The organism is Ahrensia marina, from assembly GCF_001293565.1.
Lineage (GTDB): Bacteria > Pseudomonadota > Alphaproteobacteria > Rhizobiales > Rhizobiaceae > Ahrensia > Ahrensia marina.
In genome coordinates, this window is record NZ_JXMU01000014.1 from 1 (window position 1) to 57,671 (window position 57,671).

Genomic DNA, 57,671 nt, shown 5'->3' on the forward strand with positions numbered 1-57,671 from the left:
TGCGATTCAGTGAAAAGCAGACACGCTCTAACTTGTCACGAACGCGCGTGCCGCATCAGTAAGATCAATCTGAGCCGCATCGAGATTGCGCTGCAATGACCGAACCTTACCGGTACCGAGCAACACCGAACAAGCTGCCGGATGATTCAAGCCGAACTGCAATGCGGCCTCAGCCAGTGTCAGCCCAACCTCTTGCGCCTTTTCCTGAAGAATATTGACACGGCCGACAATCTCTTCCGATGCAGGACTATAATCAAACCACGCCCCCGGCACCGGACCGGTGGCCAGAATACCGGAATTAAAAATACCGCCCAGCACAAGACTTGTTTGCTGCTCTTCACACAATGCCAGCAGCCCTTCTTCGGCTTGCCTATCCAGCAATGTGAGACGCCCTGCCAGCAAGATCACATCAAGCGGCGTTTCCTTCATCACATCAATACAAACCTGCGATTCATTGACCCCCAAGCCGATGGCACCGATACGGCCCGATTGTTTAAGATCATGCAGCGCGCCGATGCCAGAGCCGAGCAAGTCATTCATATGCCGCGCACCGTCTTTAGCGCCGTGCGTTAAATCGCCGATATCATGGACGTAAATAATATCGACGCGAGACGTCCCCAATCGTTCGCAGCTATTCTCGAAACTCTCGCGAATACCGTCCGCACAATAGTCGTAGCGCACATTATTTGGCAGAGGCTGCACAAATCCGTCCGCTTCTTCCATTGGCTCACCGGCCGATAAAACGCGGCCCACCTTGGTGGAAATAACGTAATCATCACGCTGTTTGTCTTTAAAGAATTGCCCCATGCGCTGTTCTGACAAGCCGCGCCCGTAATGAGGGGCCGTATCAAAATACCGGATACCGGACTGCCATGCATAATCCAGCACGGCAGACGCATCGTCATCACTGACTATTCCGCCCAGATTACCGATACTCGCGCCGCCAAAAGACAACGAAGTTACTGAAATGCCCGTCTTGCCAACAGGTTTGGTTTCAATCTTCATTATGCTGCCTCCCGATTACGGATAACGATATTTTGTAGAATTGGTTTGTCAGAATGGTCGCCCTTTTCTGCTGCCCAATCGAGCATGGCCCTTATCCGGCGCTGCACCTTCTGCTGGTGGTTCTGAGCGATATCAGCAATTTTGTGATCCAGAAACGGATTGGCAAAACGGTCCATTGTGACCGGAACATAGGCGTCGAATTTTTCTTCAAGTCCCGCAGCGCAAAAAGCCGGTCTTACTTCCTCGGCCAGCACTTTTTTCAAAGCGGTAAGTTCTTGCTCATCATCCATCAAGTGGCGCACAAGCACATCAGCAGCACCGTTCGAAGCAAGCCAACGGTCTGCAAAGAAGCTGTGCCCCAGATTAAGCACAAACAATTTAAGCGCTTCGATTTCATCAAGCGACTCGACAATTTTAATGCCTTCATGCTCGCACGGCACTTTCAAACCTGGCTGGTTTTCAATCGCCCATAAAGCATAGGGTTCGGCTACGGCACCTGCCGGTTCAAGCGGCTCGGAGACAATTCTGTCCACCAGTGAGTTGACCCAGATCACCTCTTTTTCAAGATATTGCTTGAATGCTGCACTATCATTTTGCGCGATTTCGGCCACGCGCTGTTTCAGCACAGCGCCGTTTTCAGCAATCAACTCCATCGGCATAATCTGGATTGGTTTTCTATTGGCTTCAAAGCGCAAGCGCAGCAGATGGGTTAGTTTTGCAGGATAAGACATTGCCTGATCAAACGCCCTGTCCATATCGCATAGCTGCGGGGCAAAGCCTTTATCGCCGGTATTGGATAAAACAAATTCGACCTCTTCGACAAAAACCCGCGCTACTTCCTGCCAGTCGACCGCTGTCGTCAATGCGCGCGCGACACTGCGCACCTTGATTGTTTCCTGTACTTTTTTCCCCTCATCAAGCCCCTCCACGCGCACTGGATAAGACCCGACCAGTCCTTCAAGCCGTTTTGAACGCGACGGATCGCCGGAGCTTTGCACAATTGTGATCGGGCCGGCATTTTGCCCGCGATCCATAGCCTGAGAGACAAAAAGGTCGACATGCGCTTGCAGAAATCGGCTCGTTCCAAACTGTAAAATCGGCGTGGGGTGCATCGTGCAAAGTTCCTTAATGCCTGCGGCGGGATATATATCTATAATGTTTTTAATAATACAAAACATTCCAAGTCAAGCAATCATCGCCTCTATCAATTCTTGAAAGAAGAATGCGCAAAGCACTAACCATTAAAATTTGTATTGATACATTTACCGGGCGTTAAGGCTAGCACCACTCACTTTCAATTTTACAGATTCCATTAACAAAGCCCCGCTAGTTTCGCCGCAGACAAAACAATGGGGCACATGGTTTATGTTTGAAACTGAATTGATAGTAGCATTTGTTCAGGCAGCCGGCACAATGGCGCTGACTGCACTGGCGTTCGGAATCATCATTCGCACGGCATTTTCGCCTGTACAAAAATCGATGATAATCGGGGTATTATTTTCTTTTGCCGCGATATTCGCCATGCTAACGCCTGTCGAATTTGCACCCGGCATCATTATCGATGGCCGCGGCATCATGGTCGGACTTGGGGCTGCCTTTGGCGGGATACCCGCAGCTATAATCGTTTCAATGTCAACCGGCGCAGCGCGTCTTTATATCGGCGGCAACGGGGCGATAGCGGGCACTGTCGGTATTTTGCTTGCGGCAGCGTTGGGCTTGATCTGGATGAAGATGAGCGCGTGTAACAAGCGCCCGAAATTCCAACATCTTCTTTTTGGCGGCGCCTTTATCTCGCTCCAGTTTTTCGCTGTATATCTTCTTCCCATTGAACTGGCGAATAAACTTGTGATGAGTGTTTACCCGATATTGCTACCGGCCTACATCACATCGGCAGTCGTACTTGGCACACTTATTGAGCGCGAACGCAAACTCATTGAATCTGCACGCAAACTGGAAGCAGCGGCCAATACGGATGCATTGACAGGGTTGATGAACCGCCGCGGACTTGAAATTTCCATTGCCAGCACACAACAGAATTCAGGCAAGGTTGATTCCGTCGTCGTTTTCGACCTAGACCATTTCAAATCCGTCAATGACAAATACGGCCATGAAGGCGGCGATCAGGCTCTGGTCTCATTTGCGACCATTTTGAAACTCAATGCGCGTGAAACAGATGTTGCTGTGCGTATTGGCGGAGAGGAATTTGCCTTGTTTCTACGCGATACAACCGCCAAGCAGGCTGCGACAATTACCAAACGTATTTTGCAAAGCGTGAGAACAACACCTATCCACTCTAATGGACGCAGCTTCCCCGTAACGGTCAGCGCCGGTGTTTCTCAATTCTGGGCAAAAGACACCGCATATTGGCAGGCAATCCGTGAAGCCGACCAAGCATTGTATCAAGCCAAGAATAATGGTCGCGATCAAATGGTTCAGGCGACAGATTTAGTCGCCGCATAAATTATCGGTCTGCTGTTTGCGCAAAAAGCTGTGTGTAGAAGTACAGCGCCTTTGCAAACAACAAAGCTGAATTTTACAAAAGAATGACCACGCAATTCAACATGACATTCTTTTGCCAAAACCAGTGCCATGACCAGTTTTCCCAAACTACGCGCCTATATTGACCAGCTGACTAACAGCGATCATGTCGACCAGATTATCATCGATCAATATATGCGCGCAGAAGCGCCCGAAGGCGCGGCAGGCGCTGCATTCAAGGCCGCTATGCAGGAAGTTGAAGCGTGGATATTTCCATTGCGCATTTCGGCTGAATTCGGTGATCAGTTCGCGCTTGACCGCGCAAAACTGACCATCAATTCAGCAATTGATGAACTGCAAATGGTCTGTGCGGTTACACCGGATGCAGGCCTTCAATAATCGTAGCGGCTTTAAGAAGCGCTGTTTAAGGCAGCGCTCATTTCCCTGATTGCATCACCGATTTTTGCACCATAGCGCAGCAGTGATCCGCCAACCAGATACACACAATCATCGCCGTAAGTATTATACATTTCCGGCAAGCGATCGATGCTCATTCCACCGCCCGGACTTGGCAGGATTGCCTTGCCGATACCGGTACCGGATTTGCAGGCATCAACAATTTCCAGGCACTGTTCCTTGTTGAAGCCGAACCGGCCGCCATAGTTCGGAAACACGCTGATGTCAGCACCTGCCAAGCGCATAAGATCACCCAGATAGCAGCCGTGAGAGTAGCCGGTATCTTCAGATAAAACAAAAGGTCCGGCGAATGACGGATGGGCCATAATTGGCAGGCCGAAACTGTCATTGCGCGCTAAGCGTTGCATGGCGTCAAAGCCAAACAATCCGGGAATAAGTAGCAAGCCTTGCGCGCCATGTTCTTTGGCATAAAACGCCAGTTCCTCAACCTCATCGCCATGCCCGCCAATATTGGGCAGGTACATCGCTTGACTAGTGTCACCTTTGGCCTTGCGTTCGGCATTGGCTTTTTCAACCGCTTCAGCACAGACAGGAATACGGTCTTTAAACAAGGCGTTTTTCTGGTTTGAAAGCCCGTGATCTTCTTTGATAATGTCCGCGCCGGCCAATGCGGTCTGATAGCAAAGTTCGGCAAGATCCTCGACCGTCGAGCCTTGCGGCTTGATAACGGGGCAAACAAACCCGCCCGATTTCTTGCCAATCACTTTGCGCACGCCATCTGCGCCAAATCGTGGGCCGGGGAAAAGTGAACGCACATCTTCATTGAAAGAAAACTCGATGAGTTTGACGCCTTTCAAAATAGACGCATTGCCAAACATCACATTGAGAAGCTGCGGCAATTCTTCCCCCGCAGCATCGATATGATAGCTTATGCGCGCGCGCCACGTCCTGTCGGTTTCAGCTTCAACAGATTCCACTTTTCCCAGCACGACATCTTCAATGTAACCGGATGGCACGACATCGCGCGGAATCTCTACGGTGTTTTCAAGCGCAATCGCTGCCGCAAAATCATGTGCTTCGCCTTGCGTGTCTGCAAACAGACGATAGGTTACACTGAAGCGGTCCATTACAGCGCCTCGGCTTTGACAAGAGAGTGAACGTCATCAACGCGCGCAGCTTCCATATCTTCTTCAGTGATACCGAATTTCTGCCCCATAATGTCTTCAATGCCGCCGACAAGTGCAAGCGCATCCAAGCCGTAATAACGCATCAGATAAGCGCGCGATCCGCCATGTGCATAAGTGTCTTTTAAGCCCAGACGGACAAGGCGTTTGCCGACACCGGCATCCGCCATTGTTTCGGCAACAAGCGAGCCAATGCCGCCTTCAGTGACATGGTTTTCAATGGTCACAACACCATGCTTGACCGACCCGATATGGTCGAGCAATTGCTTGTGATCAAAAGGTTTGATCGTATGCAGGTGAATGTGACGGATCGATAGTCCGGCCTCTTTGAGTGCAGAGCGCGCACGCATGGCCTCTTCTGTCGTAATGCCCGATGTGACAACCAGAATGTCATCACCTTCTGACAGCACACGCATTTCACCCACTTTAATCGGCGTATCAAACAGACGCGGAACAGAACCGCGCAACACACGGCACCAGACAGGACCGTCGATTGAATCTGCGGCTTCACAAATACTTTCCACCTCGGTTGCATCGCCTGTTTCCAATATCGTCATGTTCGGAATGGAGCGCATCACCGAAATATCTTCGATAGACTGGTGAGTCATACCACCCGGCGTTGTGATGCCCGGTAAAAAGCCCATCAAACGCACCTTGCGCCGCGGATAGGCAATCGAGGCCATAAGCTGGTCATAGGGGCGTCGATACATAAACACACCGAACGTATGAATGAACGGACGGAAACCGGCCAGACCAAGCCCGCCGGCAAAACTCATCATATTTTGCTCTGCCATACCCAGCGACAGGAATTGATCAGGGTGCCGGTCACGGAAACCATCGACTTCACATGATGATGTCAGATCGGCTGAAAGACATAAAATTTCCGGCTTGCCGACTGCGAACTTTTCAAAAGCAGACGCATAAGGGCGTGATACCATTTCTACCATAATAGGCTCCATCTTGCGTATGCTCCAAACAGGAGCGCACACGCATCAGTAAAATCAGTGACTGTAATCGATCGGCTCAACGCCCAGATCTTTAGCAATTGAAACATTCATGCGGGCGCGCTCGTCCTCGGATTTAAAGCGCACATAATGAAGCCGCGGAAAACGTTCTTCCAAAATCGGCATCGAATGAAACGGATTTGTATTGGCCAGAATGATGAGCGGCTTGCCCTCATGCGGTTCTTTGACCGCATCACGCATGGCGTTGATATCATGGCCGTCAATTTCGACACAGACAGCACCGAAGTTCTGGAATTTGGTTTTAATATCCCCCACTTCCATCACGCTGTCCATGGCGCCATCGCATTGCTGCTTATTCACATCCATGATCGCATAAAGGTTATCAATGCCGTGGAAGCTTGCGGCCTGAACCGCTTCCCATGTCTGGCCTTCCTGCACTTCACCATCGGACATATAGACCCATGTCCGGCCCGGCTCGCCTTTGAGTTTGCGGCCATAGGCAAGCCCCGCGCCTGTCGACAGACCTATGCCCAATGTGCCGTTGTGAACTTCCATACCCGGTGAATGTTCCGCACCAATCATCTCAACCGACGAGCCGTCCTTGTTGAACATCTCCAGCCCTTCAGGCGCCATGCGTCCCACCTCAATAAGGGTGGCATAGGCAACCAGAGCGTAATGCGCCGGCGCTATGAAAAGACGGTCATATTGCGGCTCGAACGGACCGTTATAACCCGCGCCAGTATGATAATCAGGATTATCAGCCGAAGGCACACCTTCAAACGGTTTCGGGATCATCGGCAGGGTTGGATCACCCAGCTTCAGCTCTTCATTGTACAGCCAGGCCAGTTGCTCGCCCGCCGAACAGGCTTGAGACAAATATCCGCCATTATTGCGCATGGAATGCTCAAAAACGCGGCGCCTGATGCCCAGTGCAACTTCTTCAGATGTTTTCTTATTGCGCATAGTTCAGCCCTCTTCTCGCAATTCGGCACCCCGAATTACATGGATATAAATTCATGATGGTTTTGACCGTATTCTTAAAAAATCACGCCCTTGCGAAGCAGAAAGCATCCGAAAGGACGCGCTTCACCTGTCTGGACAACAGCGAATGCCATCTTTGATCTTTTGTAAAATTCTTGTCGCTCAATCGAGCCAAATCTGTTTTCGTTGCCGGGAATATTATTCAGCACATTGGCGACTTCCTGATGCACTGGGCCAAATTCATCCGGCGCATTGTCAATTTCCATGCGAAGCGCAGAATGGTCGACAAAAGAGTCGAGCGGCATAATGCCGGTAATTACTTCAATACACTTCACGGCATCAATACCGAGCAAATCAATCGGCTTGTCCACTTGGCAATGTGCGGCGGTCGATGCCGCTGGAAAATTTGCATCCACAATGGCGATTTCATCACCATGCCCCATGCTTGCCAGTACAAAAAGCAACTCCGGCGATATACGCCCGTCTATGCCAATTAACATTGTCCAGTTTCCGTATGGTTGGCCAAGGCCATAAGCGGCCTTGGCTATTTTTATTTACCTCAGCAAAGGATTAGCGCTTTGGAAGTGGAATCCAGTCCGCAACAGAAACATCAGCATGTTGGAACTGGGGCATTTTAGAACCTAGATCGTCCATGTTTTTGATGTCGTTTTCGTTCAGGAAATCTTGTGTAATCAATGTAGGTGGAACGATCACAGACGCGCCCGGATTTTCACCGGCCAGCATCAGCGCCAATGTGCGCACAGATACTTCACCAACCACGGCAGGGTTTGTTGCAACCGTTGCAACCCACGCAGAACCCGGTTCGCGCATAGCAGAGATATCCGCAGTCGAAACGTCCGCTGAATAGATGTCGATGTCATCTGTCAGACCGGCTTCATCAACCGCAATTTTCACACCTTTTGCAAATTCGTCATAAGGCGCAAAGACAACGTTGATATTCGGGTTTGCCTGCAAGACGGAGCGTGCCTGGTTGGCAACCGAGTTTGCAATCGGGTTATCCATAGTGCCGAACATGGCAGCTTCTGTAATGCCCGGATTAGCTTCCTTGACTTCTTTCCAAGCGACATCGCGGCGATCAAGCGGCGCGATACCAGGCACATAAACATAGCCCGCTGTGAATTCGGTGCCGTTGTCTTCAATTGCCTGATCTAGCGCTAATTTGCCAAGCTGGTAGTCTGACTGTTCGACTTGCGGAATAGCCTCGTTTTCAACATTCACGTCAAAAGCGACAACTTTGATGCCTGCATCAACAGCGCGCTGCGCTGCTTCCTTCATCGACTCTGTAAGGCCGTGCTGGATGATAATGCCATTCACACCAAGTGAAATCGCCTGATCAACCATGTCCGCCTGAAGCGCCGCATCCTGACGGCTGTCAAAGACACGAAGGTCAACGCCAAGAGCCTCTGCCTGAGTTTCAACACCTGACAGATAGGATTGGAAAAAGTCACCGGTCGACAGATAGCGCACGAGCGCAATCTTAACATCGCCCGGCTTGTCGAATGGTGCCGGCATATCAGCGGCAAACGCTGATGCGCCAATGGCAAGTACCGATACTCCGGCACCAATTAGTTTCAACATTTGTCTTCTCAGCATATCAAATCCTCCCATGGGTTTATCTGAGTGTTCCTAAGCTTTACGAGCCGCCGAACTTTTCGACGAAAGATAGAAAGTGAATACGAGCGCGCAGACCAGAACGGCGCCCTTAACGAAATCTTGGGTGTAGTAAGGTGCGTTCAGCATTGTCATGCCCTGCAAAAGAATGCCGACAAAAAGAGCACCGATAGCCGTGCCAAAAGCATTGGGTCGTGCAGCACCAAGAACAGCAAAACCGATCAATGCGGCAGCGACGCTGTCGAGCAGCAAATTGTTGCCCGACGCGATGTCCCCACGGCCCAAACGCGCAGCAAGCAAGATGCCGCCGATAGAAGCCGTTACGCCGGAGATCACATAGGCCATGATCTTGTAGCGGTGCACATTGGCACCCACCAGTTCAGCCGCGCGCTGGTTTGAGCCAATCGCATACATCAAACGGCCATGACGGGTATATTCAAGGAAAATCCAGACCGCCAATGCAACCAGCAGGAAGATCACAACAGGAACCGGCACAAGACGTTCCAGAACCAAATCGAAACGGTGCCTGCCAAGCCAAAGGAAAGCGGCAGAAAATGTGCCTTCCGCTGTGCTTCCGTCTGCAAGGCTCATACCCGTTGCAATTGAATTGCCTTGTGTGGGAATACGCTGCAGACCGATGAGCAGGAACATCATGCCCAAAGTTGCCAGCAGATCCGGCACTTTCATTTTAACAATCAGCAGCCCGTTCACCAGACCGACAACAGCGCCCATAACCAGACATAAAAGAACGGCAACATAGGCAGGCTGTTCAAGCACAACCATCGAATAGGCTGAAAGCATCAATGCCGAGGTTGCCACAGAACCGATGGACAGATCAAAGCCATCGACAACCAGCGTACATGTAACGCCGAGCGCCAAAATACCCGTAATCGCAACCGATTGGAAAACGAAAACAGCCGAACGCGCACTAAAAAAGCCCGTTGCTGCAAGGCTGAAATAGACCGACAGTCCGATCAATAGAATAATAAAGCCATACCGTATGGCAAATGACCGCAAGTCTTCATTGCGCATTAGTGTCGTTCCTCATGCAGCTTTTTCGCCTGTGATTTGTGCAACCAGGGCGCCCAGATTTATATTTTGATTGGTGTGTTCCCCAACAATGTTTCCTTCATTGAGAACAACAATTCTGTCAGCAATTTCAATTGCTTCATCGATTTCAGCAACAAATACTATGGTTGTACGCTTGGCCGCGGTTTCGCGGATATGGCGTCCAATGTCGCGGCGTGCGCCAATATCAACCCCCTGAAACGGCTCATCCAGCAGCAACACACGGCTTGGTTTTAACAGCCAGCGGCCAATCATGACTTTCTGCTGATTGCCGCCGGAAAGCGTGCCGATTGAATCTTCCTCAGACTGGCAAACAACCCCGATCTGGCTGATCATTTCAGTTGCCGCACGGCGTTGTTGACGCCCGTTAATGAAAGAAAAATGACTGAAGGCACGCAAGAACGGCAGGCTCATATTGTCTGAAATATTGAACGCGCCGACGACAGCATTATTGCCCCGGTCTTTTGGCGACATGAAGACGCCTGCATCAATCGCAGCGCTTGCATTTGCCGGATTGTACGGCTTGCCGTCAATTTTCATGGTGCCGCTTGCAGGCTTTCGCAAACCGAAAATGATATCTGCCAACTGGCTTTTGCCGCTGCCAAGCAAACCGGTTACCGCAATAACCTCACCTTCATTCGCCGTCAGATCAAATGCCGGCCAATTGCTTTTAAGCGACAGGTTTTCAATTTGAAGCACCGGTGCGTTAGACACTTTCGGCACAATATTCACTTCGGTCATTTTGTGACCGAGCATCGCTGTAACAGCGCCTTCGTAATCAAGATTATCCTGCTCGAAGACGCCTGAAACCTGTCCGTCGCGCATGGAAATAATACGATTGGCAACCCGTCTGATATCCGACATGCGATGCGAAATATAAAGAACCGCAACGCCTTGATCGCGCAGCCGGTCAATCAAAGCAAAAAGACGGTCTGCCTCCGACGCTGAAAGCGAAGATGTCGGCTCATCCAAAATCAAAACTTTCGGCGAGTGGGCCATCGCGCGTGCAATAGCAATCATCTGCCGGTCCGCGACACCAAGGTCGCTCACCCGAACCCGCACGTCCATTTTCAGGCCCATAGACTTGGCAATTTCTTTGGCCTGCTCGCGCAGCACTCTGTCGCGCACAAAGGTTTTGGCATCCGCTTTTGTCAACTGGTCCAACATTAAGTTGGTTGCAACATCCAGATCTGGAATAACGCCATCATCGATATTCTGGTGAACAGCCACCACACCTTGTGACAAAGCTTCAGCAGCCGTTGCCGGCGCATAGGACGCCCCGCCAAGATTCATATCACCTGCATCCACCGAATGAATGCCGCAGATAGCCTTGACCAAAGTCGACTTACCGGCACCATTAGCACCCATAAGAACCGTCACAGAGCCGGCATTCAACGCAAGGTCGATCCCTTTCAAAACTTCGTTTCTGCCGAAGCTTTTGCGCACGCCTTCAATTGTTAGAACGGTTGTTGTCATTGCTCCTCCCAGAGCACCGATGGTGTATTTTGAAGCGCTATCGTGACTCTTATTTATTCTTATGTCAACAGCCTTGACAATTGACTATTTTTATTTTCTTTAAAGGGCAGGAGGTACCCATGGAAAAGGCTAGCAATTATCAGGAGCTATCGGTTGAAACGATTGCGTCACGGCTTAAAACCATAGATGCAGTCACGGACCGGATAGGCATTGACGGGTCAAAATGGCAGGTAAAAGAGGTTGGTGACGGCAACCTGAATCTGGTGTTTATTGTGGAGGCACCTGACGCAACCCTGATCGTAAAACAGGCCCTGCCCTATGTGCGCCTTGTCGGCGATTCATGGCCATTGCCTCTTTACCGCGCCTATTACGAGCATGAAGCATTGGTGCGCCAGCAGCAACGTGCGCCGGGCATGGTGCCTGAAATCTTCCATTTTGATAATGAGCAGGCGCTTATTATTATGGAGTTTCTCCAGCCCCATGTCATTTTGCGTGGCAAATTGATCGCCGGTGAAAAAGTCGCCAACCTGTCTGAAACAATGGGTAAATTCTGCGCGCGCACAGCATTTCGCGGCTCAGAATTGTCGATGAAAAGCGCTGATAAAAAAGCCGATGTCGGTCTTTTTTCCGGCAATGTCGAAATTCCGGCCATTACAGAAGCATTGGTCTTTACCGACCCTTATTATGATGCGGAAATGAACCATTTCACGCCTGAGCTTGACGGCATCGTCAAGAAGCTTCGCGGCGATGTGGCTCTTAAAGCCCGCGTTCAAAAAATGCTGATGAAATTCGCCTCCAACACTGAAACAATGGTTCATGGCGATTTGCATTCCGGCTCGATCATGTCCACCGACAGCGACAACCGCGTTATCGACCCGGAGTTCGCGCAATACGGCCCTATGGGTTTTGATATCGGCATGCTGACGGCCAATTTCCTTATGGCCTATTTCAGCCAGCCCGGCCATCGCAGCCAGGATGATCTGAAAGACTATCAAAGCTGGATACTGACAACGATCACCGAGATATTCGAACATTTCTATGCCGAGTTCCGTCATTTATGGCAGACTGAACGAACCGGTATGCTTTATCCCGCTTCACTGTTTGAAGATCAGGGACACGCATCAGACGCAGCCTGTGACGATGTGCTTGAGCATATCTTTGAAGACGCGATTGCGATCTGCGGCATCGAGATGCACCGGCGCGTTTTGTCTCTGGCCCACAATGCAGATTTCGAGACCATCGAAGACACGGCAGTAAGAGCGCCTTTGGAAGCGCGGAACATCATGATGGGCGCGAAACTCATTTTGAATGCCGAGAACATTAAGGACATCGAATCCCTAACGACGATGGCCGAACAGTTTAACACAGGAGACTACCTATGAAGGTAAACGGAAAACACTACCGCTCGCTGTGGTGGAACGCTGAAAATGACGTTTTAGAAATTATCGACCAACGATGGTTGCCGCATGATTTCAGAACACAAACGGTCGGCACGATGGAAGAGTTTGCCGACGCTATTGTGGAAATGCGTGTGCGCGGCGCGCCGCTCATTGGCGCAACAGCAGCCTATGCAATGGCACTGGCTATGAAAATAGACCCGTCCAATGACCATCTTGAAAAGTCATGGCAATATTTCAACGCAACACGCCCGACAGCGGTCAATTTACGGTGGGCACTGGACCGCTGCAAAAATGTGCTGCTGCCGCTTTCTGAAGATCAGCGCGCAGATGCAGCGCTGGAACTGGCGCATGAGATTGCCGATGAGGATGTCGAGATCAATGCGCAGATCGGCAAGCACGGTCTGGCAATCATTCAGGAAATCGCCAAATCTAAAAAACCGGGCGAGACAATCAACATCCTGACCCACTGTAATGCGGGCTGGCTTGCAACCGTTGACTGGGGCACAGCGACAAGCCCGATGTATCAGGCCCATGATGCAGGCATTCCTATCCATGTCTGGGTGGATGAAACACGGCCGCGCAATCAGGGCGCGCTCACCTCTTGGGAGCTGGGCAGTCACGGCGTGCCGCACACCTATATCGTTGATAATGCCGGTGGCCATCTCATGCAGCATGGCATGGTCGATCTTGTGATTGTCGGCACTGACAGAACAACCAGCCGCGGCGATGTGTGTAATAAAATCGGCACCTATCTCAAGGCATTGGCGGCCAAAGCAAACAATGTTCCTTTCTATGTCGCACTGCCGTCGCCAACGATTGACTGGACAATTGCAGACGGTGTGGCCGATATTCCGATCGAAGAACGCAACGCACAAGAAACAACCCATATTCAGGGGCTTATGCCGGATGGATGCATTCAGACGGTGCAGGTCACGCCGGAAGGAACACCGGGCGGCAATCCGGCCTTTGATGTGACGCCGAACAATCTTGTCACAGGCTTGATTACGGAACGGGGCGTGACACCGGCAACAACAGAAGGGCTGCAATCGATGTTCCCTGAGTTTGCACAGCCGGCAGCAACGGCCATGAAGGCAGGAGGCTAATTTGCCTGACAGTAAGCCCCGCGCAAATGATGACATTCGCCTTGATCGCCAGGAACGGGCGATCTTGGATGCAACATGGTGTTATTATCACGAGGGGCTTAACCAGAACGAGATTGCCACCAAGCTCGATATTTCCAGAGCGTCGGTCGTCAATTATCTTTCCGAGGCGCGCAAGCGCGGCTACATCCGCATCTCTCTTGATCCGGGTATTTTCACCGAGCATGAATTGGCACGCAAAGTTGCCAACACTTTCGGCTTGAAAGAAGTTAGCATCGCGCCCTCCTCCAATGGTTCAAGCGCCGCGCGTGTTGCAAAAATGGCGGCTGATTGGCTGCCGCATCTTTTGACAAAAGGCGACCGACTGGGCGTTGCCTGGGGCGAAACCATTTTTCAGGTATCCGAAGCCGCGCCCAACCAAACCATAGAAGATCTGGAGATTGTCCAGCTTGTTGGTTCAAGACCGGCATCAAAAGGATTTGCAGCCGAAATTTGTTCGGCCATGCTGGCCCGTCAGTTTGGCGCGCATTGCGTCAATCTGCATGTACCGCTTTTGCTTTCCGATAAAAATCTGGTGCAGCAACTTTTGGCCGAGCCTGTGATTGTTGAACAAATGGCCGCCGTGACCAGTTGCAACAAAACCATTTTTGCCTGCGGCACCTGCAACGAAGACAGCCACATTATGAAAACCGGCCTTATGAATTTCGAGCAGATGGAAAAATACAAAGAGCAAGGTGCAACAGGCGTCATCTGCGGACGATTAATCGATGCCGATGGCAACCACATGCCTACAGATGTCGAAGAACGTATGATCGGCATTACACTCGACAAAATGAAAAATAAAGAAATGAGCTTGCTCGTCGGCTCGGGCCAAAAGCGGGTGGCTCCGATGCTGGCTGCCATCCGTGGTGGCTACGCGACTCATCTGGCGACCTGCGATGAAACCGCGATGATGCTTCTCAAAAAAGCCAACGCATAAACCGGCACAGCCGTAAACGCGCGCGCAAATTTTCCTGCGCGCATGACATTTGAATTAAGTGAAAGAAGATAATGCAGAACAATTGGATCGACAGTGACGCGGCAGCCCTTGTTGAAGAACTTGCCAAAAAAGGCGTCAACGAGGATTTGGCCTTAAGAGTTTACACAACCCGCTTGCTGGGCCGTGTACCGCAACTTGTACTCCACGGCGGTGGCAATACATCGGTTAAAACCACAGCCAAAGACATTACCGGTCAGGAATGGGATGTTCTGTGCGTGAAAGGCAGCGGCTGGGACATGGGCGTCATCGAGCCTGAAGGCTTGCCTGCGGTTAAGATCGAACCGTTGCTACGCACGCGCAACTTTGATTCTCTGTCCGATGAAATGATGGTTGAATTACAGCGTTCCAACCTCATCAATTCCAGTTCGCCCAACCCATCGGTTGAAACGCTGCTTCATGCATTTATTCCGCATAAATTCGTCGATCACACCCACTCGACCGGCGTGCTTGCGATCATCGATCAGGAAAATTCCTTCGATCTGGCTCAAGAGATTTTTGGCAAGCGCTTCGGCTTTGTGCCTTACATTATGCCGGGCTTTGATCTAGCCAAAAAAGCCGCCGAAGTTTACAAGCAAAACCCCGATGTCGACGGTTTGATCCTCGATAAGCACGGTATTTTCACTTTCGCCAATGATGCAAAAACCGCTTACGACCTGATGATTGACGCGGTTACTGCTGCTGAAAACTATGTTGAGAAAAACAGGAAATTTACCTCATTTCCAAAAGCAGACTTACCCGCAAACATTGAAGCGCCAGAAAAAGTATTGCCAATCATTCGCGGCGCGGTCGCACATGTTTTGGGCGGCGGCGAATATGAACGTTTTATTTGTGACTATCGCACGAATGATAAAGTCAGGGATTTTGTCGATGCTGCCGATCTGGCCGAGTTTGCCACCAGAGGCATGCCAACACCGGACCTTTCCATTCGGATTAAAAACAAGCCTGTGATCTTACCTGCGCCGGAAGCAGGCAAAATGACAGAGTTTAGCCAAGCGGTTGAACAGGCCGTCGAACAGTTCGTCAAAGATTACACCGCATATTTTAGCGAGCATGACGCCAAGGACGATATCAAGCGCACAATGCTTGACCCGATGCCACGCCTTGCACTCATCCCGGGCTTCGGCCTCGTCGGCTTCGGGCGAACCTACAAGGACGCCAAAATTGCTGGCGATGTCGGTGAAATTTTCATCGAAACAGTATCGGGCGCAGAAGCACACGGCGCATTCAAGCCGGTGGAAATGGGCGAATTGTTCAAACTGGAATATTGGTCGCTGGAACAGGCAAAGCTTGCCACAGCAAAGAAGCGGCCGCTTGATGGACAAGTCGTGCTGGTTACCGGCGGCGCAGGCGCTATCGGCAAAGCAACTTGTGAGGTCTTTGCCGAGCAAGGCGCACAAATCGTTGTTGCCGACCTTGAACAATACAAAGCAGAAGAAGTTGCCGCAGCATTGGGCAACGGCCATCTGGGGCTGGCATGTGATGTCACCGACGCAAAATCGGTCGCGGCTGCCTTTAACAAAGCAAGCACTCAATATGGCGGCTTGGACATTATCGTTTCCAATGCAGGCGCTGCATGGGAAGGCGCAATCGGTGAACTTGATGATGCAACATTGCGCAAGAGTTTCGAGCTAAACTTCTTTAGCCATCAGACAATTTCACAAGCAGCCATTGAAATTTTCAAGGCTCAAGGCACAGGCGGCTGCCTGCTCTATAATACATCGAAACAGGCGATCAATCCGGGGGCGAATTTCGGCGCTTACGGCCTGCCAAAGGCAGCAACACTGTTTCTATCACGTCAATACGCATTGGAATATGGCGCAATCGGCGTGCGCTCGAACGCCGTCAATGCCGACCGCATTCGTTCCGGCCTTTTGGACAATGATATGATTGCAAGCCGCTCTTCTGCCAGAGGGGTCAGCGTCGACGACTATATGGCTGGCAATCTTTTGCAGCAGGAAGTCACCGCACGTGACGTTGCCGAAATTTTCCTGTCACAAGCCTTGGCAAGTAAAACAACCGGTAATGTGGCGACAGTTGATGGCGGTAACATTGCCGCGATTTTGCGCTAGGCGCACATGCAAAAGCTTTGCTCATTAATTTGGGCAAAGCAAAACATTGCTTAAACGAACCGCTTTGCCCCCACCACGCAGAAAACAACCAGCACAGCGATAACAATCATGGATGCTGCTATGGTTTCGCCAAGCAGGACGCCCGCTAAAAGCAGACCGAAAAACGGCTGCAATAATTGCAATTGCCCGACACCGGCAATACCGCCAAGAGCCAGACCGCGATACCAGAATACAAAACCGACCAGCATGCTGAACACCGACACATAGCCCAAACCAACCCAGGCTTGTGCGCTGATATTTTGCACGGTCGCAGGCAGTGTCATCGCCGCGATAATCAACATGACCGGCATGGATAAAACCAAGGCCCATGAAATCACCTGCCAACCACCAAGACGCCGCGAAAGTGTTGCCCCTTCCGCGTAGCCAAGCCCGCACACGATAATTGCCGCGGTCATAAACAGATCACCCTTCAGAGAACCGCCGCTGCCTTGGAAATATGCAAAACCCGCAACCAGAAGACTCCCCGTCATTGAAAACACCCAAAATGCCGGCTTGGGCCGTTCACCACCGCGCAAGACACCGAAGAATGCCGTTGCAAGCGGCAGCAGACCAATAAAAATGATCGAATGCGCTGACGTCACATGTTGAAGCGCCAGCGCAGTCAGCAATGGAAATCCGGCAACGCCCCCTAAAGCAACAATCAGCAAAGAACCAAGATCACTACGCGATGGCTTTTTCTGGCCGAGTGCCCAAAGCAGAAAACCGGCCAGCAAAGCCGCGATAACCGCGCGTGCGGATGTTAAAAATAGTGGGTCAAATCCATCAACGGCAACACGTGTTGCCGGTAAAGAGCCGCTAAATATGATAACGCCCAGCAGGCCGCTGCCCCATCCAACTGTTGATAATTGCATAATCCTATCCCTGAAAAGAAAGAACAGGGATTACCAGAAAGCGTTGACGCGAACAGTGACAAAACAGTACAATTTGATCAAACTGTATGGCAACAAAATACCATACACTTGATCACTCAAGCCGGAGAACTGGTCTATGGCTGGCACCCGCACTGCGCAAATTATGGATGAAATCCGCGAGAGAATTAGCAACCGTACGCTTGTGCCCGATGAAAGGCTGCCCTCCATTCGCAGTTTTGCAGCACGCATGAATGTGTCGCCATCGACAATTGTCGATGCATATGACCGTCTGGCTGGCGAGGGCATTATTCGCTCGCGGCCGGGCTCCGGTTTTTATGTTTGCAGCACGCTGGCACCGCTTGATCTGGCGACATTAGGCCCGAAACTTGACCGCGAGATCGATCCCTTTTGGGTATCGCGCCAATCGCTTGACGCTGAGGCCGAAATGCTGAAACCCGGCTGCGGGTGGCTGCCGCCGGACTGGATGCCCAACGATGCCATTCGCAAAGCCCTTCGCAAGCTTGCCCGCGCTGATGATAATTTACTGTCCGAATATGGCAGCACACGCGGCGCGAGAAACCTTCGCCAATTGCTCGCGCGCCATCTTTCCGACGAAGGCATAACCATCCGGCCGGAGCAGATCATGCTGGCAGTGTCAGGCACACAGGCGATTGATCTGATCTGCCGCTTTCTGCTGCGTCCGGGCGATAGCGTTGTCATCGACGATCCGTGCTATTTCAACTTTCAGGCTTTGCTGAAGGCGCATGATGTGAAGGTGATAAGCGTTCCCTATACTGTGACGGGGCCGGACATAAACCGCTTTTCTGAAGCATTGAGTACGCACAAGCCGCGTTTATATATCACCAATTCAGCCCTGCATAATCCAACGGGCGCAACCATATCGCCGCAAACGGCCCACCGGCTTCTAACCCTTGCCGCGCAGCACGATGTTACCATTGTCGAGGATGATATTTTCTCGGCGTTTGAACCCTCGCCTTCTCCGCGCCTTGCTGCGCTTGACGGTTTGGAACGTGTGATCAGAATCGGTAGTTTTTCCAAAACGCTATCCGCATCCGTCCGGTGCGGATATATTGCGGCGAAGCCCGAGTGGATTGAAGCGTTGGTTGACCTGCAGGTGGCGACCAATTTTGGCGGGCCAAGCCCCATGGCATCGGCATTGCTTTTTCAGGTTTTAAGCGACGGCAGCTACCGCAAACATATGGAAGATGTGCGGCAAAAATTATCAAAGAAGCGTTTGGAAATCGCAACAAAACTGGAGGCGCTGAACATCAAACCCTGGCTGATGCCGCGCGGCGGATTTTACCTTTGGTGCACCCTGCCGGACGGTCTGGATTCAGCGCGGATCGCAAGCGCTGCGCTTGAACAAAATGTCGTGCTTGCTCCCGGCAATGTGTTCAGCCCCTCACAAAACATGGCGCAATTTATGCGCTTTAATGTCAGCCAGATGTCGAACTCGCAAACTTTTCAAACTTTGAAAACCGTCATGCTGGCAGGCAAAGAATAACGTGTGTTCGGCTACCGCTGTTTACTGCGCCGCGCGCATGGTGGCATTGCCAAACTCGGAACGCAGGCGCGAAAGGCCGCCTGTGCCGCCTGCCTGCTGAACAGACGCGCTGCCGCAGCGGTTGCCATTTGCCAGACATTCATCAAGCACCTTGCCCAATAACCAGCTTGATAAAAACCCGCCATTAAAAGCATCGCCTGCACCGGTCGCATCGACAACAGTTGTTTTAACCGTCGGCTCGGATATCCATTTTCCGCCGCGAAGTGCGCGGGCACCATCGCCGCCGCATTTTACAACCGTCAGCGGTACCGCACCTTCTCTAAGACCGGATTCAACCAGATGCGCATATTCGGATTCATTGGGCAAAAAGACATCAATTTTTTCCAGAAGCGGTTGTAGAGAACTGCCCTGTTTCATAAGGGCTTCATCCCAGCCGCAATCGACGGAAATGGTCATTCCGTTATCCCGCGCTTTTTCAACAAGATCAGGATGTTCGATCAGGCTGCGCAGTTCGCCGATATGCAGATGCCTGAACGTACCTTCCGCGATCGAGATATCCGGCAAAGCCGCACCTGTTTTATGACTGAGAAAAGCACGATCATCATCGCCTGTAATCGCAACCGTAATTTGTGGCTTGTCGCCATAGGCGGCAGCTTTGCAATGTGTTGTCGCCACGCCGGATTTTCTGATATCGCGCAGCACAATCGTATCAAAAGGGCTGGCAGGCAATGTGGCCAGAAGGCAGGCCTCCCACCCTAAAGCGTTGAACGCCGCCGCCGTGATATAGGCACCGCCGCCTGCATGCAGTGACACATCATCGCAAAATATCTCCGTGTTCATGGCGGGCATTTTTGGAACGCCGGTAAACACCAGATCGCAATAAAGCCGTCCGGCACACAAGATTGCATTGGAGAGAGCTGGTGAAGTCACTGCACTGCCATTCCCGTTTTTGCATCAAACACATGAAGATTGGCCGGATCGGCTGAAAGCACGACTTTTTCACCCAGCTCCGGCGGCGTTCGTCCGGACGCTTTGGCGATGACCTCACCTGACGGTGTATCAACATAAATCAGCGTCTCCGGTCCAAGCGGTTCCCTGACGGTGACTTTGCCACTAACGATAGGATCGCCCTTACCCACGGTCAAATCATCAGGCCGCACACCCACCATCACATCAAGCGCGCTGTCGCTTTTCCATTTGGTTTTCAGACTAGAGCCCGCGCCGAGTTTAAGGCCTTTGCCATTCAAAGTGCCGGGCAGCATATTCATGGATGGCGCACCGATAAATTGTGCGACAAACGCATTGGCAGGCTGATGATATACCTCCGCCGGTGTGCCGATCTGCTGGATATGGCCGTCTTTCATAATCACGATACGGTCAGCCATTGTCATCGCCTCGACCTGATCGTGCGTAACGAAAACAATCGTATTGCCTACCCTTTGATGAAGCTTTTTGATTTCAAGCCGCATTTGCGTGCGAAGCTGGGCATCAAGGTTCGAGAGCGGTTCATCAAACAGGAACACGGCCGGATCGCGCACCATCGCACGGCCAATCGCCACCCTTTGTCTTTGCCCGCCGGAAAGCGCATTGGGCTTCCTGTCGAGCAGCGGCACCATATCAAGAATGCCCGCCACTTCCAGAATACGCGCCTCTTTTTCTTCCTTGGATAGTTTGGAAGAGCGCAAACCGAACGCGATATTCTTTTTAACCGACATGTGCGGATAAATGGCATAATTCTGGAAAACCATGGCGATATCGCGCTCTTTCGGCTCCAGATTATTCACGGCTTTGTCGCCGATAATCACCTCGCCCGAAGTGACTTCCTCAAGACCGGCAATCATCCGCAATGTCGTTGACTTGCCGCAGCCGGAAGGACCAACAAAAACGATAAATTCACCGTCTGCCACTTCAAGATTGATGCCATGCAACACTTCGGTATTGCCGAAAGCTTTTGTCAGATTTCGCAGTGCGAGATTGGCCATGGGTTAATACTCCAAAAGGGAAATAAAGGCCACATCAAGGTCCGAACCGGCCTTTGACTGGCGATTTTTACGCGTTGCGCATTGATCGGAAACTGCACTTAAAGCGGAGGAATAACCGGCCAGTGCATTTGCAAGCGCTTCGGGCGCAGGGCCGCCGGTTCTATTACGGACTGCAACAAAATTCTCAGGCGATGTCGCCACAGCAAATTGCGCCTCGTTCATTGCCAGATCGCGCTCTGTTTCTTTTCTAAAAGCAGCCGCACAATCAGCAAAGCCTTCGCTAAGCGGTTTGCCCGCCGCAATCACCGCACGCGCTGTTGCCGCCGCAATTTCATGGGCTTGCCGGAAGGAAAGTTTTTCTTCACGCACAAGCGTATCGGCAAGCTCTGTTATGGTGATGCAGGCCGCATCGGTATTGCGCTTCACATTGTCCGCATTGATTGAACAGGCGGGCAAAAATGCCGTCAGTAATTCAAGCACCCGCCCGCCGGATGCAAAGGCTGCGTAGCCTGCCTGCTGCACTTCGCCTTCACTGTCATTCATATCTGTAAACGGCGTATTGTGCATGGTGTTGACCATCATGTCACAGCGTCCGACGGTAACGGATGCAAGGTGACGCATATGCTCGATCGGCACCGGATTGCGCTTTTGCGGCATGATGGAACTGATCTGAACCAGCGAATTTGGTACATAAAGCTGGCCGACCTCAAAGCTGGACCATACACCCATATCCTGAATGACCCGCCCCATATGCAGGAACACCAGTTTCATCGCCGAATACAGTCCGGTGATGTAATCAACCGAAGCGATACAGCCGTAAGAATTGACAAGCGGACCGTCAAATCCAAGCAGGTCAGCCATTTGGTCACGGTCAATCGGAAAGCCTGACGTTGTGATTGCAGCCGCGCCCATCGGGCAATGTTCCAGATTATCGGCCGCCGCATTGAGCCGCTCCATATCGCGGATTAAAACTTCAATGACCGCCGCCAGATAATGGCCAAATGTCGTTGGCTGTGCCGGCTGGCCATGGGTGTAGGCAACAATAAGCGTATCGGCTTCCGCTTCCGCTTTTTTGATCAGCGCGGCGGTAAGCGTTTCCATCTGCTCCAGCAGGCTCGCCGCGCGTGTTCGCAGTGCAAGCTTGAATAGAGTGTGGTCCATATCATTGCGTGAACGCGCGGTGTGCAACATGCCGCCAAGATCACCCAGACGGCTGCGCAATGCGGCTTCAACCACGAAGAAATAATCTTCATACTCGCCTGTATATTGCAGCGCCGCTATGTCCGTTTCCTGCTCGATCTCGTTGAGCGCGCGTGCAATCTTGCCCACCTGCTCAGCTTCAAGAATACCGGTTTGCGAAAGCATAACCAGATGCGCTTTATTGATCGCGGCCATATGCTGCGCATAGTGCTGCTTTACCCCTTCAAAAAGCCGCGCGAGCACCGTTTTTTTGTAGGTAGGATCAGGAAATGTCGTTGTGTCTTTCATAATGTCCTCTGGCGATTTTGCACCGGCTTTTTGAAAACGGTACGCAGTGCAATAATCATCCTTTCAATCCTGCCATCACGACGCCGCGTATGATGAAGCGTTGGAAAATCAGGAATACGATGAGTGTCGGAATTGTGCTGATCGCGGCGCCTGTCATGATCAGTTCCCATGCAACATCAACCTCGTCACCAAAGCCGGACAGGCCAACAGGAATGGTGTACATATCAACCGAATTGGTAACGATCAGTGGCCACAGGAACGCAGTCCAATTGCCAAGGAAAACGAAGATGGCGAGCGCTGCCAAAGCCGGTTTGACGAGCGGCATCGCCACCTTCCACCAGATTTCAAGCTCGTTAAGCCCGTCAATACGCGCCGCTTCGATAAAATCGTCCGGCACACTTTCAAAGAACTGCTTCATCAGAAAAGTGCCAAATGCTGTCATCAAGCCGGGGAACATAATGCCCCAATACGTATCCAGCCACCCGAATGATTGTGACATCAGATACCAAGGAATAACCAGCATTTCGGTCGGAATCATAAGCGTGGATAGGATCGCGATAAACACAAGCTGGCGGCCCGGAAAACGGAACTTGCACAATGTGTACCCGACAAGGCTGTCAAACAGCAGGTTACATATGGTGGTGATCACCGCAATAATCAGCGAGTTGACAAACCACCAGTAAAACCGCCCGTCTTCAAGAACATATGTATAGTTCTCTATTGTCGGCTCTTCGGGAATAAGGTTCACATTGTAAACCTCATGCGGCCATTTCAGCGACGTCGAGATCATGTAAACAATCGGCATGATCATGAGAATACCGCCGGCGAAAAGCAGCAGCCAGCGAATGATCTGACCCAGATTTTTCGGCTTGCCCTTTGGCGCGGCTAACGCGGCATCGGTTGTCGGGCGGATACCTGCAGGAACATCAGGAGCTATGGTCATTATTCACTCCTCAAAAGGCGTAGCTGCAACAGTGAAACGATGAGAAGGATCATGAAAAGAACAACTGTTTGTGCCGCTGCATAGCCCATATTAAAGCCGTTAAACGCGGTGTCATAAATCATCAGAACGAGTGGTTTGGTTGAATTGAGCGGACCGCCCGGATTATTGGTCGTCATGTTGAACACATGATCGAAAATGCGCAGAAAACCGATTGACGAGAACACAACAATGAAAACCATTGTCGGCTTTAACAGCGGCAGGGTAATTTGCGTCAGCACTGTCCACCAGCCGACACCGTCAATTTTCGCGGCTTCATAATAGCTGATCGGAATAGCGCGCAGTCCGGCCATAAAAATAATCACCTGAAAGCCAAGCCCCGCCCATACGGCCGGTGCCAAAACGGCAGGCAAAGCATTGGTTGTCGAATTTAAAAACGAGATTTGCGCGATACCCACACTGGCAAGAAGATTGTTAAACAGACCGATTGGCACGTCCTGATAAAACCAGCGCCACACCCACGCCATGGCAACCGCAGAGGTCATGAACGGGAGGAAGTAAAGCATGCGCAGAAAGCCGTGCATGAAGCGCAATTTATCCAGATGATAGGCAATGATAAAACTCAGGACGAGCGAGACCGGCGTACCGATCAAAAGATAGGCGAATGTGTTCTTGAACACTTTCCAGAATACCGGATCATTCCAGAGCTTGATATAATTATCCAAACCCGTCCATGTGCGCGCGCCAAGCAGGTTCCATTCCTGAAATGAAATAAGAAAGGCCGTGCCGGTCGGGTAGAACCGGATGAGGCCATAAAACAGGACCGGCAATGCAAGGAACGCCCAAGCCCACACGATCTGTTTTTGTTTTATGGTGAGATTTCGATAAAATGTCATCCGGTGTCACCCGCCATGCTGGAAGTGTGCCACCCCCGAAGTTTCAGGGATGGCATAGCTGTGGTTGTTTCGAGATTATTTTGCGTAATATTCGTCGAGGATTTTCTGCTCTTCCTCAGCAGCGATGGCGATGGAATCGGCAGCGCTTTGGCCTTCGATATCCATGCGTGACACCATATCCATCATGGCTTGGCGCTGCGCGGATTCATTGACGAAAATCGTCGTATGCGCGTATTCCAAACCGCGGATGAACGGTCCGAAAATCTCATTATTTGCATTTTCTTCCGTCATACCCACAGATGGCTTGGCCGGTAGTTCGCCCACTGTATCGAGCCAGATCTGCATCGCTTCGTCAGAAGTGATATATGTCATGAACTTGACCGCAGCATCGTATTTTTCGCCTTCGGCTTTTGATGTGATCGCATTCACCCAGTACGAAGAATAGTTCGATTTTGTGCCGTCGGGACCGGCCGGAAGTTCAGCCACACCCCATTTTAAGCCGCGCGTATCTTCAAGCGAACCGATGCGGAATGAACCATCAATATGCATACCAGCGCGGCCAGCTTTAAACGCGGCCTGCGGCTCGTCCATAAAGCCGAATGATGTGACTTTCTCGTCCTTTGCCAGGCCCACATAATATTCGAGCGCCTTCTGGCCTGCTTCGGTGTTGTAATTGACGGTCTTGTAATCGTCCTTGTAAGGATCGCCGCCCATCTGGCGCACAAGAACCTCGCGGAACCAATGGTGGTCCTGTGCATTCATACCGGCTGTAATACCAACCTGCGTAATATTACCCGCACCATCAACTTTGGTGAGTTTCTTGGCTGTCTCAACCAGCTCGTCCAGCGTTTCCGGCGGGTTTTCCACGCCAGCTTCATCGAATAAGCGCTCATTATAGAACAGAGCAAGGCTGCGCACAGCTGTCGGCAGAGCCCAGTAATTATCGCCCTCTTTCATGGCCTGAACCATCGGGAAGAAATCCTTGTCGATCTGATCAACCGGAAATTCCGATGCCGGCAGCGGCTGAATCAGCTTGGCTTCTTTGTAATCATTCAGCCAGCCATAGAACAACTGCACAACATCCGGCCCCTCACCAGCAGGAATAGCAGCGGCAACCTTTGTGCGGTAATCGGCATACGGGAAATGCGTCATCTTAACGGTGATGTCCGGATTTTCCGCCTCGAACCCCTCAATCAACTGCTCCATCGCAGCAACACGCGCATCAAAGAAATATTGCCAATACTCAATTTCAACAGCTTGCGCTGAACTGGAAAACAGAGCGGCAGTACTGGTTAGTGTGGCCAGAGCCAAAGCTTGAATCTTGCGTTTCATTGATAGTTCCTCCGATTTGATTTTCCGCGTGACGCGGCACTTTTTTCATGACGCATATAAATTTCATATTCTTATTAACTCAAATGACTTGAGTTATCAAGTGAGTTGAGTTAATTAATGATCATGACACCAGCACCCTTGATTTCAGGCACCAATGCAGAGCGCTCCCGCATGTCGAATAGACAGGCAGCATTGGGGCAAATCCGCTCTGCGGGACAGATGGGCAGAGCCGAAATCGCGCGGAATCTTGGCCTGTCGACACAGGCCGTCAGCAACATCATTGCCGACCTGCAAGCCGATGGACTGCTTGTTGAAGCAGGCACCCGCTCACAGGGGCGCGGACTGCCTGCGGTGCAATACGGCATTAACGCAGAAGGCGGATATGCCCTTGGCGTCGAAATCCGTCCCGATGCGATTTTTACCGCGATTGTGGATCTTCACGGTAATGCCACTGCCACCCGCCGGCGGACCTTGAAGAACAATGAGCCGGAATATCTGATAAATATGCTGCTTAAGCTTCGCGCCGAAATGCTTGAGAAAACCGGGGTTGATGACAAAAGGCTTATGGGTGCGGGCATTGTGATACCGGGGCCTTTCGGTCAGACAGGTGTGTCCGGTCTGGGTTCTGACCTTGCGGGCTGGCAACATTTGGATGCTCATGCTCTTTTCGAAGAAGCGCTCCAGCTTCCGGTGGAACTGAGCAATGACGCGAACGCAGCCGCAATGTCGGAGCAGATTACGACAGGGCTGAACAACTTTGCCTATCTGTATTTTGGTGCCGGACTTGGTCTCGGACTGATCAATCAGGGCCAGCTCGTCAAAGGCGCTTTTGGCAATGCGGGCGAGATCGGTCATGTGCAGGTGATGACTGCTAACGGTCCACAATCGCTTGAAAGCCAGCTAAGCCGTGTGGCCATTCAAAAGCACATGAACGCCAATAATACGATTGATATTACGGCGATTGAATATCTGTTCAATCAATCAGACCCCAAGCTCATGCAATGGCTGGACGCAGGCGCGGATGCCCTATCACAGGCATTAGCGCTGATCGAAAACCTGTTTGACCCGCAATCGATTATTTTGGGCGGTGCCATGCCTGCCCCGCTATTGGAATATCTAACGACCCGCACAGTGCTGCCAACGCTGTCCGTTTCCAATCGCGAGGACAATCCGCACCCCAGACTGCAAATTGGCACGTGCGGGCGCATGGCCGCGACACTGGGAGCAGCATCACTCATTCTCAACCGCGCTTTCACGCCGAACGCGACATCGCTCTGACCGAGGAATATTCATGCCATTGACCGATCAAACCCGTATTGCCCGCGAACAATTACAGCCGCGCATCATCGGGCTATGGCGCGCGCTGACATCACTGAAAACCATTGTCTCCTTTATGAACACAGGCGCCCATCCCGATGATGAAATATCGGAAATGCTTGCGGCTATGCGCTATCGTGACGGCATTGATATCAGTTATGCGTGCTCGACACGCGGCGAAGGCGGACAGAACGATATCGGCACTGAAGCAACCGAAGCGCTTGGCGTTTTGCGCACAGCGGAAATGGAGCGCGCCTGCGACATCTTAGACTTGCGCATGTATTGGCTATCCACATCTCCCAATGATGCAATATTTGATTTCGGCTTTTCCAAATCCGGCATTGAGACAATGGGGAAATGGGGACGTGAGCGTACACTGGCCCGTTTTGTCGATATTTTGCGCACCGAAAAACCCGACATTATCTGCCCGACTTTTCTGGATATTTCCGGTCAGCACGGCCACCACCGCGCGATGACAGAAGCCGCCCATCTCGTTATGGCGCTTGCCGCCGACCCCGATTACAAAGGCAGCGATTTACCGCCTTGGCAGGTCAAGAAACTCTATCTGCCTGCATGGTCGGGCGCAGGTCAGGCCTATGATGATGATGCGCCGCCACCGCCTGCCACATTGACCATCGAGGCGAAAGATACAGACCCCGTGACCGGCTGGTCTTACGCCCATATCGGCCAGCAAAGCCGCGCTTTTCACCGCACTCAGGCCATGGGAAAATGGGTACCTGTTGGCCAAGAGCGTGATTGGCCGCTGCATCTGGTGGAAAGCCATGTTGACGGTCCGGACGACACATTATTTTCCGGTTTGTCCAATGATCTAGGGGCATTGGGTTTAAGCGAAGCGCAAACACATATTGATGCCGCATGTGCCGCTTTTCCTGATTTTGACAGCGTATTAAAGCACGCCTCGTCAGCCTATAAAGCACTCGAAAATGCCAGCGTTTCAAATGAACTGGCCCACAAGATTGAGCGCAAACGCGAACAATTGGCCCATGTCATTCGCCTTGCGGCGGGCGCACAGCTTACCGCACGCGCAAGCAAGACCAATCTGCGTTCCAATGACAATACAGCAATTGAATTTGAACTGCGCCAAGGCGCGGCAGACAATTGCGAAACATCGCTGAGCCTACCCGGTGGATGGCGCGCAACAGATAATGGCGTCGCTCTTAATGGTGCCGCCCTCACCGATCCATACCCGCCCGTATATTTGCCCGGCGAACCACAAGCACCATGCGCCTTGCTGACGCTTGAGACGCACGGCGTTAAAACTGAAACGCGCATCCCGTTTGAAGTCACGCCGCTGGTCTTGCCTGATCAGGCAGCCGATATTGCGCCGCTTGCTGACGTTGTGAACAGGCACGCAGAACGCCGCTCGATAAAACTTCATGTCAGCAATATTGCGCCCGCAGATAGTCAGGCAACCCTTCAAACGCCGGATGAATGGCGTGCAACGCAAAATCAATCGGGCTTCGATCTTGACCTGCCGGATGATATTGCCACCGGACGTCACACAATTGCTTTACGCTTAAATGGCAATGACGCTCAGACTGTACGAATGATCGACTATGATCATATAGAACCGCGCGCATTGGCCCGTCCCGCGCAAATGCAGGTTCAAGTCATCGATGCTGAACTGCCGGATGTAAAAGTCGGTTATATTGGCGGCGGTAATGACCGTATTGATTACTGGCTGGAGCGTATGGGCGTTGATGTCACGGCGATAAGCGATCAGGATCTGCAATCCGATGCGCAACTGGAAAAGTTTGACACGATTGTCATCGGTATTTTCGCGATGAAGTTCCGCAAAGGTCTGGCAGAGCAAATGCCGCGCTTGCACAAATGGACGCACGCAGGCGGAACCTTGCTCACGCTCTATCACCGCCCTTGGGATAATTGGGACAAAGAGACCATCCCGCCCGAAATGCTGGAAATCGGACAGCCATCTTTGCGTTGGCGTGTGACCGACGAAGCCTCTGACGTCAAATATCTCTGCGATCATCCGCTGCTTACTACGCCCAACAAGATAGGTCCGCAGGATTGGCAGGACTGGCATAAAGAACGCGGTCTTTATTTTGCAAAAGCGTGGGCAGATGCCTATCAACCGCTCTTGGAAATGTCTGACCCAGATGAAGCACCGCACAAAGGTGCTTTGCTTACCGCTGACATTGGCAAGGGCCGGCACACGCATTGTGCTTTAATCCTGCACCACCAGATGGAAAAACTGGTTCCCGGTGCCTTTCGTTTGATGGCCAATTTACTTGCAAAACGCAGCTAAACCAGCACCGCGAAACCTGTCCGGCGGCGCTTGGCTGCTGGCGGATATGTCGCTCAACATCTGGGCTTTGACGATCGTCAAAGCTTTGGGGCTTGGCTATCCTGCGGCGCAAATTGTGTTCCTGCGCGCCTGCATCGGTCTTTTGCTCATGCTGCCTTGGGCTTGGTATGCGCGGCGCTCCTTTGCCCATATTGACCGCTGGCACTTGCATGGTTTTCGTGTCCTGTTTTCGACATTGGCGCTCACCACAAGCTTTTTTGCAATCTCCCGCCTGCCCTTTGCGCTGGTCACTGCGATTAGTTTTACGCGCCCGATCATCACAATGATCATGGCTGTTTTCTTTCTAAAAGAAGTCGTGGCCGGGCGGCGGTGGATCGCTGCGGCCATTGCTTTTATCGGCGTGCTAATCGCCGTTGAACCTGGCACATTGCCCTTTACATGGGGTCTACCCGCAATGTTCCTCACAGTGCTGTTTGGCACATCGGCGATCATCCTGACGCGCAAACTTTCCGGCACGCCAACTGTTGTCATGATGGTGTTTTATACTGCCGGCTTAACGCTGCTTACCGCGCCACTCGCCTTCTATTTCTGGACACCTATCACTTCGGAACATTTGCTGCCCCTGCTTGCAATCGGTGCGTTTTCGCAATGCGCCCAATTCTGCTTCCTGCAAGCACACGGCAGGGCAGAGGCAGGCTTTCTGGCAATATTGGGCTATCTAAGCCTGCTGCTGACAACAGCAATCGGTTATTTTGTCTTTGATGAAGTGCCAAGCATCACATTTGCAATTGGCGCAGCTCTGATCGTCGCATCGGCAATTTGGACCACCCTGTCGCGTCCGAGACCATCAGAGACCAGAACCCGCGTTTAAATGAAGTCCGCCTGATTTTAAACCAAATCCCTCACGCGGTACAACTTGCACAATTATACACAACTTTAGATTGCATTTCGTGGCGTTAGATTACTAACCATAAATTGATTCACTTCGCTCAGCAGGCCCGCAAACAAGGTCTGCTAGGCGACCGATCTTGCTTCATTTTTCAGATTGGCAGCGCCGCTCGATGAAATGGAGAAAGGTCGATGAATTCTCTGAAATCTCTTTCACTCTCATTTATATACGCATTGCTAACGCTCGCCTCAGCTTTTTTCACCTATACGGCTGACCGAGCCCATGCTTTCGGCGTTGGCTTAAGCGCATCGGGGCCAACCTTAAGCGCAGGCACATGTGATTTCGGTGTTTCAGCCACCAACACAATCGTACTGTCATCCATCTGGCTTTTCGTCGAAAAGGGGTTGAACCGCGCCACGCCGGAAGGTCGCTATTATCAAAAAGTGGTCGCCGGTGCTGATATCGTGCTCGGTGTGCCGGCCATTGATGTTAATTTCTTACAAAGTGAATGCGGCCTGACCAATGTGTCCATCACAAAAAATGAAGCTAATGGCATCTCTTATTCCTCAGCCACCAATTATGAGCTGGAGTTCACCGGACAGGAAGGCGGTGTATGGAAAAGATGGCATGGGCATATCTTTGCCGCTGCCGCAAACAATGTACCGCAACTGACAATGAACAAGGTTGATTTTGTTCCCCAAGCGCCAACTGTACTATCCATCGAGCGGCAAGGTGCCGCAATTCTCGGCGCAGGCGCGACACCGGCATTTACCGTCATATTCAGCAAGCCGGTGATTAATGTCGGTGCCAACGACTTTATGCTTTCCGGCCCTACCCCCATCGCCGTCGATACAGTCAGCAGCAATGCCGGCGGCGATGTCTGGACAGTGGAAATTGCAGGTGCTGGTCTTGCCAATTATAGCGGATCGCTCGGTATCTCGATCAATCCTGCCGCAACTATAAACGCCGTGGATAATGGGGTTCTACTGGACAGCACTGTTGTGCCATCCGTCAATGAGACTTTTACGATAGATTCCCAAGCACCATCGGCAACGCTACTTCATATCGCGTCTAACAATCCGGCGTCTTCACTGGCAAAAGCCGGTGATCAGATCACTTTATCCATGGTGTTTGACGAACCGCTGACCGGCGCGCCAACCGTTACCATTGGCGGCATAGCGGCTACTGTGAGCGCCGGTGCGCCCGGCAATTACACAGCAACCGTTATGGTCTCACTGGCAAGTCCGGAAGGACTGCAGGCAATCAATATATCCGGCGTTGTTGATCTGCTGGGCAACAGCACCGCAGTGATGACTGCTAGCACAAACGGCTCGACTGTCAGCGTGGACACGACACCGCCAAGCGTAACAATCTCAACAGCAGCGATTGCGCCGGTCAGCGCTCCATTTTTGGTCAATTACAGTTTTTCAGAACCTATCAGCGGGTTTTCCGGTCTTGGTATCATTTCTTTGCTCGGCGGCCTTACTAGCCTGCCCGTTTATAGCGGGGACAACCAAAATTTCACTTCAATTGTTACGCCCATATTCAACCCCGCAATCAGCATTGCAGCGGGAACTGTCAGTGATGCGGCAGGTAATTTAAATACCGTGTCCAACACGCTAACCCTTGCAACCAATACCGTGCTGGGCGCGCTTTCATCTGTCACCATTGAGTCAGACAGTGCAGACCTTGGCGCCACAAAAGCCCGCGCGGGCGATACAATCCGGCTTCGCTTTGAATCATCTGTCGTTCTTCGCGACATGCCCGTGGTGACCATCGCAGGATTACCGGCAAGTGTTATCGACGAGAACGGCATGACGGAATTTTCGGCATCGGTAACCATTGGCAGCGGTGCAGTCGCACAGGGTGCTGTTTCAATTTCAGTGTCCGGCCTTGTCGATTTACTGGGTAATATCATCTCAGCCGTGACATCAACAACAGATGGCTCATCCGTCAGCATTGATAATATATTGCCGGCGGCAACACTCAGCACCTCACTCGCTGGCCCGATCAATGCCAGCAATCCGGCCCCTTTCGACATCACCGTTTCTTTAAACGAGCCGGTAACGGGCCTTGATGATACTCAAATATTTGATGTTCAAAATGCAACACTGAGCAATCTTGTCAGCATATCTGCGCTTGAATACCGTGTAACAGTAACGCCCGATGGTAACGGCAATATCAGTATTGGTCTGCTGGGCGGAACACTGCTCGATCTACATCTGAACACCAATATTTTGTCCAATATCATCAACATTGTTCTTATCGATAATGTCGGACCAACGGTTAGTGTGACAACTGTCTCCGGCGATTTGTCATTTCCTGAAGAAACGCTCGACCCGTTTGATATTACTGTGACGTTCTCTGAAGCGGTTTTCGGCTTTACCTCAGGCAGCATAACAGTCACCAATGCGTCCGCATCCCTCAACACAAACGCTCCTGATCCGCAAAACATATTCCAGTTCACCATCACCCCCGATGGCAGCGGCGACGTGACGATCAATATTGCAGCGGGGGTCGCGACAGATAATGCCGGAAATCTGAGCCTCGCCGCAGCGCAGCTTACTGCGAACATGAGCGACAGCACGGCACCAAATGTGACCATAAGCAGCGATTTGGGAAGTGATACGATGCTCGATTCAGCTACGCCATTCACACTGACTTTTACATTTTCCGAACCGGTTACCGGCTTCAATCATGCTGATTTATCGCTGAGTAATATGAATGTCGGCTCGGTTGTTCCGACGAATGAAGCTGCCGGTTACGCCAGCATTTTTACAGCCATTGCAACGCCTCTCTCGCAGAGACATTTGTCTGTCGGTGTCAACGGTAACGCCGCACAGGACGCGTCAGGCAATTTCAACGCCGCGTCTAACACCTTTTACGCCACCTATGCTGACCACGCCTATGTGCAGACGCGCACCGGCGCAGTGATCAATAATTTTCTGAACCGGCGCGTTAAACAGATTGCCGCAAATGAACCAGACCTCAGTGGACGCTTGACCGAAAGCGGCGGTTTGGGTGCGACAGAAAAATTCTCTTATGAAGCCAAGGTCAGAGAAGGAGAAATCTCTGCCAGTTTTGAAGGCAGTATCAACCGCCTTCTTGAAAGACTGCCGCCCTCATTCGGAGAAGAAGATCAAAAGCATAACATCTGGATACGTGGCAACTTCAGCAAATCATCGTCAGCGAGTGCAAATCAGGACTTTGCAATCCTTCATCTTGGCGTTGATTACCGCATCAACGACAATTTAATTGTGGGTGCGATAACTCAATTTGACTGGGCACAAGACCATTACAAGACAGATAATATTTCAGCATCCGGCCACGGCTGGATGGTTGGCCCATACGCCGTTATTCGCTTGGCGGATAATCTGGTTTTCGATGGTCGTATCGCTTACGGAAAGTCACAAAACACCGTCAATCCGCTCGGCACATATGTTGATCAGTTCGAAACAGAGCGTCTCTTGGCCCGTAGTCAATTGACAGGTCATTTTAATGTGGGTGACTGGACGCTCACGCCCGCTCTGTCGATGATTTACATTCGCGAGGAGCAGAAAGCCTATGTGGATGACAATGACATATTGATTGCGCCGCAGACTGTCGAACTGGGTCAAATGACATTCGGCCCATCCTTATCGCGCGAATTTTACATGGAAAACGGTATCGGTCTTTCGCCACAAATCAGTCTTAAAGGTATCTGGAATTTCAAAGACACCGGCCTACAAAACATTGATGACGGGGCAGCGCTCGGCACAAATAGCGATAAACTCAGTGCCCGCATTGATGCCGGACTAGGCGTCAATTTCAACCAGAACAGCCGGTTGGACTTTTCCGGTTTTTATCAAGGTATCGGCCAATCCGCTTATCAAACCTATGGCGGGGCGATAAAACTGCGCATTACATTTTAAAGCTATTTAGAGCATGTCAGGAAAAGTGGGGACCGGTTTTCCGCCCGGACATGTGGCAAATCAAAGGGTTAGAGCGTGGATGCGATTGAGTAAAAAGCAGACACGCTCTAAGGCTTGCACCGGTCCGGATGCGCGGCCTGAAATGCCGGAATTTCTGAAAGCTTTGCAGCGATATCAATGATGCGTGGACAGCCGGAATAATCAGCGTCCCAGCGCTGCGCATTATAAAGCTGCGGCATCAGGCAAATATCCGCGAGACCAACCGCCGCGCCTGTACAATACGGGGCTTGGTCAAACTGTGATAATTGCGCTTCGAAAGCAGCAAGCCCCGGCTCGATAAAGCGCCTCATCCAGTTTGTGCGCGCAGGCTCTTCGCCGTTTGTGGCGTAGCCAACGACGGACAGATTGCAAACAGGATGAATATCGACAGCGATGGAATGGGCGAGCGCCTGTGTCTTGGTACGCCAAACCGGATCATCCGGCAGCAAGCCCATGTTCCGCGTTTCATTCAAATAATCCAGAATGGCCAGAGACTGCGTCAATGAATGCCCGTCGATCTCCAGCACAGGCACCAGCCCTTGCGGGTTGCGCGCCAGATGCGCCGCCGATTTATGATCTTTTTTCAAAAGGTCTATATTGACACTTTCATAGGCAATGCCGGCCAGATTGAGCGCTATACGAACGCGGTAGCTGGCCGAAGAGCGCCAGTAATCATAAAGAACAACACTCATTTCGCGGCCTCCAGCGCTTTGCGTAATACAGCACGATCACCGATATGATTGGCAAGAATGAGAATAAGCCGCGCGTTAAACGCGTCACTTTCCTGTTTCGATAACGCGCTATGGGCGGCAATCAGTTCATCATAAAAACCATCGGGATCGGCAATATTCGGTTCTAGATTAAGGTCACGCATCTATTCTCTCCCGCAGGCATGATTAAGCGCCGCTCTTACCTTTGCTTCGTTATAGACTGGCCAGCGCGCACAGATATGCTGATCCGGCCTGATCAGATAAACTGCTGATTTTTGGCTTCCCAGATAACGCACGGCAAGCGCATCATCCGGTTTTTCAATTCTGATTGAATTGACACATATACCATCCACTTCAACCAGTTCCGGCACTTCGGCATTGATTGCCAGAAGCGTGAAATCGCCATTGAAAGCATCAAGCAAAAAAGCCCCGTCATACGGCGCATCGGGGCATGACGCGCCCACACGCGAAATGTGCGGCCCTTCCAGTTCATCATCGCCATTTAAGCTTAAACCGTCATAAACGCACGGCACGGACAACCGCCCTGAATTGACCATGGTGCGCGCAAACGCATATTTTCCGGCAAGCTCAAGCACCGCATTGCGGAAAATCTTGCTCATATCGGATTTCGGCGTCAGAAAATCCGTCGCACGGGTCGAGTTGAGAATATTCTCGTCCGCGCCATGCTCACGCTCTTCGCCATAGCTGTCCAGCAGCGATTGCGGTGCCAAACCTTTAACAACAAGATCAAGCTTCCAGGCGAGATTTTCCGCATCCTGAACGCCGGAATTAGCCCCGCGCGCACCGAACGGTGACACCTGATGGGCGCTGTCACCGGCAAAAAGCACAGACCCGTGGCGGAACTTTTCCATCCGCCTGCACTGGAATGTATAAATGCTCGTCCATTCCAGATCATATTGGGCATCAGGCCCGAGCATTGCATCAACGCGGGCGCGGATTTTTGCCGGTTCAAGTTCTGCTTTACGGTCAATATCCCAGCCCAGTTGAAAATCGATCCGCCAGATATCGTCCGGCTGCTTGTGCAGCAAAGCCGATTGCCCTGCCCCCTCAAAAGCCGGTTCAAACCAGAACCAGCGCTCGGGCGGAAAATCCGCTTTCATCATCACATCGGCAATCAGGAAATTGTCTTCAAACACACGTCCGTCAAATGACAGCCCGAGCATTTCGCGCACCGGTGAGCGCGCACCGTCACAGGCAATCAGCCAATCAGCTTCCAGTTCATATTCGCCATCAGGTGTATCGACGCACAGGCGCACATAATCGCCTCTATCCTCAACGCTGACGACCTCATTGCAGCCGCGAATTTCTATGGGCGCACCTTCCGCCTGCTCCTTGCGGATTTGCTCGACAGCAAATTTTTCGAAATAAGGCTGCTGCAAATTGATAAAGGCAGGCGCTTTAAACCCCGCCTCCGGCGACAGGTTGAATTCAAACACCTTATCAGCGCCGTAAAAAACTTTGCCGACTTCCCAGCGCACTCCTTTATCAAGCAACGCGGCCCCAAAGCCCAAACGGTCCGCTATTTCCAAGGTGCGCCGCGCAAAACAAATGGCACGGCTGCCAAGCCCGACACCGTCATGGTCATCCAGCACCAGAACCGGTGTGCCGCGCTGACAAAGATCAAGCGCCAATGTCATACCGACAGGACCGCCGCCAACGATCACAACCGGATGGCGCACGATCTTACCGCTAGCCTGCGCCGCTACCTTTTTATAAGGATAAAGCTTGAAAGCTGTCTGATAGCGGCCCGCCATAATCTACCCTTGAAGTGCTTCCCACATTTCCAGATCACGCTGTGCGGTCCAGATCCGTGGATGCTCGATACCGCGGGCCTCATCATAAGCACGCGCCACATTGAACGGCAGGCAATGCTCATAAATCGCATAGTCTTTGAACTTCGGATCGCACGATGCGCGCACCGCATCCCAGGCGTCTTTCAGCGAGCCGCCGCGCGCGGCAATACGCTCAACCGGCGCATAGGTGCTGTCCACAAAATCGCGGGTGCTTTCAATAGCCCGCTCGACTGCCTGTTTGCCAACCAGCGCGCCGCCGCGTCCCGGCGCAATCGCATCCACATCAAACGCTGCTATATTATCCAGTGTGTGTCCCCATTCATGAAAATGCCCGTCACCGCAATAACAGGCTGAATGATCTTCGACGATGTCACCGGTAAACATCACATTTTCATCCGGCACATGGATAACGATGTCGCCGGCCGTGTGCGCACGGCCAAGATGCGTAAGGTCAACACGGCGATTGCCGAGATAAACCGTCATCGTGTCGCTGAATGTGGTGGTGGGATAAGTCAGGCCCGGAATGCTTTCATGGCCCTCAAACAGGCGCGGAAAGCGTTGGAATTCAGAATCCCAATCTTCCTGCCCGCGCTCGACCACCATCGCACGCGCAGTATCGCCCATGATAACCTGGTCAGCCTCATAGGCCGATGCGCCCAGAACACGCACCGCGTGATAATGCGTCATCACTACGTGGCTGATCGGCTTATCCGTGATGGAGCGAACTTTTTCGATCACCTTATTGGCAAGGCGCGGCGTTGCCTGCGCCTCCACGATCATCACACTGTCATCGCCAATGATAACGCCGGAATTCGGATCGCCTTCTGCGGTGAATGCCCAAAGATCCTTTCCGATTTCGTCGAACGTGATCTTTTTCTCGCTCATGTCACCTTGTGATGCGAATGCCTTAGCCATTGTATTTTTCCACTGTCTGTTCAATTGCGCCGAAGATGGACTTGCCGTCTTCGTCTTTCATTTCAATGCGGACGGTGTCGCCGAACTTCATAAATTCCGTTGACGGTTTGCCATTGTTGATTGTCTCGATCATGCGGATTTCCGCGATACAGGAATAACCAGCCCCGCCATCCGCGATTGCTTTGCCCGGCTCGCCGTCTAGCTTGTTGGAGACTGTGCCCGAGCCGATGATCGCACCGGCGCCAAGCGCACGGGTCTTGGCGGCGTGGGCAATCAGAGTGCCGAAATCAAAAGTCATATCAATACCGGCATCAGCGCGGCCAAATGGCTTGCCGTTATAATCCACACAAAGTGGCAAATGCAGTTTGCCGTCCTTCCAAGCATCACCCAATTCGTCCGGCGTTACCGCAACTGGTGAAAAGGCCGATGAAGGTTTTGACTGGAAAAAGCCGAACCCTTTGCCAAGCTCTGCCGGAATAAGCCCGCGCAGCGACACATCATTGACCAGCATGACAAGACGGATTGCATCCAGCGCTTCCTCGCGCGATGCGCCCATCGCCACATCATCAACCACGACAGCGACTTCGCCCTCCATGTCGATACCATAGGCTTCATCGGCCATGACGATCGGTGCGCGCGGTGGAAGAAATGTATCTGAACCGCCCTGATACATCAGCGGATCGGTCCAGAAGCTGTCCGGCATTTCGGCATTTCGTGCTTTGCGTACCAGTTCTACATGGTTCACATAGGCAGACCCGTCCGCCCATTGATAGGCACGCGGCAGCGGCGATAGAGCTTCGCTTTCATGGAAACGCTGCACAGGTTCGGCGCCAACTTCCAACATTTCCGCCACCCTTTGAAGGCGCGGTGCAGCCTTGGCCCAATTATCAAGTGCCGCCTGCAAAGTCGGCGCGATATGGCCGACCGCCGTGCATTGTGTCAGGTCTTTTGAAACAACCACCAGCACACCGTCACGGCTGCCATTATTGAGCGTTGCTAATTTCATAAATATCTATCCTTTGTCTGGCGTTATTTTTCGCCCGGTGTGCCGTCAAATTTCTTCTCAAGATCGCTCCAGCAATCAATATAATCATCCTGCAACGGCGCTTCGCTCGCTGCAAACTTTGTCAGATGCTGAGGAAAGCGCGTTTCGAACATAAATGACATCGTATTATCAAGTTTTACCGCTTTAAGATCCGCATTGGAGGCACCCTCAAAAGCGTTGCGGTCCGGTCCATGCGGCAGCATCATATTGTGAAGGCTCATACCGCCGGGCACAAAGCCCTGCGGCTTGGCATCGTATTGGCCATAAATATTACCCATCAATTCGGACATGACATTCTTATGGTACCAAGGCGGACGGAATGTATTTTCCGCTACCATCCAGCGCTCGCGAAACAGAACGAAATCGATATTGGCTGTTCCCTCAACACCGCTCGGCGCAGTTAGAACCGTAAAGATCGACGGATCGGGATGGTCGAACAACACGGCGCCAACCGGACAATATGTTTTCAGATCATATTTAACCGGCGCATAATTCCCATGCCACGCCACAACATCCAGCGGGCTGTGACCAATTTTGGTTCGGTGGAACTGCCCGCACCATTTAACCGTCACTGTGCTTGGTGTTTCCTTGTCTTCAAAAGCTGCAACCGGCGTCTTGAAATCACGGCGATTGGCCATGCAGTTCGCGCCAATCGGGCCGCGGCCTGGCAGATCGAATTTCTGTCCGTAATTCTCGCATACAAATCCGCGCGCCGGACCGTCAATCAGTTCAACACGGTAAACTAACCCGCGCGGAATAATCGCAATTTCCTGCGGTTCCAGATCAATCACGCCAAGCTCGGTGCAAAAGCGCAAGCGACCTTCCTGCGGCACGATCAGCAGTTCACTGTCCGCAGAATAAAAATAGGCATCCTGCATCGACTCTGTCACCAGATAGATATGGCTTGCCATGCCGACTTGCGTGTTCACATCACCGGCGGTTGTCATTGTGCGCATACCGGTCAGCCAGTCCAGCTTTTCGGATGAATGCGGCACCGCATCCCAGCGATATTGGCCAAGGCTCACAACGTCAGGATCAACATGCGGTGCGCTTTTCCAGTATGGAAGATCAATTTTCTCAAACCGGTGCGTATGTTTGACCGACGGACGAATACGATAACACCATGTGCGCTCGTTCTGATGGCTCGGCGCGGTAAAAGCAGTGCCGGATAATTGCTCGCCATAAAGACCGTAATTACATTTTTGTGGGCTGTTCATACCTTGAGGCAAAGCACCCGGCAGCGCTTCTGTCTCAAAATCGTTACCAAAACCGGGCATATAGCCCGCATGTAGATCAATATGCGCGGCGCTGTCTTTGAGCGCATCTGCAGATGTTTGCTTGTTCATGATTGTCTCTCCATGAAAATAAGCGTATTAGTTGAAAATGTAACTAACAACAGCTTCAGTCGATAAAATGACAAAAGATGACACGTTTTATTCAACCGAATTTCTGCCCTATCTGCTCAATCAGGCAGCGGAAGCGGCAAGCCTTGGCTTTCGGCAATATTACAAGGAGCGTTACGGGATGCTGCGCACGGAGTGGCGCGTGCTTTTCCACTTGGGACAGTTTGGCGAAATGACCGCAAAAGAGATTTGCGACCGCGCCAATATTCATAAAACGAAAATCAGCCGCGCCGTCGCAGCCCTTGAGAAAAAGCGTTTCATCGCCCGCCGGACGATGGAAAATGACCGCAGGCTTGAGGAATTGTTTTTAACCAAGTCAGGCAAGCAGGTTCTGGAAGATCTTCAGCGCCGCGCCAAGGCGTTTGATCAGTCCCTGATGGAGCAGCTTGGAGAAGAAAACGCCAGATCACTGAAGCGCAATCTGGCGATACTCGCAGGATTAAAGGCTGATTAAACAGCCGGTGTAATTATTCAGCCGCTTCTGAAGGCAGTTCACCATTGCGCATCTGTTCCATCTCGATACTTTCGAACAATGCGCGGAAATTACCTTCACCAAAGCCTTCATCGCCTTTGCGTTGAATAAACTCGAAGAAGATCGGGCCGATGACTGTTTTAGAGAAAATCTGAAGCAGGATTTTCGTCATCCGGTCGCCGTTTTCATCATCAAAAACGCCTTCCCCGTCGATCAGAATACCATGTTTTTTCATCCGTTCGATCGGCTCTGAATGACCGTTCACGCGCTCTTGCGACATTTCATAATAGGTCTCAGGCGGGCCCGGCATAAATTTCAGACCGTTATCAGCCAACTTGTCGGTCGCATCATAAATCGCGTCGGAACCAACAGCGATATGCTGAATGCCTTCGCCCTTATATTTTTGCAGATATGTTTCGATCTGGCTTTTGTCATCAGTTGATTCATTGAGCGGAATACGGATTTTGCCGCAAGCCGATGTGATCGCACGGCTGACAAGGCCGGTCATTTTGCCTTCAATGTCAAAGAAGTGGATTTGCGTGAAACCGAACAATTCGCGGTAAAAACCCCACCATTTATCCATGTTTCCGCGGTAAACATTGTGCGTTAGATGGTCGAGATAATAAAAACCGATGCCTTCCGGCTTTGGATCTTTCTCGCCGATCCAGTTGAACTCGTCCTCATAGGCAGAACCTTTGTCGCCATATTTTTCAACGAAATAAAGGATCGAGCCGCCAATACCGACGATCGCCGGTACATCCAGCGTGCGGTCTTTTTCAAGGTAAGGCGTCGCGCCTTTTGCAACAGCATGATCAAAAGCGTGCTGCGCATCCACAACGCGCCATGCCATAGATGGTGCGCATGGACCATGCTCGTCAACAAACTTCATGGCATGGCTGTTTGGCTCTGCATTGACGATGTAATTGATATCGCCCTGACGCCATACAGTGATTGCTTTTGTCCTATGTTTGGCAACCGGCACATAGCCCATCGTTGTAAAAAGCTCTTCCAGCTTCTCAGGCTCGGAATGGGCAAATTCAACAAATTCAAAGCCGTCCGTACCGGCTGGATTTTTTTCTGTAATCTGCGCTTTTGGCGCATCGTGTGGAAATGGACCCATAATATTGCTCCTCTTTTCACAACTATAACGCAAAACCCATGCAAGGTGCTTGCATAGTAGGCACAAAATTGCGAAAATTCGCACAAAGTGATCACATATATACAATTATACGCATGAGTTAAGCGCATGGACAAAACAGATCGTAATATCCTTGCAGCCTTGCAAAATGACGCAAGGCTGACCAATAATGAACTTGCCGACATTGTTGGCCTGTCAGCGTCCCAATGCTCGCGCAGGCGCACGCAGCTAGAAAAGGACGGTGTTATCGTTGGCTATCACGCGAAACTTGACCGCGAGAAAACCGGCTTCGGGCTAACGACAATTATCTCTGTAACTTTGGCGACGCACAATTCGGAAAATTCCAAGCGCATACGGGAATTGTTTAACAGTCTGCCGGAAATCATTGAGGCGCACGCGATGACTGGAGAGATGGACTATTACATCAAGATAGCCACCAAGGATTTGAAATCCCTGTCATCTTTTATCAATGACAAGCTGCTTGCGCATGAAGCGGTTCAGAACGTGAAAACAGCGATCTCGCTGGAAACCCTCAAAGATACGCAAAACATCCCGGTCGGGCTTTAAAGCGAACCTATGACAGCAAGACCTACGTCGAACTCTTCAAGCGTGTCAATCACGGTGCTGGCTCCCAATCGACCCGGCTCGACATTGGTATAGCCGCCCCTCACAGCAATGGATTGCATCGCGGCATTATTCGCTGAATCGATATCCGCAGGGCTGTCCCCCACCATAATCGTATCACTGACAGCAACGCCAAGCTGGTCGCACGCGAATTGAAGCATCATCGGGTCAGGCTTTTTCTTCGCGCAGGTATCACCACCGACAATTGTATCGACAAATTCATCCCAGCCAAAATGCGCAATAATCTTGCGTGATGGATCTTCCGGCTTGTTGGTCACCACCGCCACCTTGCAACCATTGTTTTTGCACATACGCAACAAGGCTTCCGCGCCGGGCATTGGCACTGTCAGCGTGGTCAGATCGCGGCCATATATTTCCATCATTTGCCCGGACCGCACATCAAGTTCGGCGCCGCTCAGTTGAATATTGCGCGCCGCAAATGCCCGCTCGACCAGCTTCTTGAGGCCGTTGCCGATCATCGAACGCGCCTGCAGCAGGGTAATAGGCTCCTGATCATACTGTTTGAGCAAAATATTGACCGCAGATGCCAGATCATAAACAGAATCGACAAGTGTGCCGTCCAGGTCAAACAGAACAGCCTTGGGCCAAACATTATTATTGATATTCATTTTCGGGTCCTCGGACAGAAAATAAAAGCTTCAATGAATAAAGCTGATAGGAAGGATACCCAGCTTGATTGCCTTTGCCGTTGCCTGTGCGCGGTTGGTCGCGTGAAGCTTCCGGCAAACACCCGCTAGATAGTGGTTTACCGTATGCTCCGAAAGATCAAGTATTTTTGAGATTTCATAACTCGTTTTTCCGTTCGCACACCATAAAAGAACATTGGTCTCGCTCTCGGTTAATACTGACGTTAAGTCAACCCTGCGAAGCGCGATAACCCTGTCTAAAACCATTAAGGCGTGGTGATGAAAAGCTGGCAGTTGCATCATAGCAACGGACTTCGTCGTTTCGACAACGATCCCGACCAATTCGCCAACGCTATCAAGCGAGAAAACGCCGATAATTACGGGTTTCTCATTTTTTAGCGCATCAAGCGAACGCAGCCTTTCCCATTGCCGAAGCGCCGAATCCCAATAATGCGGCAATGTCGAAGCGCCCTTCTCCGTAACAGCCGATAATATTTCCTTGAGAGAGTTCCTGATATGCGGATCGATACGCTGACTATTGGATCGCGCATTACATATTTCCGCGCTTGCCTCTTCCGCACTCATGAACTGAATATCTACCGGCGCAAAGAACAAACCAACATTGGTGAATTGAAAGCCGTCAAAAATAATTGAAAGCGCGTCAGAAGCTCTTTCAGCATCAAAGCTGTCACCGAAAATGTCGCTTAATTTGTCATGCTTTGGCACTTCATTTTCCGCCCGCACAGCTTTTCCTTAAAGAGCAAACATGATTGCCAATCGGTATTTCAGCCAGTCCCTGATCTATAACAAATCTTTTGGCCGCAGGATATAAAGGCAATGCGTTTCAATCGCTTTTGAACAACTATAAATAGATGAACCGCCTGCTCCCGGCAGATATTAAACAGACCTGTGCGGCCCGGTCTTATCTTCGCAGTATTCTTCAAACATAAGGCACGTCAAAGAAGCCGGATCATGGCCCTGCATCAGTTTTAATGCCTGATCGGCAAGAACCCGCCCCGCCTCCGGCACATCTTCAAAGAACACATTGATAGCAGGCCTAAAACGCTCCAAAATCCGTGTTGATTGTTTTGACACAAGCTGCACATCGCGCCCGACCTGAAGCCCTGCACGCTCAATGCCTGATGTGATGGCAATCGAGGCCGAACCCGCCGCACTTAAAATTCCGTCAGGACGGTCAGGCGCGCTCATCAATTGGGCAATCGCCTCTTCGATTTCATCCATCGTGTTTTCAAGATATAGGTTTTGCAGGCGGCGCTCTGTCATTGAAAAATCATTCAGCCCGTTTTCAAACCCACTCTCCAAATCACGGGAATAGTTCAGATTAGGAACAGGAAAAACCTTGGCAATGCGCTTGCAACCCATAAGACTGAGCCGCTCCATCCCCTTATAGGCAAAACGCTCATTGTCATAATCAACCCATGCGTGCGGTATTGTCGACATGGTGCGGCCGTGGGTAACAAAGGGCATATTGTTATCCATGAGATAACGCACGCGAATATCATCCGGCTCTGTTCTTGAAATGATAACAGCGTCGGCTGAACCGGTTTCGACAACATATTTCACCGGCTCCAAAGGGTCATCGCGGTCAGAATATGGTGTGACAACCAGATGATAATTGCTGTTTTTAAGGCGCGCTGACATACCGATGACCATCTGCGACGTCAGGCTCATGATCTTTTCATCGACATTGAGAATCAAACAGATCACTTGGGTTTTACCCGTGCGCAAACGCAGTCCGGCACGGCTCGGACGGTAACCAATTTGCTTAGCGACCAGTCGTACGCGCTCTTTTGTCTGTGCGCTAATGTCAGGCGCATCTTTCAACGCACGCGAAACAGCGGTAACACTGAAACCCGTCATATATGCGATTGTTTTTAAAGTCGGCGGCCGACTTTCTTTATTCATAAAAATGCCCCTGGCAAAGAGTAAAACAACACTCCAGCAATATCGATAAAGTTAGGCTTTGCGGAAAACTTGCGCAATCTTTTTCGACAAAAATTAAAAGCGCGCGCACAAGTTATTTTCATAAATCCTTGTTTAGAAATATAAATTCAAGCCAATTAACACCCTCCATTTTTTTCGTACGCCATCTTGCATTTTAGACATTATTGAGATTACCTAATTTACTGTAACGATACAGTAGGGAGGAAACCATGTATCTCAAGCGAATATTGACCGCCTTGGCGGTCTCCGCAGCGCTGCCTGCAGCATCACATGCAACAGAACTGGAAGTCACACACTGGTGGACATCGGGAGGTGAAGCAGCCGCGGTTGCCGAGCTTGCCAAAGCGTTTGACGCATCAGGCGACAAATGGGTTGATGGCGCGATTGCCGGTTCGGGGGGAACCGCACGTCCAATCATCATTTCCCGTATTCTGGGCGGCGATCCGATGGGCGCTACACAGCTTAACCATGGACGTCAGGCTGAAGAGCTGATCGAAGCGGGTCTGCTCCTTGATTTGACTGATGTTGCAGAAAAAGAAGGCTGGAAAGACATCGTCAATCCGCCGTCCCTATTGGAATCGTGCACACTTGACGGACGCATCTATTGCGCGCCGATTAACATCCATTCATGGCAATGGATCTGGCTCAGCAACGCAGCTTATGAAAAAGCAGGCGTGCCCGTGCCGACAAACTGGGAAGAGTTCACCGCCGCTGCGCCAAAGCTTGAAGAGGCAGGCATTGTTCCATTGGCGATGGGCAAACAGGGCTGGCAACAAAACGGCGCATTTGGCGTGATGGTTGTAGCCATTGCCGGTGTTGACGCTTGGAAAAAGGTCAATGTCGAAAAGGACGCCGAAGTCGCACGCGGCCCCGAATATGCAAAAGTATTTGAAGCTGCGGTCAATGCACGCGAATTTGCAAAAGATTCCAACGTGCAGGATTGGAACCAGGCAACCAATATGGTGATCACCGGCAAAGCGGGCGGTCAGATCATGGGCGACTGGGCGCAAGGCGAATTCCAGGTTGCCGGTCAGGTTGCCGGTGAGGATTACACCTGCCTGCCGGGTCTTGGTGACAATGAAATTCTCGACACTGCCGGAGATGCTTTCTACTTCCCGAAAGTAGATGATCCGGAAACAACTGAGGCGCAAAAGCGTCTGGCTTCGCTGATCATTTCCAAAGATGTGCAGGTTGCTTTCAACTTGAAAAAAGGCTCGCTTCCGATCCGCGGAGACGTTGACCTTTCATCTGCCAATGATTGCATGCAGAAAGGCCTGAAAATTCTGGCGGACGGCGGCATCATGCCATCGGGCGACCAGAATCTGACACCGGATACACAGACCCAGATCGAAGATCTGATGGCCGAATTCTGGTCAGGCGACATGAGCGCTGAAGATGCCCAGTCACGCTATGCCGATATCATAGAGCGCGCTGAGTAAAAACAGCACTCCCTGCATCCGGCGTTCCCGAGACGCCGGATGCCTTTCTTCATCCAATGGAGTTGATTATGTCCGCAACGACAGAGCCATCTGCCGCGCGCGATCCCGCGCCTGACGGCAAGCCCAATCCACTGTTCAGGAATTTAAGCGCAAAGTTTGCTTCTATTCCCATGATTATTACAGCGCTGGTCGTCTTTGTTGGCGGCACGATCTGGACCATTGTTTATTCATTCACAAATTCAAAACTGCTGCCGCGCACCAATTTCGTCGGCTTTGATCAATATGAACGGCTGTGGAGTACGCGCCGCTGGATGGTGTCTATCGAAAATCTGGCGATTTACGGCATATGCTCGCTGATTTTGACATTGGTAATCGGCTTTACATTAGCCGCCTTGCTGGATCGCAAAATACGTTTTGAAAACACATTCAGAACAATTTTCCTCTACCCCTTCGCCCTCTCCTTTATTGTGACCGGCCTTACATGGCAGTGGATTTTAAATCCCGATTTCGGCCTTCAAAATGTCGTGCGCAATTGGGGCTGGGAAAGCTTCACCTTTAACCCGCTCAACGATCCCGACACAGTTATATACGGCATTCTGATTGCCGGTATCTGGCAGGGGTCGGGCCTTATCATGTGCATTATGCTGGCAGGTCTGCGCGGCATTGACGAGGACATCTGGAAAGCGGCACGCGTTGATGGCATCGGCACGGTCAAAACCTATCTGCGCATAATTTTACCGATGATGCGCCCTGTCATCATCACATCACTTGTGCTGATCGCTTCCGGCATCATCAAACTTTATGATCTGGTGGTTGCCCAGACCAATGGCGGCCCCGGCATTGCATCGGAAGTACCGGCAAAATACGTCATCAACTACATGTTCCGTGCCCAAAATCTGGGACAGGGATTTGCGGCATCAACCATGATGCTCCTTTCCGTCATCATCATATTGATCCCGTGGGCTTATCTTGAATTTGGAGGGCGCAAGCGTGGCTGATACTATTTTAAATCCGGTCGCGGAAGCGCGCGGCCCGCGTCCCAAAAAAGCTTTCAGCCGCGCCAATATTTTCATTTATGGCACGCTGCTGCTGGTTTCGGTCTACTACCTGTTACCGCTCTACGTCATGATTGTGACCTCATTCAAAGGCATGCCCGAAATCAGGCTCGGCAATGTGTTTGGCCCACCATTAGAGCCGACATTCCAGCCATGGGTGAAAGCATGGGCCGAGGCCTGTACAGGCATTAATTGCGACGGGCTTTCACGCGGCTTTTCCAACTCGGTGAAAATCCTGATCCCGTCCGTGACGCTCTCAATCCTGATCGCCAGCGTCAACGGCTATGCGCTTGCAAACTGGAAATTCAAAGGCTCTGAAACCTTCTTCACCATTTTGATTATCGGCGCATTCATTCCCTACCAGACCATGCTCTACCCTATTGTGATCATGCTTCGGGAAATAAAGCTAATGGGCTCCATCTGGGGACTGGTACTCGTCCATACAGTTTTCGGTATGCCTATTTTGACGCTCCTGTTCCGCAACTATTTCACATCCATCCCCGATGAGCTTTTCAAAGCAGCCCGCGTGGACGGTGCCGGTTTCTGGGGCATTTATTTCAAGATCATGCTTCCGATGTCACTGCCCATCATCGTGGTGGCGATCATTTTGCAGGTCACAGGCATATGGAACGACTTCCTGTTCGGTGTGATTTACACCAAGCCGGATACCTACCCGATGACGGTGCAGCTCAACAATATCGTGAACTCGGTTCAGGGTGTCAAAGAGTACAATGTCAATATGGCAGCGACCCTGCTGACCGGCCTTGTGCCATTGGTCATCTATTTCATTTCAGGAAAATTATTTGTGCGCGGTATCGCAGCCGGCGCAGTGAAAGGATAAGTCATGGCCACCGTTTCGGTCAAAGATCTCGTTCTCAATTTCGGCGCGGTCAAAGTATTGCGCGACCTTAATCTTAACATTCCAACGGGTGAGTTTCTTGTTTTGCTGGGCGCGTCAGGCTCAGGCAAATCAACATTGCTGAACTGTATTGCAGGCTTGCTTGATGTAACCGACGGCCAGATATTCATTGACGACAAGAACGTTACCTGGTCGGAACCCAAAGACCGTGGCATAGGCATGGTTTTTCAGTCCTATGCGCTTTATCCGCAGATGACGGTAAAGGGCAATCTTTCCTTCGGGTTGAAAAACGCAAAACTTCCCAAGGCCGAAATCGAAAAGCGCATTGAGCGCGCCGCCAGCGTGTTGCAGATCGAACCCCTGCTGGACCGCAAACCCTCTGCGCTTTCCGGCGGACAGCGACAACGCGTTGCCATTGGCCGCGCATTGGTGCGCGATGTTGACGTGTTCCTTTTTGATGAACCCTTGTCCAATCTTGATGCAAAATTGCGCGCTGATTTGAGAGTGGAAATCAAACGCCTGCACCAGAGACTCAAAAACACCATGATTTATGTCACGCACGATCAGGTGGAAGCCATGACGCTTGCCGACCGTATTGCTGTTATGAGCCAGGGCATCATCCTCCAGCTTGATACGCCGAACGTGATCTATAACCGGCCGGCAAACAAATATGTTGCAGGCTTTATCGGCTCGCCGGAGATGAATTTCTTGGATGGCAGTCTGAGCGGCGCCAAAGCCGATATTTTTGAAACGGACGACAAGAAAATAAAACTCTCCGGCTACACGTTTTCCGAACAAAACCGCTCCAGCGCACAAAGCGCTATTCTGGGCGTTCGCCCGGAACAGGTTGCGGTCAACGATCATGCAGAGGCCATGCCGGTTACAGAAAGTGTCGAGGTTGAACTGGTTGAACCGATGGGCGCAGACACGCTTGTCTGGTCCACCTTCGCCAAACAACCCTTCCGTTTCCGCATGGAAGGCACGGCAATTGTCAGCCCCGGGGACAAAGTAAAAATCGGCTTTGATCCTGCCAAAGCCAGCCTTTTTGACACTGATACAGAATTACGACTCTAGAATTTCAAGGATAAGAAAATGCCTATCATTTCATACCAGCTTTACTCGTCACGCAACTTTGGACCGATCAGCAAGTCATTGCAGATGCTTTCTCAAGCCGGTTATAAAAACGTGGAAGGCTACGGCGCTTTGTTCACAGACGTTGAAAGCGCGGCCGCACTCAAAAAGGATATTGAGGCCAATGGCCTTAAAATGCCGACCGCCCATATGGGCCTTGCCAACCTTGAGGAGAGCCCGGAAAAATGCGTCGAAATGGCAAAAATTCTCGGTCTCGAAGCTGTGTTTATACCGCACATTGAAGCCGATTTACGCCCCAGTGATCTGGAAGGCTGGCGCGCTTTCGGCAAACGCGTTCAAACGGCGCTTGCACCTTTAACAGATGCAGGGCTGACCACCGGATGGCATAATCACGACTTTGAAATGAAAGAATATGAAGGCGGCGCTACTGCGCTGGATGCCCTGCTTGAGGGCGGGGCCGACCTGAAAGTTGAACTTGATCTGGCATGGGTCATCAAGGGTGGCAAAGACCCGATCAGCTTTCTTGAAAAATATTCAGACCGCATTGCAGCCGTACATATCAAGGATATTGCGCAGGAAGGCAAATGTGCCGATGAAGATGGCTGGGCCGATGTGGGTCACGGCACCGTCGACTGGTACCCGATTTACGATGCCATCAACAAGACATCCAATACATATGTGATTGCCGAACACGACAATCCAAACGATGATGCGCGTTTTGCAAAGCGCTCCATCGCAACAATCAATTTACTTTGGAAAGCATAATTAATGACTAAAATTGGAATCGGCATAATCGGATGCGGCAATATTTCTTCCGCCTATCTAAGGCTAGCGCCGCTGTTCAAATCCCTCGATATGCGTGCAGTTGCAGATATCAATCCGGACGCGGCCAAAGCGCGTGCTGAAGAGTTTGGCGTTCGCAGTTCCACCATTGAGGAATTGCTTGTCGCAGATGACATCGACATCATAGTTAATCTGACTATTCCGAATGCGCACTTCTCCGTCACCAAATCCATTTTGGAGGCAGGCAAACACGCCTATTCGGAAAAACCGGTGGTGCTGACTTTTGAACAGGGTAAGGAATTATCCGAGCTTGCCAAAAGCAAGGGGCTGCGCATCGGCTCTGCACCCGACACTTTCTTGGGCGGCGCACATCAGCAGGCACGGGCATTGATTGATGATGGATCGGTAGGAAAAATCATTGCAGGCTCCTGCCATGTCATGAGCCATGGCATGGAGCACTGGCACCCCAATCCCGACTTTTTCTTCCAGCCCGGCGCCGGACCGGTTCTGGATATCGGGCCATATTATATCACCAATCTCATTCAGTTGATCGGCCCTGTTAAGCGGGTTGTTTCTCTGACGACAACCACCTTCAAAGAGCGCACCATTTCCAACGGACCGCGCAATGGTGAAAAGGTGCCGGTGGACACGCCGACCAATATCCATGCGCTGTTGGAGTTCGAAAATGGCGCGACCATTACCATGTCCACCAGTTGGGATATTTGGGCGCATCGCCACGCCAATATGGAACTTTATGGCACGGATGGCTCGCTCTTTGTGCCGGATCCGAACTTTTTCGGCGGTACAATAGAAATCGCCGGCACAGATCAGGAAATCAAGGAAGTCGCGGCGAGCAATCACCCTTTCGGTATTGTAAATGAAGGTGACAATGCAAACTATCGCGGCGCAGGTCTCGCCGATATGGCATCCGCAATTGCCGAAAACCGACCGCACCGATGCTCGATGGAACTGGCGCTGCATGCAATTGATGTCATGACCGGCATTCTGAAATCCGGTGAGACAGGCGGATTTGTTGAAATGACAACAAGCTGTGAGCGGCCGGAAGCATTGGACAAAAAGTCAGCAGAAGCACTGATGGCTTAACGGCCAGTCACCCTGCCCAAAACAAAAACGCCGCTCGAAAGCGGCGTTTTTTGATTTGAAGAAAGCCTAGCTCGGCGAAAGACCGCGCAATCGCTCCGAACGCCGCCGCAGCAATTCAAGCGTTGTCAAAAGCATGATCGACAGCGCCACCATAATCGTGGCCACGGCCAGAATGGTCGGTGAAATCTGCTCACGCAACCCGATAAACATCTGCCAAGGCAGTGTTTTTTGCGATGCCGTACCAAGGAACAGCACAACCACCACTTCATCAAATGAAGTAATGAAGGCAAACAATGCACCGGATATAACGCCCGGCAAAATGAGCGGCATCTGCACTTGGAAGAAAGTGGTCACAGGGTTTGCGCCCATGGAAGCGGCAGCGCGTGTCAGCGACCGGTCAAAACCAACCATTGTCGCTGTCACGGTAATAATCACAAAAGGCGTACCGAGCGCCGCGTGCGCAAGCACAATCTTGGCAAAATTCACCGCATCGAGCGGCAAGCCCACATCATTGACGAGGAAATTACCGATACGCGAATAAAAGAAATACATGCCGGTCGCAGAGATAATCAGCGGCACAATCATCGGCGAAATCAGGATCGCCATAATTGCGGATTTATAAGGCACATGGCTTTGGCTGAGACCAATAGCGGCCAATGTGCCCAATACAGTCGCCAAAAGTGTCGCCAGAGGCGCAATCGTCAACGAATTCCACATCGCACTTTGCCACGAACTGCTCGTGAAAAAGTCCTCATAGTGCTTGAGGGAATAACCTTCAGGCGACAAGCGCAGCATTTCCGGTGTGAAAGTGAAAAAGTTTTGTGCGTTAAACGACAGCGGAATGATCACCAGAATCGGAAAAATCAGGAAGAAAAAGATCATCGCGCACAGCACACGGAAACCGTAGTGCCAGGCAATCTGCGTATTAGATGCATAAGGAGGTAGAGCAGCCATTTTGTTTACCCCAACTTCACATTGTCGATGCCGACAATTTTGTCATAGATGTAAAAGAGCAGGAGAACGAGAACCAGCAATATGGCTCCCAATGCGGCGGCCAGGCCCCAGTTCAAGCTCGTCGAAATGTGGAACGCGATACGGTTTGAAATAAAGATACCGCTCGTACCGCCCACGAGTGCCGGCGTGATGTAGTAACCAATCGCCAGAATAAATACGAGGATCGCGCCCGCACCGATGCCCGGCACTGATTGCGGAAAATAGACTTTCCAGAACGCGGTCCAGTCATTGGCACCCATACTTTTTGCAGCGCGCACATAACTTGGCGAGATCGTCTTCATAACCGAGTAAAGCGGCAAGATCATAAACGGCAGCAGGATATGCGTCATCGCAATGATTGTACCCAGCTGGTTATTGATCAAAACCAGTCGGCTTGCATCGTCTACAATGCCGATCCAAACCAATATGTCATTGATAACCCCCTGCCCCTGAAGCAGCACTTTCCACGCGGATGTACGCACCAGCAACGAAGTCCAGAACGGCAGCAGCACAAGGATCATCAACAAATTGGATGTGCGTGCGGGCAATTGCGCAAGCAGATAAGCCACCGGATAACCAAGAAGCAGACACATGAATGTAATCGCCAGAGACATCCAGAGCGTGCGCATGAACAATTGTAAGTAAATGCGCTCGTTTTCTGGCTTCATCTGCACGCCTTCAGCCGTGTTTTCAGCATCAACAGCGCTTAAGAAATAACCCGATGTATAAGGCGCTTTAAAACTGTCCAGAATAACCCAGGTTCGAAGCTCGCCCCAATCTTTGTCCGCCTCAATAAACTGGGCTTTGTATGGCCCGGATTCCATTTTCTTCACAGCACGTCCAGTTGTACGGAAAAGGCCGGAAAATCCGGATTCCTCATAGTTCAAGCGGCTGCCTAAACGGGTGTGGATACGCTCTTCGACAGCAACTTTAAGGTCTTTGGCAAGCGCGGCAAATGTCTCCTCATCGGGCAGTTCACCGGAAGCCGGATCCCAGCGCTCAAGTTCTTCAACCACCGTTGGAAGTGTGTTTTGCACGATCTGGTTTTCAACTGATCGGAACAACATATCGCCAATTGGCAAAAGGAAACTAAAAACAATAAACAGCAGCAAAGGCGAAATCATCAGAAACGAGCGCAGCTTTTCGCGGCGCAACGCTTTTGCAAGCCGTGCCTTTAAAGGAGTTCCATCAGCAGCCCGCACAATACCGTCATCAGACTGGCCTGCGGCCAACTGTTCTTCGACACTCAAGGTTTCGGAGCTGCTCATGGAATACCTAACTAAATTGCATTAACAGTTTGGGATGCGGCTGAGGCGCCGCATCCCGATTTTCAAATCAGCTTACTGAGCAAGCCACGCTTGGAATTTCGCATCCAGATCGTCACGGTTGTCAGCCCACCATGTGTAGTCATAGTTGTGGACGTTGCCCGCGTTAGCCGGATCTGTTGGCATATGTGGTGCCATGTCGATGCCGAGTTCTTCATGCTTGCCAACAAGTGGTGCAGAAGATTTACGCGCAGGGCCGTAAGAAATGTACTTGGCCTGGTCTGCGAGACGCTGTGTGTCAGTCGCAAATTTCAGGAAGTGTTTCGCGCGTTTCATGCGTGATTCTTCAAGACCTGCAGGAATGATCCAGCCATCAAGGTCAAATGACTGCATGTCCCACATCATGCCGATTGGCTGGTCCTGCTCAACAATCGCAGAGAAAAGACGACCGTTAAATGTTGAACCCATCACAACTTCACCGTCAGCGAGAAGCTGTGGTGTTTCCGCACCGGCTGTCCACCAGACAACATCATCTTTGATTGTGCTAAGCTTGTCGAAAGCAGCCTGAACGCCTTCATCTGTGCTGAGCACTTCGTAGATTTCTTCTTTTGGCGTACCGTTACAATAAGTTGCCCACTCAAGGTTGTCGATTGGACGCTTCTGAAGAGCACGTTTGCCTGGATATGCTTCTGTATCGAAGATATCGCAGATTTCTGTTGGCGGGTTGTCGCCAACCATGTCTGTGCGGTAACCGATTGTTGTTGAGTAAACGATCTGCGGGATAAAGCACTCGTTCACGCGTAGGTTGCCGAAGTCATCTTCAGCTGATGTGCCGTCCGGTGCCTCTGCAAGGTCCGTTGCCGGGTCGAGCTCAGCCGCAAGACCTTCGTCGCAAAGACGGATAGCGTCAGATGCAACAACATCAACAACATCCCAAGTCACGTTACCAGCTTCATTCATCGCACGAAGCTTCGCTGTCGCTTCAGCAGAAGACTCGTCAAAAGAAACTTTGACGCCTGTCGCAGCAACATAAGGCTCAACATAGGCTTTAAGCTGTGATTGCTGGTAAGCACCGCCCCAAGAGACAAGTGTCATCTCTTCCGCACAGCCTTCACATGGCGCTTCAGCCAGGTTTTCCTGCGCGATTGCTGTCGATGAAAACAGTGCTGTTGAAGCAGCGGCTGCAAGTAGTAATGATTTATGTTTCATAAAAGTCTCCCAATAGTTTCTACAGTTAGAAGTTATACGTCTGTAGTTGGTTGATTGCGGCTAACCTGCCGCAAACAGGTTTGATAAAAGCTTAGACAGCTTCGTCTAGAGCTTTAGCGTCGGCGGCATCCCAGCCAACCTTCACAACATCGCCTGCCGAGATCGGCCGTTTGTCACGGCGGTTTCTCACTTTGACGATGAATTCATTATTGCCGGCAACATTCATGCGAACACGAATGTGGTCGCCAAGATAGATCATCTCTTCAATCTTGCCGTCCACGAGGTTGTTCGGAGAATTATCCGGTGCAACTTCGATACGCTCCGGGCGCAATGATACGGACGTTCTGTCGCCCACATTATGAACATTGACCGGATCGGCCTTAACCAGCGTGCCGTCATCAAGTTTGACGGTGCAAATGTCCTTGTTAATTTCCACAACGCTGCCGGCAAGCTTGTTGTTTTCACCGATAAACTGGGCAACGAAAGAGTTATCCGGGCTTTCATAGAGAACATCCGGCGGTGACAATTGCTGGATAATACCATCATTAAAGACCGCCACACGGTCAGACATGGTCAAAGCTTCTGTCTGGTCATGCGTAACATAAACAACAGTGACACCCAGATTGTCATGAATATGCTTGATTTCATACTGCATTTGTTCACGCAGCTGCTTATCAAGCGCGCCCAAAGGCTCATCCATCAATACCAGTTCGGGATCAAAAACCAGCGCCCGCGCAACAGCAACACGCTGCTGCTGGCCACCGGACAATTGCGCCGGACGGCGTGAACCGAATTCACCCAGCTCCACCATTTCAAGAGCACGTTTTATCCGGTCTTCGCTTTCGGATTTACCCATACCGCGCACTTTTAGCGGAAACGCCAGATTCTCAGCCACTGACATGTGGGGGAAAAGGGCATAATTCTGGAAAACCATGCCGATACCGCGTTTGTGAGGCGGCACATTATTAATGGGATTACCATTAAGATAGATTTCGCCGTGTGTGGCGGGCTCGAAGCCTGCGAGCATCATCAAGCAGGTCGTTTTTCCGGAGCCTGATGGCCCGAGCATTGTAAGAAATTCGCCTTGGGCGATATCAAGATTAAGGTTTTTTACGACGAGGTTTTCGCCGTCATAACTTTTCTGCACGCCGTCAAAAACTACTGACGCACCTCTTGTATTTGACATTCTTCTCCATTCCCGCAGCATCAAAGCCTGCTGCCCTTGTGGGATTCAATACATAATCCACAAATTCGTTCGAAGCAAAGATAGCCAAAACGGCCCCCGCATTCTCACGCCCTCAGCGTCAACGTAGAGCATGAATTTCAGATGTCTAGCGAAGATTTAAATTTCCACGTGGACTACCCGAAAACTTGTCAAAAAAGAGTATTTTTGCGCCATTTTGCGGCGTTTTTGCATAAATAATGACCAAATCACCATCCACATCCACGCTTTCTACAACGAAAGTTTCAGGTATTTTTATATCCGCTTCAATCATTTGCGCTGTATCAGCCGCATTATTCATCTTGTAAACAATGGCAAAAAGCACCGCGAAAACCGCAATAAACATCGTACCAATGGAGACCGCCATCAGGCGCACCATCTTCCGCCGCAGCCGCTCGGCTGCCGGATCGAGCGGTTTTTCTTCTTCTTTATCCAATTTAATTTCAGCCATAGCTCTATGTCACTTTTCCGATATAAGAACGCTGACTTAAGCAAGGTTGAAGTAAAATGGAAGAGTTCATCGCCAAAGATGCACATAATGGCTTGCGGCTGGATCAGTGGCTGTCAGCGATCACGCATCAGGACATCTCGCGTAACCGCATCAAAGCGATTATTGAAGACGGCCATGTCAAATTAAACGGTGAAACCGTCACGCAGCCAAAAAAGAAAATTGCCGCTGGCGATAAAGCGCTCTTTGTCGTGCCGGAGGCTGGCGATCCCGATCCGGTAGCTGAAGACATTCCCCTAAATGTATTGTTTGAGGACAATGACCTTATTGTCATCGATAAGCCTGCCGGCATGGTTGTGCATCCCGGCGCAGGCAATTTAAACGGCACATTGGTCAATGCGCTCATTCACCACTGCGGTGATACACTATCCGGCATTGGCGGCATCAAACGGCCGGGCATTGTTCACCGGCTCGACAAGCAAACCAGCGGCGTGATGGTCGTTGCCAAAAATGACGCCGCACACCGGCATCTATCATCCCAATTTGCAGACCATGGCCGCACCGGGGCAATGCGCCGTGTCTACACCGCCATCATTTGGGGCGCGCCCCAGCAGCAAAAATTGCGCATTGAAACATATCTGGGCCGCGGCGACGGTGACCGCACAAAACAGGCCGTTGTCAATGAGAACAGGCCGGGCGCACGCCATGCGGTCACACATGTGCAAATCATGGAGCGCTATGGCCCCAAAGACGGAACAGATCAGGTCGCTAGCCTTATTAATTGCGAACTGGAAACAGGCAGGACACACCAAATCCGCGTTCATATGGCCCATATCGGCCACCCGCTGATCGGGGATGATGTCTATGGCGCAGGCTTTCGCACGAAAGCCAATATATTGCCTGAACCGGCGCAGTCAGCCGCAAATAAATTCCGCAGGCAATCCCTCCATGCGCGGCTATTGGCTTTTAAGCACCCGAAAACGGGCGAAATACTTACCCTTGAAAGCGATCCGCCGGAAGACATGCAGGAAGTCATGCAGGCATTTTCAGTGAGTTGGAATTAACACCGGCGCATCAAAGTGTTTCACCGAACATCTTGCGGCTATGCTGTGTAAGCGCATCGGCAAAAGCCGCCATG

The 57,671-nt window shown here is 51.3% G+C and carries 52 protein-coding genes (1 of these 52 running past the window's edge); 20 read left to right on the forward strand and 32 right to left on the reverse strand.

The annotated features are described in order from the left end of the window. Positions 1–27: 27 nt before the first annotated feature. Positions 28–1,005: an aldo/keto reductase gene (locus tag SU32_RS10100; protein ID WP_245625520.1), complete on the reverse strand. Its 978-nt coding sequence runs from the start codon at positions 1,003–1,005 to the stop codon at positions 28–30. After that, positions 1,005–2,117: a mannitol dehydrogenase family protein gene (locus SU32_RS10105; protein WP_053999357.1), complete on the reverse strand. Its 1,113-nt coding sequence runs from the start codon at positions 2,115–2,117 to the stop codon at positions 1,005–1,007. Before SU32_RS10105 ends, SU32_RS10100 begins: the two co-directional genes overlap by 1 nt. Positions 2,118–2,370: 253 nt before the next feature. Here SU32_RS10105 and SU32_RS10110 point away from each other — a divergent pair, with 253 nt between their 5' ends. Beyond that, entirely contained in the window at positions 2,371–3,465 is a 1,095-nt protein-coding gene (locus SU32_RS10110) for a GGDEF domain-containing protein (RefSeq protein WP_053999244.1), read from the forward strand. A 129-nt stretch (positions 3,466–3,594) separates the two neighbouring features. Next, positions 3,595–3,882 (forward strand): hypothetical protein, encoded by a 288-nt coding sequence (locus SU32_RS10115; protein WP_053999245.1) that lies wholly within the window; start codon positions 3,595–3,597, stop codon positions 3,880–3,882. A gap of 11 nt (positions 3,883–3,893) precedes the next feature. Here the strand turns inward: SU32_RS10115 and SU32_RS10120 are convergent, their stop codons facing one another. The 7 genes from SU32_RS10120 to SU32_RS10150 form a co-directional block, all read right to left on the reverse strand. After that, positions 3,894–5,027 carry a RuBisCO large subunit C-terminal-like domain-containing protein gene (locus tag SU32_RS10120; RefSeq protein ID WP_053999246.1) on the reverse strand — a complete coding sequence of 378 codons (1,134 nt, stop codon included), beginning with the start codon at positions 5,025–5,027 and terminating at the stop codon, positions 3,894–3,896. Beyond that, complete coding sequence (locus SU32_RS10125; protein ID WP_053999358.1) at positions 5,027–6,031, reverse strand: transketolase family protein; 1,005 nt, start codon at positions 6,029–6,031, stop codon at positions 5,027–5,029. The genes SU32_RS10120 and SU32_RS10125 overlap by 1 nt, the downstream gene beginning before the upstream one ends. A 54-nt stretch (positions 6,032–6,085) precedes the next feature. Beyond that, positions 6,086–7,012, reverse strand: a complete 927-nt coding sequence (locus SU32_RS10130) for a transketolase (protein ID WP_053999247.1) — start codon at positions 7,010–7,012, stop codon at positions 6,086–6,088. A gap of 74 nt (positions 7,013–7,086) precedes the next feature. Continuing rightward, complete coding sequence (locus SU32_RS10135) at positions 7,087–7,530, reverse strand: RbsD/FucU family protein (RefSeq protein WP_053999248.1); 444 nt, start codon at positions 7,528–7,530, stop codon at positions 7,087–7,089. Between the two features lie 70 nt (positions 7,531–7,600). Beyond that, positions 7,601–8,644, reverse strand: coding sequence for a substrate-binding domain-containing protein (locus SU32_RS10140; protein ID WP_053999249.1), 1,044 nt, complete (start codon positions 8,642–8,644; stop codon positions 7,601–7,603). Between the two features lie 33 nt (positions 8,645–8,677). After that, the gene (locus tag SU32_RS10145) at positions 8,678–9,694 is read right to left on the reverse strand and encodes an ABC transporter permease (RefSeq protein WP_053999250.1); all 1,017 of its coding nucleotides are present in this window, start codon (positions 9,692–9,694) and stop codon (positions 8,678–8,680) included. A 12-nt stretch (positions 9,695–9,706) separates the two neighbouring features. Beyond that, positions 9,707–11,206: a sugar ABC transporter ATP-binding protein gene (locus SU32_RS10150; protein ID WP_053999251.1), complete on the reverse strand. Its 1,500-nt coding sequence runs from the start codon at positions 11,204–11,206 to the stop codon at positions 9,707–9,709. A 119-nt stretch (positions 11,207–11,325) separates the two neighbouring features. Here SU32_RS10150 and mtnK point away from each other — a divergent pair, with 119 nt between their 5' ends. The 4 genes from mtnK to SU32_RS10170 all read left to right on the forward strand — a co-directional run bounded on the left by mtnK (position 11,326) and on the right by SU32_RS10170 (position 16,814). After that, the gene (gene mtnK, locus SU32_RS10155; RefSeq protein ID WP_053999252.1) at positions 11,326–12,588 is read left to right on the forward strand and encodes an S-methyl-5-thioribose kinase; all 1,263 of its coding nucleotides are present in this window, start codon (positions 11,326–11,328) and stop codon (positions 12,586–12,588) included. Beyond that, positions 12,585–13,709, forward strand: coding sequence for an S-methyl-5-thioribose-1-phosphate isomerase (mtnA, locus tag SU32_RS10160; protein WP_053999253.1), 1,125 nt, complete (start codon positions 12,585–12,587; stop codon positions 13,707–13,709). Before mtnK ends, mtnA begins: the two co-directional genes overlap by 4 nt. A gap of 1 nt (position 13,710) precedes the next feature. Beyond that, positions 13,711–14,685 carry a sugar-binding transcriptional regulator gene (locus SU32_RS10165; protein WP_053999254.1) on the forward strand — a complete coding sequence of 325 codons (975 nt, stop codon included), beginning with the start codon at positions 13,711–13,713 and terminating at the stop codon, positions 14,683–14,685. A 71-nt stretch (positions 14,686–14,756) separates the two neighbouring features. After that, the gene (locus SU32_RS10170) at positions 14,757–16,814 is read left to right on the forward strand and encodes a bifunctional aldolase/short-chain dehydrogenase (RefSeq protein WP_053999255.1); all 2,058 of its coding nucleotides are present in this window, start codon (positions 14,757–14,759) and stop codon (positions 16,812–16,814) included. 50 nt (positions 16,815–16,864) lie between these two features. On the opposite strand, the gene SU32_RS10175 is transcribed toward SU32_RS10170, so the two are convergent. Next, the gene (locus tag SU32_RS10175; RefSeq protein ID WP_053999256.1) at positions 16,865–17,725 is read right to left on the reverse strand and encodes a DMT family transporter; all 861 of its coding nucleotides are present in this window, start codon (positions 17,723–17,725) and stop codon (positions 16,865–16,867) included. A gap of 136 nt (positions 17,726–17,861) precedes the next feature. On the opposite strand from SU32_RS10175, the gene SU32_RS10180 reads away from it, so the two are divergent. Continuing rightward, positions 17,862–19,250, forward strand: a complete 1,389-nt coding sequence (locus SU32_RS10180) for an aminotransferase-like domain-containing protein (RefSeq protein ID WP_053999257.1) — start codon at positions 17,862–17,864, stop codon at positions 19,248–19,250. A 21-nt stretch (positions 19,251–19,271) separates the two neighbouring features. Here the strand turns inward: SU32_RS10180 and SU32_RS10185 are convergent, their stop codons facing one another. The 6 genes from SU32_RS10185 to SU32_RS10210 all read right to left on the reverse strand — a co-directional run bounded on the left by SU32_RS10185 (position 19,272) and on the right by SU32_RS10210 (position 25,888). After that, positions 19,272–20,180 carry a carbohydrate kinase family protein gene (locus SU32_RS10185; protein ID WP_053999258.1) on the reverse strand — a complete coding sequence of 303 codons (909 nt, stop codon included), beginning with the start codon at positions 20,178–20,180 and terminating at the stop codon, positions 19,272–19,274. Next, a complete protein-coding gene (locus tag SU32_RS10190; RefSeq protein ID WP_053999259.1) occupies positions 20,177–21,232 on the reverse strand; it encodes an ABC transporter ATP-binding protein in 1,056 nt (351 codons plus the stop codon). Before SU32_RS10190 ends, SU32_RS10185 begins: the two co-directional genes overlap by 4 nt. A gap of 3 nt (positions 21,233–21,235) precedes the next feature. Then, positions 21,236–22,720 (reverse strand): argininosuccinate lyase, encoded by a 1,485-nt coding sequence (gene argH, locus SU32_RS10195; protein ID WP_053999260.1) that lies wholly within the window; start codon positions 22,718–22,720, stop codon positions 21,236–21,238. Positions 22,721–22,775: 55 nt separating this feature from the next. After that, positions 22,776–23,663: a carbohydrate ABC transporter permease gene (locus SU32_RS10200; protein ID WP_053999261.1), complete on the reverse strand. Its 888-nt coding sequence runs from the start codon at positions 23,661–23,663 to the stop codon at positions 22,776–22,778. Next, the gene (locus SU32_RS10205) at positions 23,663–24,556 is read right to left on the reverse strand and encodes a carbohydrate ABC transporter permease (protein ID WP_053999262.1); all 894 of its coding nucleotides are present in this window, start codon (positions 24,554–24,556) and stop codon (positions 23,663–23,665) included. The genes SU32_RS10200 and SU32_RS10205 overlap by 1 nt, the downstream gene beginning before the upstream one ends. Before the next feature lie 75 nt (positions 24,557–24,631). Then, complete coding sequence (locus SU32_RS10210; RefSeq protein WP_053999263.1) at positions 24,632–25,888, reverse strand: extracellular solute-binding protein; 1,257 nt, start codon at positions 25,886–25,888, stop codon at positions 24,632–24,634. Between the two features lie 117 nt (positions 25,889–26,005). Between SU32_RS10210 and SU32_RS10215 the strand changes: the two genes are divergently transcribed. From SU32_RS10215 to SU32_RS10230, 4 genes are all read left to right on the forward strand, one after another. Beyond that, entirely contained in the window at positions 26,006–27,166 is a 1,161-nt protein-coding gene (locus SU32_RS10215) for an ROK family transcriptional regulator (protein ID WP_053999264.1), read from the forward strand. 13 nt (positions 27,167–27,179) lie between these two features. Beyond that, complete coding sequence (locus tag SU32_RS10220) at positions 27,180–29,492, forward strand: PIG-L family deacetylase (protein WP_053999265.1); 2,313 nt, start codon at positions 27,180–27,182, stop codon at positions 29,490–29,492. Further along, positions 29,476–30,363, forward strand: coding sequence for a DMT family transporter (locus tag SU32_RS10225; protein WP_245625521.1), 888 nt, complete (start codon positions 29,476–29,478; stop codon positions 30,361–30,363). The genes SU32_RS10220 and SU32_RS10225 overlap by 17 nt, the downstream gene beginning before the upstream one ends. 209 nt (positions 30,364–30,572) lie before the next feature. After that, a complete protein-coding gene (locus SU32_RS10230) occupies positions 30,573–34,292 on the forward strand; it encodes an Ig-like domain-containing protein (RefSeq protein ID WP_053999266.1) in 3,720 nt (1,239 codons plus the stop codon). A gap of 107 nt (positions 34,293–34,399) precedes the next feature. Here the strand turns inward: SU32_RS10230 and maiA are convergent, their stop codons facing one another. From maiA to hmgA, 6 genes are read right to left on the reverse strand one after another with little or no spacing between them, the layout of a single operon-like run. Next, positions 34,400–35,023 (reverse strand): maleylacetoacetate isomerase, encoded by a 624-nt coding sequence (gene maiA / locus SU32_RS10235; protein ID WP_053999267.1) that lies wholly within the window; start codon positions 35,021–35,023, stop codon positions 34,400–34,402. Continuing rightward, complete coding sequence (locus SU32_RS10240) at positions 35,020–35,205, reverse strand: DUF2783 domain-containing protein (protein ID WP_053999268.1); 186 nt, start codon at positions 35,203–35,205, stop codon at positions 35,020–35,022. The genes maiA and SU32_RS10240 overlap by 4 nt, the downstream gene beginning before the upstream one ends. Further along, positions 35,206–36,816, reverse strand: a complete 1,611-nt coding sequence (locus SU32_RS10245; protein WP_201454923.1) for an FAD-dependent oxidoreductase — start codon at positions 36,814–36,816, stop codon at positions 35,206–35,208. Between the two features lie 3 nt (positions 36,817–36,819). Next, the gene (locus SU32_RS10250; protein ID WP_053999270.1) at positions 36,820–37,770 is read right to left on the reverse strand and encodes an MBL fold metallo-hydrolase; all 951 of its coding nucleotides are present in this window, start codon (positions 37,768–37,770) and stop codon (positions 36,820–36,822) included. Beyond that, entirely contained in the window at positions 37,763–38,776 is a 1,014-nt protein-coding gene (locus SU32_RS10255; protein WP_053999271.1) for a fumarylacetoacetate hydrolase family protein, read from the reverse strand. Before SU32_RS10255 ends, SU32_RS10250 begins: the two co-directional genes overlap by 8 nt. A gap of 23 nt (positions 38,777–38,799) precedes the next feature. Then, entirely contained in the window at positions 38,800–40,161 is a 1,362-nt protein-coding gene (hmgA, locus tag SU32_RS10260) for a homogentisate 1,2-dioxygenase (RefSeq protein WP_053999272.1), read from the reverse strand. Positions 40,162–40,228: 67 nt separating this feature from the next. Between hmgA and SU32_RS10265 the strand changes: the two genes are divergently transcribed. Further along, positions 40,229–40,672, forward strand: coding sequence for a MarR family winged helix-turn-helix transcriptional regulator (locus SU32_RS10265; protein ID WP_053999273.1), 444 nt, complete (start codon positions 40,229–40,231; stop codon positions 40,670–40,672). 13 nt (positions 40,673–40,685) lie between these two features. Here SU32_RS10265 and hppD read toward each other — a convergent pair whose 3' ends face one another. Further along, complete coding sequence (gene hppD / locus SU32_RS10270) at positions 40,686–41,810, reverse strand: 4-hydroxyphenylpyruvate dioxygenase (protein WP_053999274.1); 1,125 nt, start codon at positions 41,808–41,810, stop codon at positions 40,686–40,688. 126 nt (positions 41,811–41,936) lie between these two features. Here hppD and SU32_RS10275 point away from each other — a divergent pair, with 126 nt between their 5' ends. Beyond that, positions 41,937–42,395, forward strand: a complete 459-nt coding sequence (locus SU32_RS10275; protein WP_053999275.1) for an Lrp/AsnC family transcriptional regulator — start codon at positions 41,937–41,939, stop codon at positions 42,393–42,395. Here the strand turns inward: SU32_RS10275 and SU32_RS10280 are convergent. The 3 genes from SU32_RS10280 to SU32_RS10290 all read right to left on the reverse strand — a co-directional run bounded on the left by SU32_RS10280 (position 42,392) and on the right by SU32_RS10290 (position 45,025). Continuing rightward, a complete protein-coding gene (locus SU32_RS10280) occupies positions 42,392–43,081 on the reverse strand; it encodes an HAD family hydrolase (protein WP_053999276.1) in 690 nt (229 codons plus the stop codon). The two genes, SU32_RS10275 and SU32_RS10280, sit on opposite strands and share 4 nt — an antisense overlap. A 30-nt stretch (positions 43,082–43,111) precedes the next feature. Continuing rightward, complete coding sequence (locus SU32_RS10285; protein ID WP_053999277.1) at positions 43,112–43,843, reverse strand: helix-turn-helix transcriptional regulator; 732 nt, start codon at positions 43,841–43,843, stop codon at positions 43,112–43,114. Positions 43,844–43,996: 153 nt separating this feature from the next. Next, positions 43,997–45,025 carry a LacI family transcriptional regulator gene (locus tag SU32_RS10290; RefSeq protein ID WP_053999278.1) on the reverse strand — a complete coding sequence of 343 codons (1,029 nt, stop codon included), beginning with the start codon at positions 45,023–45,025 and terminating at the stop codon, positions 43,997–43,999. A 248-nt stretch (positions 45,026–45,273) separates the two neighbouring features. Between SU32_RS10290 and SU32_RS10295 the strand changes: the two genes are divergently transcribed. The 6 genes from SU32_RS10295 to SU32_RS10320 all read left to right on the forward strand — a co-directional run bounded on the left by SU32_RS10295 (position 45,274) and on the right by SU32_RS10320 (position 51,396). Next, positions 45,274–46,503, forward strand: coding sequence for an ABC transporter substrate-binding protein (locus SU32_RS10295; RefSeq protein WP_053999279.1), 1,230 nt, complete (start codon positions 45,274–45,276; stop codon positions 46,501–46,503). A 68-nt stretch (positions 46,504–46,571) separates the two neighbouring features. Then, entirely contained in the window at positions 46,572–47,501 is a 930-nt protein-coding gene (locus SU32_RS10300) for a carbohydrate ABC transporter permease (RefSeq protein WP_053999280.1), read from the forward strand. Beyond that, positions 47,494–48,399, forward strand: a complete 906-nt coding sequence (locus SU32_RS10305) for a carbohydrate ABC transporter permease (protein ID WP_053999281.1) — start codon at positions 47,494–47,496, stop codon at positions 48,397–48,399. The genes SU32_RS10300 and SU32_RS10305 overlap by 8 nt, the downstream gene beginning before the upstream one ends. Before the next feature lie 3 nt (positions 48,400–48,402). Next, positions 48,403–49,491 (forward strand): ABC transporter ATP-binding protein, encoded by a 1,089-nt coding sequence (locus tag SU32_RS10310; protein ID WP_053999282.1) that lies wholly within the window; start codon positions 48,403–48,405, stop codon positions 49,489–49,491. 18 nt (positions 49,492–49,509) lie between these two features. After that, positions 49,510–50,274 (forward strand): sugar phosphate isomerase/epimerase family protein, encoded by a 765-nt coding sequence (locus SU32_RS10315; RefSeq protein WP_053999283.1) that lies wholly within the window; start codon positions 49,510–49,512, stop codon positions 50,272–50,274. Between the two features lie 3 nt (positions 50,275–50,277). Continuing rightward, positions 50,278–51,396 carry a Gfo/Idh/MocA family protein gene (locus tag SU32_RS10320; RefSeq protein ID WP_053999284.1) on the forward strand — a complete coding sequence of 373 codons (1,119 nt, stop codon included), beginning with the start codon at positions 50,278–50,280 and terminating at the stop codon, positions 51,394–51,396. Positions 51,397–51,462: 66 nt separating this feature from the next. Here the strand turns inward: SU32_RS10320 and SU32_RS10325 are convergent, their stop codons facing one another. The 5 genes from SU32_RS10325 to SU32_RS10345 form a co-directional block, all read right to left on the reverse strand. Beyond that, positions 51,463–52,350, reverse strand: coding sequence for an ABC transporter permease (locus tag SU32_RS10325; protein ID WP_053999285.1), 888 nt, complete (start codon positions 52,348–52,350; stop codon positions 51,463–51,465). Between the two features lie 5 nt (positions 52,351–52,355). Next, a complete protein-coding gene (locus SU32_RS10330) occupies positions 52,356–53,657 on the reverse strand; it encodes an ABC transporter permease (protein WP_053999286.1) in 1,302 nt (433 codons plus the stop codon). Between the two features lie 72 nt (positions 53,658–53,729). Next, entirely contained in the window at positions 53,730–54,863 is a 1,134-nt protein-coding gene (locus SU32_RS10335) for an extracellular solute-binding protein (RefSeq protein ID WP_053999287.1), read from the reverse strand. A gap of 91 nt (positions 54,864–54,954) precedes the next feature. Beyond that, on the reverse strand, positions 54,955–56,049 hold the full coding sequence (locus SU32_RS10340) for an ABC transporter ATP-binding protein (RefSeq protein WP_053999288.1): 1,095 nt from the start codon (positions 56,047–56,049) through the stop codon (positions 54,955–54,957). Between the two features lie 145 nt (positions 56,050–56,194). After that, positions 56,195–56,536, reverse strand: coding sequence for a hypothetical protein (locus SU32_RS10345; RefSeq protein ID WP_053999289.1), 342 nt, complete (start codon positions 56,534–56,536; stop codon positions 56,195–56,197). A gap of 56 nt (positions 56,537–56,592) precedes the next feature. On the opposite strand from SU32_RS10345, the gene SU32_RS10350 reads away from it, so the two are divergent. Next, positions 56,593–57,597, forward strand: coding sequence for an RluA family pseudouridine synthase (locus SU32_RS10350; protein WP_053999290.1), 1,005 nt, complete (start codon positions 56,593–56,595; stop codon positions 57,595–57,597). A 10-nt stretch (positions 57,598–57,607) separates the two neighbouring features. Here SU32_RS10350 and SU32_RS10355 read toward each other — a convergent pair whose 3' ends face one another. Next, on the reverse strand, positions 57,608–57,671 hold the final stretch of the coding sequence (locus SU32_RS10355) for a LysR family transcriptional regulator (protein ID WP_053999291.1). 854 nt of this gene lie beyond the right edge of the window; only the last 64 of its 918 coding nucleotides appear in the window; its start codon lies beyond the right edge, outside the window — the gene reads right to left on this strand; it ends in the stop codon at positions 57,608–57,610.

What these genes read in the sequence shown, in the direction of transcription:
- SU32_RS10240 (WP_053999268.1), bottom strand. Translation starts at nt 35,205, where the DNA reads ATGCGTGACCTTAATCTAGAACCGAATATTGCCGATCCCGATGGTTTT.
- SU32_RS10125 (WP_053999358.1), bottom strand. Translation starts at nt 6,031, where the DNA reads ATGGTAGAAATGGTATCACGCCCTTATGCGTCTGCTTTTGAAAAGTTC.
- mtnA (WP_053999253.1), top strand. Translation starts at nt 12,585, where the DNA reads ATGAAGGTAAACGGAAAACACTACCGCTCGCTGTGGTGGAACGCTGAA.
- SU32_RS10290 (WP_053999278.1), bottom strand. Translation starts at nt 45,025, where the DNA reads ATGAATAAAGAAAGTCGGCCGCCGACTTTAAAAACAATCGCATATATG.
- SU32_RS10100 (WP_245625520.1), bottom strand. Translation starts at nt 1,005, where the DNA reads ATGAAGATTGAAACCAAACCTGTTGGCAAGACGGGCATTTCAGTAACT.
- SU32_RS10265 (WP_053999273.1), top strand. Translation starts at nt 40,229, where the DNA reads ATGACAAAAGATGACACGTTTTATTCAACCGAATTTCTGCCCTATCTG.
- SU32_RS10120 (WP_053999246.1), bottom strand. Translation starts at nt 5,027, where the DNA reads ATGGACCGCTTCAGTGTAACCTATCGTCTGTTTGCAGACACGCAAGGC.
- SU32_RS10330 (WP_053999286.1), bottom strand. Translation starts at nt 53,657, where the DNA reads ATGAGCAGCTCCGAAACCTTGAGTGTCGAAGAACAGTTGGCCGCAGGC.
- argH (WP_053999260.1), bottom strand. Translation starts at nt 22,720, where the DNA reads ATGAAAGACACAACGACATTTCCTGATCCTACCTACAAAAAAACGGTG.
- maiA (WP_053999267.1), bottom strand. Translation starts at nt 35,023, where the DNA reads ATGAGTGTTGTTCTTTATGATTACTGGCGCTCTTCGGCCAGCTACCGC.
- SU32_RS10110 (WP_053999244.1), top strand. Translation starts at nt 2,371, where the DNA reads ATGTTTGAAACTGAATTGATAGTAGCATTTGTTCAGGCAGCCGGCACA.
- SU32_RS10350 (WP_053999290.1), top strand. Translation starts at nt 56,593, where the DNA reads ATGGAAGAGTTCATCGCCAAAGATGCACATAATGGCTTGCGGCTGGAT.
- SU32_RS10320 (WP_053999284.1), top strand. Translation starts at nt 50,278, where the DNA reads ATGACTAAAATTGGAATCGGCATAATCGGATGCGGCAATATTTCTTCC.
- SU32_RS10145 (WP_053999250.1), bottom strand. Translation starts at nt 9,694, where the DNA reads ATGCGCAATGAAGACTTGCGGTCATTTGCCATACGGTATGGCTTTATT.
- SU32_RS10215 (WP_053999264.1), top strand. Translation starts at nt 26,006, where the DNA reads ATGATCATGACACCAGCACCCTTGATTTCAGGCACCAATGCAGAGCGC.
- SU32_RS10325 (WP_053999285.1), bottom strand. Translation starts at nt 52,350, where the DNA reads ATGGCTGCTCTACCTCCTTATGCATCTAATACGCAGATTGCCTGGCAC.
- SU32_RS10175 (WP_053999256.1), bottom strand. Translation starts at nt 17,725, where the DNA reads ATGCAATTATCAACAGTTGGATGGGGCAGCGGCCTGCTGGGCGTTATC.
- SU32_RS10180 (WP_053999257.1), top strand. Translation starts at nt 17,862, where the DNA reads ATGGCTGGCACCCGCACTGCGCAAATTATGGATGAAATCCGCGAGAGA.
- SU32_RS10275 (WP_053999275.1), top strand. Translation starts at nt 41,937, where the DNA reads ATGGACAAAACAGATCGTAATATCCTTGCAGCCTTGCAAAATGACGCA.
- SU32_RS10335 (WP_053999287.1), bottom strand. Translation starts at nt 54,863, where the DNA reads ATGAAACATAAATCATTACTACTTGCAGCCGCTGCTTCAACAGCACTG.
- SU32_RS10200 (WP_053999261.1), bottom strand. Translation starts at nt 23,663, where the DNA reads ATGACCATAGCTCCTGATGTTCCTGCAGGTATCCGCCCGACAACCGAT.
- hmgA (WP_053999272.1), bottom strand. Translation starts at nt 40,161, where the DNA reads ATGAACAAGCAAACATCTGCAGATGCGCTCAAAGACAGCGCCGCGCAT.
- mtnK (WP_053999252.1), top strand. Translation starts at nt 11,326, where the DNA reads ATGGAAAAGGCTAGCAATTATCAGGAGCTATCGGTTGAAACGATTGCG.
- SU32_RS10345 (WP_053999289.1), bottom strand. Translation starts at nt 56,536, where the DNA reads ATGGCTGAAATTAAATTGGATAAAGAAGAAGAAAAACCGCTCGATCCG.
- SU32_RS10300 (WP_053999280.1), top strand. Translation starts at nt 46,572, where the DNA reads ATGTCCGCAACGACAGAGCCATCTGCCGCGCGCGATCCCGCGCCTGAC.
- hppD (WP_053999274.1), bottom strand. Translation starts at nt 41,810, where the DNA reads ATGGGTCCATTTCCACACGATGCGCCAAAAGCGCAGATTACAGAAAAA.
- SU32_RS10105 (WP_053999357.1), bottom strand. Translation starts at nt 2,117, where the DNA reads ATGCACCCCACGCCGATTTTACAGTTTGGAACGAGCCGATTTCTGCAA.
- SU32_RS10115 (WP_053999245.1), top strand. Translation starts at nt 3,595, where the DNA reads ATGACCAGTTTTCCCAAACTACGCGCCTATATTGACCAGCTGACTAAC.
- SU32_RS10135 (WP_053999248.1), bottom strand. Translation starts at nt 7,530, where the DNA reads ATGTTAATTGGCATAGACGGGCGTATATCGCCGGAGTTGCTTTTTGTA.
- SU32_RS10280 (WP_053999276.1), bottom strand. Translation starts at nt 43,081, where the DNA reads ATGAATATCAATAATAATGTTTGGCCCAAGGCTGTTCTGTTTGACCTG.
- SU32_RS10230 (WP_053999266.1), top strand. Translation starts at nt 30,573, where the DNA reads ATGAATTCTCTGAAATCTCTTTCACTCTCATTTATATACGCATTGCTA.
- SU32_RS10140 (WP_053999249.1), bottom strand. Translation starts at nt 8,644, where the DNA reads ATGCTGAGAAGACAAATGTTGAAACTAATTGGTGCCGGAGTATCGGTA.
- SU32_RS10295 (WP_053999279.1), top strand. Translation starts at nt 45,274, where the DNA reads ATGTATCTCAAGCGAATATTGACCGCCTTGGCGGTCTCCGCAGCGCTG.
- SU32_RS10255 (WP_053999271.1), bottom strand. Translation starts at nt 38,776, where the DNA reads ATGAAATTAGCAACGCTCAATAATGGCAGCCGTGACGGTGTGCTGGTG.
- SU32_RS10310 (WP_053999282.1), top strand. Translation starts at nt 48,403, where the DNA reads ATGGCCACCGTTTCGGTCAAAGATCTCGTTCTCAATTTCGGCGCGGTC.
- SU32_RS10205 (WP_053999262.1), bottom strand. Translation starts at nt 24,556, where the DNA reads ATGACATTTTATCGAAATCTCACCATAAAACAAAAACAGATCGTGTGG.
- SU32_RS10150 (WP_053999251.1), bottom strand. Translation starts at nt 11,206, where the DNA reads ATGACAACAACCGTTCTAACAATTGAAGGCGTGCGCAAAAGCTTCGGC.
- SU32_RS10245 (WP_201454923.1), bottom strand. Translation starts at nt 36,816, where the DNA reads ATGGCGGGCCGCTATCAGACAGCTTTCAAGCTTTATCCTTATAAAAAG.
- SU32_RS10210 (WP_053999263.1), bottom strand. Translation starts at nt 25,888, where the DNA reads ATGAAACGCAAGATTCAAGCTTTGGCTCTGGCCACACTAACCAGTACT.
- SU32_RS10340 (WP_053999288.1), bottom strand. Translation starts at nt 56,049, where the DNA reads ATGTCAAATACAAGAGGTGCGTCAGTAGTTTTTGACGGCGTGCAGAAA.
- SU32_RS10250 (WP_053999270.1), bottom strand. Translation starts at nt 37,770, where the DNA reads ATGGCTAAGGCATTCGCATCACAAGGTGACATGAGCGAGAAAAAGATC.
- SU32_RS10220 (WP_053999265.1), top strand. Translation starts at nt 27,180, where the DNA reads ATGCCATTGACCGATCAAACCCGTATTGCCCGCGAACAATTACAGCCG.
- SU32_RS10170 (WP_053999255.1), top strand. Translation starts at nt 14,757, where the DNA reads ATGCAGAACAATTGGATCGACAGTGACGCGGCAGCCCTTGTTGAAGAA.
- SU32_RS10190 (WP_053999259.1), bottom strand. Translation starts at nt 21,232, where the DNA reads ATGGCCAATCTCGCACTGCGAAATCTGACAAAAGCTTTCGGCAATACC.
- SU32_RS10130 (WP_053999247.1), bottom strand. Translation starts at nt 7,012, where the DNA reads ATGCGCAATAAGAAAACATCTGAAGAAGTTGCACTGGGCATCAGGCGC.
- SU32_RS10315 (WP_053999283.1), top strand. Translation starts at nt 49,510, where the DNA reads ATGCCTATCATTTCATACCAGCTTTACTCGTCACGCAACTTTGGACCG.